The 57,671-nt window shown below is 40.4% G+C and carries 57 protein-coding genes (1 of these 57 running past the window's edge); 24 read left to right on the forward strand and 33 right to left on the reverse strand.

Annotated features, from left to right (window positions below; all coding sequences use genetic code 11):
- From cobA to greA, 27 genes are all read right to left on the reverse strand, one after another.
- A partial coding sequence (cobA, locus tag IJT21_07210) for a uroporphyrinogen-III C-methyltransferase (GenBank protein ID MBQ7578033.1) occupies positions 1-630 on the reverse strand: 630 nt, incomplete at its 3' end.
- Entirely contained in the window at positions 627-1,517 is an 891-nt protein-coding gene (gene hemC, locus IJT21_07215; protein MBQ7578034.1) for a hydroxymethylbilane synthase, read from the reverse strand. The genes hemC and cobA, both read right to left, overlap by 4 nt.
- 527 nt (positions 1,518-2,044) lie before the next feature.
- Positions 2,045-3,964, reverse strand: a complete 1,920-nt coding sequence (locus IJT21_07220; GenBank protein ID MBQ7578035.1) for a serine/threonine protein kinase — start codon at positions 3,962-3,964, stop codon at positions 2,045-2,047.
- Entirely contained in the window at positions 3,964-4,770 is an 807-nt protein-coding gene (locus IJT21_07225) for a serine/threonine-protein phosphatase (GenBank protein MBQ7578036.1), read from the reverse strand. Before IJT21_07225 ends, IJT21_07220 begins: the two co-directional genes overlap by 1 nt.
- A complete protein-coding gene (locus tag IJT21_07230; GenBank protein MBQ7578037.1) occupies positions 4,767-5,813 on the reverse strand; it encodes a hypothetical protein in 1,047 nt (348 codons plus the stop codon). The genes IJT21_07225 and IJT21_07230 overlap by 4 nt, the downstream gene beginning before the upstream one ends.
- A 27-nt stretch (positions 5,814-5,840) precedes the next feature.
- Positions 5,841-6,947: a hypothetical protein gene (locus IJT21_07235; protein ID MBQ7578038.1), complete on the reverse strand. Its 1,107-nt coding sequence runs from the start codon at positions 6,945-6,947 to the stop codon at positions 5,841-5,843.
- A gap of 12 nt (positions 6,948-6,959) precedes the next feature.
- On the reverse strand, positions 6,960-7,826 hold the full coding sequence (locus IJT21_07240; protein ID MBQ7578039.1) for a hypothetical protein: 867 nt from the start codon (positions 7,824-7,826) through the stop codon (positions 6,960-6,962).
- A gap of 21 nt (positions 7,827-7,847) precedes the next feature.
- Positions 7,848-8,147: a hypothetical protein gene (locus IJT21_07245; GenBank protein MBQ7578040.1), complete on the reverse strand. Its 300-nt coding sequence runs from the start codon at positions 8,145-8,147 to the stop codon at positions 7,848-7,850.
- Positions 8,148-8,165: 18 nt separating this feature from the next.
- The gene (locus IJT21_07250; GenBank protein ID MBQ7578041.1) at positions 8,166-8,504 is read right to left on the reverse strand and encodes a hypothetical protein; all 339 of its coding nucleotides are present in this window, start codon (positions 8,502-8,504) and stop codon (positions 8,166-8,168) included.
- Positions 8,497-8,931 carry a hypothetical protein gene (locus tag IJT21_07255; protein ID MBQ7578042.1) on the reverse strand — a complete coding sequence of 145 codons (435 nt, stop codon included), beginning with the start codon at positions 8,929-8,931 and terminating at the stop codon, positions 8,497-8,499. The genes IJT21_07250 and IJT21_07255 overlap by 8 nt, the downstream gene beginning before the upstream one ends.
- A gap of 60 nt (positions 8,932-8,991) precedes the next feature.
- Entirely contained in the window at positions 8,992-9,294 is a 303-nt protein-coding gene (locus tag IJT21_07260; protein ID MBQ7578043.1) for a WXG100 family type VII secretion target, read from the reverse strand.
- Positions 9,295-9,337: 43 nt separating this feature from the next.
- Positions 9,338-9,628 (reverse strand): WXG100 family type VII secretion target, encoded by a 291-nt coding sequence (locus tag IJT21_07265; protein MBQ7578044.1) that lies wholly within the window; start codon positions 9,626-9,628, stop codon positions 9,338-9,340.
- 81 nt (positions 9,629-9,709) lie between these two features.
- A complete protein-coding gene (locus tag IJT21_07270) occupies positions 9,710-9,973 on the reverse strand; it encodes a hypothetical protein (GenBank protein MBQ7578045.1) in 264 nt (87 codons plus the stop codon).
- The gene (gene essC, locus IJT21_07275) at positions 9,974-14,542 is read right to left on the reverse strand and encodes a type VII secretion protein EssC (protein MBQ7578046.1); all 4,569 of its coding nucleotides are present in this window, start codon (positions 14,540-14,542) and stop codon (positions 9,974-9,976) included.
- A gap of 19 nt (positions 14,543-14,561) precedes the next feature.
- Positions 14,562-15,671 (reverse strand): hypothetical protein, encoded by a 1,110-nt coding sequence (locus tag IJT21_07280; protein MBQ7578047.1) that lies wholly within the window; start codon positions 15,669-15,671, stop codon positions 14,562-14,564.
- 26 nt (positions 15,672-15,697) lie between these two features.
- Positions 15,698-16,633 carry a hypothetical protein gene (locus IJT21_07285; GenBank protein ID MBQ7578048.1) on the reverse strand — a complete coding sequence of 312 codons (936 nt, stop codon included), beginning with the start codon at positions 16,631-16,633 and terminating at the stop codon, positions 15,698-15,700.
- A 4-nt stretch (positions 16,634-16,637) separates the two neighbouring features.
- Complete coding sequence (locus IJT21_07290) at positions 16,638-17,624, reverse strand: hypothetical protein (GenBank protein MBQ7578049.1); 987 nt, start codon at positions 17,622-17,624, stop codon at positions 16,638-16,640.
- A complete protein-coding gene (locus IJT21_07295; protein MBQ7578050.1) occupies positions 17,624-20,014 on the reverse strand; it encodes a hypothetical protein in 2,391 nt (796 codons plus the stop codon). The genes IJT21_07290 and IJT21_07295 overlap by 1 nt, the downstream gene beginning before the upstream one ends.
- Positions 20,014-20,985, reverse strand: coding sequence for a hypothetical protein (locus tag IJT21_07300; GenBank protein ID MBQ7578051.1), 972 nt, complete (start codon positions 20,983-20,985; stop codon positions 20,014-20,016). The genes IJT21_07295 and IJT21_07300 overlap by 1 nt, the downstream gene beginning before the upstream one ends.
- Before the next feature lie 12 nt (positions 20,986-20,997).
- Positions 20,998-21,603, reverse strand: coding sequence for a hypothetical protein (locus IJT21_07305; GenBank protein ID MBQ7578052.1), 606 nt, complete (start codon positions 21,601-21,603; stop codon positions 20,998-21,000).
- Positions 21,604-21,629: 26 nt separating this feature from the next.
- Complete coding sequence (locus tag IJT21_07310; GenBank protein ID MBQ7578053.1) at positions 21,630-22,154, reverse strand: hypothetical protein; 525 nt, start codon at positions 22,152-22,154, stop codon at positions 21,630-21,632.
- Positions 22,154-23,347, reverse strand: a complete 1,194-nt coding sequence (locus tag IJT21_07315) for a hypothetical protein (GenBank protein MBQ7578054.1) — start codon at positions 23,345-23,347, stop codon at positions 22,154-22,156. Before IJT21_07315 ends, IJT21_07310 begins: the two co-directional genes overlap by 1 nt.
- Positions 23,328-23,579 carry a hypothetical protein gene (locus IJT21_07320; GenBank protein ID MBQ7578055.1) on the reverse strand — a complete coding sequence of 84 codons (252 nt, stop codon included), beginning with the start codon at positions 23,577-23,579 and terminating at the stop codon, positions 23,328-23,330. Before IJT21_07320 ends, IJT21_07315 begins: the two co-directional genes overlap by 20 nt.
- 65 nt (positions 23,580-23,644) lie before the next feature.
- Positions 23,645-26,422, reverse strand: coding sequence for a hypothetical protein (locus IJT21_07325; GenBank protein ID MBQ7578056.1), 2,778 nt, complete (start codon positions 26,420-26,422; stop codon positions 23,645-23,647).
- Between the two features lie 2 nt (positions 26,423-26,424).
- On the reverse strand, positions 26,425-27,408 hold the full coding sequence (hemB, locus tag IJT21_07330; protein ID MBQ7578057.1) for a porphobilinogen synthase: 984 nt from the start codon (positions 27,406-27,408) through the stop codon (positions 26,425-26,427).
- A complete protein-coding gene (locus tag IJT21_07335) occupies positions 27,401-28,384 on the reverse strand; it encodes an NAD-dependent epimerase/dehydratase family protein (protein MBQ7578058.1) in 984 nt (327 codons plus the stop codon). Before IJT21_07335 ends, hemB begins: the two co-directional genes overlap by 8 nt.
- Positions 28,385-28,386: 2 nt before the next feature.
- Positions 28,387-28,887, reverse strand: coding sequence for a transcription elongation factor GreA (gene greA, locus IJT21_07340; GenBank protein MBQ7578059.1), 501 nt, complete (start codon positions 28,885-28,887; stop codon positions 28,387-28,389).
- A gap of 75 nt (positions 28,888-28,962) precedes the next feature.
- On the opposite strand from greA, the gene IJT21_07345 reads away from it, so the two are divergent.
- The 23 genes from IJT21_07345 (at position 28,963) to IJT21_07455 (ending at position 52,592) form a co-directional block, all read left to right on the forward strand.
- Positions 28,963-29,679, forward strand: a complete 717-nt coding sequence (locus tag IJT21_07345) for a Bax inhibitor-1/YccA family protein (GenBank protein ID MBQ7578060.1) — start codon at positions 28,963-28,965, stop codon at positions 29,677-29,679.
- A gap of 674 nt (positions 29,680-30,353) precedes the next feature.
- Complete coding sequence (locus tag IJT21_07350; protein ID MBQ7578061.1) at positions 30,354-31,091, forward strand: hypothetical protein; 738 nt, start codon at positions 30,354-30,356, stop codon at positions 31,089-31,091.
- On the forward strand, positions 31,088-32,482 hold the full coding sequence (gene trkA / locus IJT21_07355; protein ID MBQ7578062.1) for a Trk system potassium transporter TrkA: 1,395 nt from the start codon (positions 31,088-31,090) through the stop codon (positions 32,480-32,482). The genes IJT21_07350 and trkA overlap by 4 nt, the downstream gene beginning before the upstream one ends.
- The gene (locus IJT21_07360; GenBank protein ID MBQ7578063.1) at positions 32,472-33,920 is read left to right on the forward strand and encodes a TrkH family potassium uptake protein; all 1,449 of its coding nucleotides are present in this window, start codon (positions 32,472-32,474) and stop codon (positions 33,918-33,920) included. The genes trkA and IJT21_07360 overlap by 11 nt, the downstream gene beginning before the upstream one ends.
- A gap of 186 nt (positions 33,921-34,106) precedes the next feature.
- A complete protein-coding gene (locus tag IJT21_07365) occupies positions 34,107-35,639 on the forward strand; it encodes a fused MFS/spermidine synthase (protein MBQ7578064.1) in 1,533 nt (510 codons plus the stop codon).
- Between the two features lie 21 nt (positions 35,640-35,660).
- Positions 35,661-37,718, forward strand: a complete 2,058-nt coding sequence (locus IJT21_07370; protein MBQ7578065.1) for an O-antigen ligase family protein — start codon at positions 35,661-35,663, stop codon at positions 37,716-37,718.
- Positions 37,718-38,356 (forward strand): type II secretion system protein, encoded by a 639-nt coding sequence (locus IJT21_07375; GenBank protein ID MBQ7578066.1) that lies wholly within the window; start codon positions 37,718-37,720, stop codon positions 38,354-38,356. The genes IJT21_07370 and IJT21_07375 overlap by 1 nt, the downstream gene beginning before the upstream one ends.
- Positions 38,307-39,260: a general secretion pathway protein GspK gene (locus tag IJT21_07380; protein MBQ7578067.1), complete on the forward strand. Its 954-nt coding sequence runs from the start codon at positions 38,307-38,309 to the stop codon at positions 39,258-39,260. Before IJT21_07375 ends, IJT21_07380 begins: the two co-directional genes overlap by 50 nt.
- Positions 39,257-40,528, forward strand: coding sequence for a hypothetical protein (locus tag IJT21_07385; GenBank protein MBQ7578068.1), 1,272 nt, complete (start codon positions 39,257-39,259; stop codon positions 40,526-40,528). Before IJT21_07380 ends, IJT21_07385 begins: the two co-directional genes overlap by 4 nt.
- Before the next feature lie 5 nt (positions 40,529-40,533).
- Positions 40,534-41,031: a hypothetical protein gene (locus tag IJT21_07390; protein ID MBQ7578069.1), complete on the forward strand. Its 498-nt coding sequence runs from the start codon at positions 40,534-40,536 to the stop codon at positions 41,029-41,031.
- A gap of 3 nt (positions 41,032-41,034) precedes the next feature.
- A complete protein-coding gene (locus IJT21_07395; protein MBQ7578070.1) occupies positions 41,035-41,613 on the forward strand; it encodes a hypothetical protein in 579 nt (192 codons plus the stop codon).
- A gap of 6 nt (positions 41,614-41,619) precedes the next feature.
- Positions 41,620-42,606, forward strand: coding sequence for a hypothetical protein (locus IJT21_07400; protein MBQ7578071.1), 987 nt, complete (start codon positions 41,620-41,622; stop codon positions 42,604-42,606).
- Complete coding sequence (locus IJT21_07405) at positions 42,606-42,944, forward strand: prepilin-type N-terminal cleavage/methylation domain-containing protein (protein MBQ7578072.1); 339 nt, start codon at positions 42,606-42,608, stop codon at positions 42,942-42,944. The genes IJT21_07400 and IJT21_07405 overlap by 1 nt, the downstream gene beginning before the upstream one ends.
- 55 nt (positions 42,945-42,999) lie before the next feature.
- Positions 43,000-45,099, forward strand: a complete 2,100-nt coding sequence (gene gspD, locus IJT21_07410; protein ID MBQ7578073.1) for a type II secretion system secretin GspD — start codon at positions 43,000-43,002, stop codon at positions 45,097-45,099.
- Between the two features lie 4 nt (positions 45,100-45,103).
- A complete protein-coding gene (locus tag IJT21_07415) occupies positions 45,104-46,609 on the forward strand; it encodes a type II/IV secretion system protein (GenBank protein MBQ7578074.1) in 1,506 nt (501 codons plus the stop codon).
- Between the two features lie 3 nt (positions 46,610-46,612).
- Positions 46,613-47,767, forward strand: coding sequence for a type II secretion system F family protein (locus IJT21_07420; protein ID MBQ7578075.1), 1,155 nt, complete (start codon positions 46,613-46,615; stop codon positions 47,765-47,767).
- A gap of 51 nt (positions 47,768-47,818) precedes the next feature.
- Entirely contained in the window at positions 47,819-48,232 is a 414-nt protein-coding gene (gene gspG, locus IJT21_07425; protein MBQ7578076.1) for a type II secretion system major pseudopilin GspG, read from the forward strand.
- Between the two features lie 2 nt (positions 48,233-48,234).
- Complete coding sequence (locus IJT21_07430) at positions 48,235-48,738, forward strand: prepilin-type N-terminal cleavage/methylation domain-containing protein (protein ID MBQ7578077.1); 504 nt, start codon at positions 48,235-48,237, stop codon at positions 48,736-48,738.
- Between the two features lie 216 nt (positions 48,739-48,954).
- Positions 48,955-49,539 (forward strand): sulfurtransferase-like selenium metabolism protein YedF, encoded by a 585-nt coding sequence (gene yedF / locus IJT21_07435; GenBank protein MBQ7578078.1) that lies wholly within the window; start codon positions 48,955-48,957, stop codon positions 49,537-49,539.
- Between the two features lies 1 nt (position 49,540).
- Entirely contained in the window at positions 49,541-50,293 is a 753-nt protein-coding gene (locus IJT21_07440; protein MBQ7578079.1) for a CoA activase, read from the forward strand.
- On the forward strand, positions 50,290-51,045 hold the full coding sequence (locus tag IJT21_07445; protein MBQ7578080.1) for a hypothetical protein: 756 nt from the start codon (positions 50,290-50,292) through the stop codon (positions 51,043-51,045). The genes IJT21_07440 and IJT21_07445 overlap by 4 nt, the downstream gene beginning before the upstream one ends.
- Before the next feature lie 14 nt (positions 51,046-51,059).
- Positions 51,060-52,337 (forward strand): 2-hydroxyacyl-CoA dehydratase, encoded by a 1,278-nt coding sequence (locus IJT21_07450; GenBank protein ID MBQ7578081.1) that lies wholly within the window; start codon positions 51,060-51,062, stop codon positions 52,335-52,337.
- 3 nt (positions 52,338-52,340) lie between these two features.
- On the forward strand, positions 52,341-52,592 hold the full coding sequence (locus tag IJT21_07455; GenBank protein MBQ7578082.1) for a DUF3343 domain-containing protein: 252 nt from the start codon (positions 52,341-52,343) through the stop codon (positions 52,590-52,592).
- On the opposite strand, the gene IJT21_07460 is transcribed toward IJT21_07455, so the two are convergent.
- Entirely contained in the window at positions 52,589-52,765 is a 177-nt protein-coding gene (locus tag IJT21_07460; protein ID MBQ7578083.1) for a methylated-DNA--[protein]-cysteine S-methyltransferase, read from the reverse strand. The two genes, IJT21_07455 and IJT21_07460, sit on opposite strands and share 4 nt — an antisense overlap.
- Positions 52,766-53,054: 289 nt before the next feature.
- Here IJT21_07460 and IJT21_07465 point away from each other — a divergent pair, with 289 nt between their 5' ends.
- On the forward strand, positions 53,055-53,726 hold the full coding sequence (locus IJT21_07465; protein MBQ7578084.1) for a flavodoxin family protein: 672 nt from the start codon (positions 53,055-53,057) through the stop codon (positions 53,724-53,726).
- 51 nt (positions 53,727-53,777) lie between these two features.
- On the opposite strand, the gene IJT21_07470 is transcribed toward IJT21_07465, so the two are convergent.
- The 5 genes from IJT21_07470 to IJT21_07490 all read right to left on the reverse strand — a co-directional run.
- The gene (locus IJT21_07470) at positions 53,778-54,473 is read right to left on the reverse strand and encodes a hypothetical protein (GenBank protein MBQ7578085.1); all 696 of its coding nucleotides are present in this window, start codon (positions 54,471-54,473) and stop codon (positions 53,778-53,780) included.
- Between the two features lie 68 nt (positions 54,474-54,541).
- A complete protein-coding gene (locus IJT21_07475; GenBank protein MBQ7578086.1) occupies positions 54,542-55,564 on the reverse strand; it encodes an alcohol dehydrogenase catalytic domain-containing protein in 1,023 nt (340 codons plus the stop codon).
- A 133-nt stretch (positions 55,565-55,697) separates the two neighbouring features.
- On the reverse strand, positions 55,698-56,981 hold the full coding sequence (locus IJT21_07480) for a TRAP transporter large permease (protein MBQ7578087.1): 1,284 nt from the start codon (positions 56,979-56,981) through the stop codon (positions 55,698-55,700).
- Entirely contained in the window at positions 56,981-57,520 is a 540-nt protein-coding gene (locus IJT21_07485; GenBank protein MBQ7578088.1) for a TRAP transporter small permease, read from the reverse strand. The genes IJT21_07480 and IJT21_07485 overlap by 1 nt, the downstream gene beginning before the upstream one ends.
- Positions 57,521-57,524: 4 nt before the next feature.
- Positions 57,525-57,671: the end of an alpha/beta hydrolase gene (locus tag IJT21_07490; GenBank protein MBQ7578089.1), read on the reverse strand. It continues 681 nt past the right edge of the window; the window shows 147 of its 828 coding nt (coding positions 682-828); its start codon lies off the right edge, out of view; its stop codon occupies positions 57,525-57,527.

A 57,671-nucleotide genomic window follows, 5' to 3' on the forward strand; every position in this document is an offset into this window, starting at 1 on the left:
AATTGACTCGTGCAAATTATTTAATTTCGTGCGTATAATTCTTTCTCGTGAAGTTGTGCCGTTCTCGATTACTGCGCATGACGTGTCAGGACTCAAATTTTCTGACAATAATTTATCCTGCAATTCTTTAGAGTGAGAGACCCCCATCAGAAAAATTTTTGTCGTTCGCGTAAAGTCAGGCAGCAAATTATTTCTGTCATGAGCAGTGAAAATATTTAGTCCTGAGCAATAATCCCTATGAGTTACAGGAATCCCCACCCATTCAGGAACAGCAAGAGCAGAGCTTACACCGGGCACTATCTCGAAATTTATTCCTGCTTTGATTAACGAGTCGGCCTCCTCACCTCCGCGCCCAAATAAAAAGGGGTCTCCGCCTTTGAGTCTGACTGTAATTTTTCCTGTTTTAGCGTGCTTGATGATTAATGACTCGATCTCACGCTGTGAAAGTTTATGACAACTTGAAGATTTGCCTGCGTCGATTAATTCTGCGTTTTCCGGTATCATAGCAAGAATAGAATCACTTACGAGTCTGTCATAAATTACTACTTCAGCGCGGTTAATAATTTCTCTTGCCCTGAGAGTCAATAAACCTGAATCTCCCGGGCCAGCTCCGACTATGTAAACATTCATGATAAAATCTCCCTTGCTAAATTTTCGCCGATTATAGCTGCTTCACTTCTCAAGCCCGAAAGAGTCCCGCTATGAAAAATTTTGTTGTTATCAATGTATAAGCCCCTGAGAGTCAAAATGTTATCATGAATTTCTGCATATGCTCCGGCGGGAACGTTACAACCTGCATTGAGTGCGCGCGCAAAACTTCTTTCGGCGAGTGAGCAATCTTGAGAGTCTTTGTCATTGACGCATTCGAGATAATTATAATTTCGGCCTCTAACGCCTTGACAAGCTATAACGCCTTGACCGGGTGCGGGCATTATTTCATTTACGCTGAAAATTTTTGTGATTCTGTCAGTGAGATTCAATCTCTCAAGACCTGACGCAGCCAAGACAAGACCGGAAAAAATTTTTTCGTTGTCAAGTTTCTTGATTCGCGTATTAATATTGCCTCTGACCGGTATAATTTTAGAGTCAGGATATAATTTTTCGAGCTGTAAACGCCTTCTCAACGATGACGAAGCTAAAATTTTCGTGCATGAGTCCTCGTTCAAGATTAGAGCGTCTCTAGGGTCTCCGCGCTTTGAATATGCGATTATAGGGAGATTCAAATTTTCCTGAACTGGTAAATCTTTCAGGCTGTGAACTGCAAAATCTATTTCATGATTCGATAGTGCCTGCTCGATTTCCTGTGTGAACAAGCCTTTAATGCCGGGTGCTGAACTCGTGAAAGCTGTCATATTTGTATCGCCCTGAGTCGTGATAGTTATGATCTTAACTTGCAAGTCCGGCCAAGATTGCGAAATTTTATCTGCGATTATTTTACTTTGTGCAAGAGCTAAAATACTTCCGCGCGTGCCGATTTTTATTTCTTGTAACGTGATAGCTTCGACCTCCTGAAAAATTTAAACACGGCAATATTTTATAATAACCATATCTTAAAATTTGCAGGGATTCAATTTTATAATTACACAAAATTTTGATGACTATATTCACAGTATCTAATGACCATAGCAGGCTAAATGCTGAAAAAAGCTCTCTCCTTTCAGTATCTGATTTGTGTTGAATGCGCGTGAAAATTTTTGTTCTATAATAAACGCTTTCGGAAAGTAAATTTTTATGCATGACATTGTAAATTATATAACCCACATATCAAAGAAAATGTAATTATAAAATTTTGATGTGAGTTTCTATAAGCGGGAGACTATATGATTTATATACTTTCTGATTATCAGTGAGTGGAACTTTTTTCCTGCGTTTCATTGGATAAATTTTTTCGTAATGCTTGCCCATTTAAAATATTTCCTTGTGAGGTCGTATTTTATTAGCCATTTCTGTTACAACTTTACTTTATCACAACAGGTGGCGGGCAGGCAGAACGAATTATATAAGCGCGATAAATTAACTGGATATAACAAATTAAGTGCGTTGACTACATGGCTGAAAATATTATTATTTCGACTAATATTGCACTGATAATTAACATGAGAAATTTATTTTTACGCTTCACATTGAACGTGTGTAAAAAATGTCCGGGAATAAATCTCGTTATAGCAATTATTAATAGCAAAGTAAATGACAAAAATTGAATTATAGTCCCTGCAAAATATCCGTATAACTGCCACGAAAAACGCTCTTGAGAAATTCCGGGAAAATTAGCACTAATAACATAATATAAAATCTCACTATATTTTGTATATCCGGCTACGTAAATTATCATCGCTATAATGTTAAAAAATTGCAGAGAAATTAATAATGCAAGTCCAATGTCAGTTTTTAGCGAAAAATTATTTGACTCACCCAATAACATCGACACAGGCAAAATCAATAACATCAAAAAAGGTATCGCAGCAGCCCCAGAAACATATGTGTAATGAGTCATTCTGCTTGTATTAAGAAATAATAAAGCTATAATTACCGCACCAACCAGCATGGAAATAGAATATATAATTTGAAATTTTTTCTCGCGCGAAGAAGTAATAGCCATCAATGACAAAATAAATATCAATGCTGAATAATCAAATAACTGGAAATCTATTAACATGCTGAATAATAAATAACAACCAAAATATATAATCGATAAATAATTTGCGGCCTTATTCTCAAATTTCAAGATAGATTGAGCTCCACATAAAACGTAAATGGGCAAAAATGCAAAAATATCGCAAGTTTTACTGCTAAAAAATGTCAATCCAGCCATCAATAACCATAATATAGAGCTAGAGAGAGTTAATTTTTTCATGATTCTGTCAGGAATTTTTATTTGAGATTCAACTGTTTCGGCCGGCTGCTCTTCTGATATATTCTTTCTTGAGAAAATAATTTGTGTTCGATCATTTGTGTATTCATGAAAATTAGTATTCTCAACATATGAATTATCTGTATTATCTGCATTATCTTCATTTGAATCATAAACGGGCATAAGCGAATCAGAGTCATAATTTTGCAGAGCTTCCAGAGATGATTTCATGTCTGAGGCATTCTTAAAGCGTTCATTTTTGTTATATGCACATGCTTTGAGAACTATATAATTTAACTCTTCATTAATTCCCTTTATGGCCGGCAACTGTTCGCCAAGCATACGTCTTTGTAGTGACTCTTGTCTATCATGCGGAGTTATTGGATTTGGAAATTCAGGCAAGAAAGGAGCGCGATTTTTATTCAAGAAACGATACATTATTATACCAAGCGAATAAATATCTACTGAAGCGCCATATTCTTCACCCTTAAAGACTTCAGGAGCCATATATTGATATGTACCTTTTTTCGAGAGTCCTGACATTGTGCGCTCGATTTGTCTTGCTATTCCAAAATCGCCCAATTTATATTCACCGTATTGAGAAACAAAAATATTATCAGGTTTTATATCTCTGTGTATAGTATTATGCTTTGCGCAGAGTTCCAATGCTTTGCAGATGTGAATCCCTAATTTAATAACTTCAGCTTGAGTCAGGGGTTTCTTTGCGATATAACTTGAAAGAGTTTCGAGCAGCTCCATACGAATAATTATATCCCAGCCGATTTTATCTTTGCGCTCGATTACTTTGTGATCCTCAAGAGAGACGATATTACTATTACCGCGAAAAGCACTCATTAAATCAACTTCTTGAATAATATCCGTAACAAATGCTTGAAAATAGCTCCGTGCAGACTCATCATTAAGTCCCTCGCTTTTTGCCTGAATAATATCAGAATCATTTTGAGGAATAGAGATAATTTTTACTGCTGCTTCGTAAGTTCTGCCAAATTCCTGTTTATGAACTTTGTAGACTTTTCCGTACGAGCCTTCACCGAGCTTTTCATCTACGTACCATGATCCCCAAAGAGGTTCATATTCTTTTATGTCAGCCATTAATTTATTTCTCCTTTATTCTGAATATCTATTATTATGCAAGTTATGTTATCTCGTCCGCCGTTATGAAGTGCTGCATTAATAAGAACATTAGCAGTTGTTCGAGTATCTTTATTTGCAAATATTATGTCTCGTATTTGTGAATCTGAAAGCATGTCAGTTAATCCATCCGAGCACAACAGCAAACGCAAATTATCATTTACAACAAACGGGGGGACTACATAAGGCGTTAAAATCATTTCATGCTCAAAAATTCCAAGACAGCGGGTTAATACATGCTTGCTTTTGTCGTGTCTCGCTTGTTCTTGTGTAAGCAGTCCCATTTTAATTTTCTGATCTGCTATAGTATGATCCTCTGAAATACGAGATAAAATATTGTTCTGCGCTTTATATATTCTTGAATCGCCGATGTTATATGCTCTGATAAAATCACCTGCAATAACAACAAGAGCTAACGTAGTCCCCATCCGAAAAGAGTTTTCGCGCATAACATTGCAAATTTTTTTATTTGCAGCAGATATGTATAATTGCACAGTTTCATCAACATTTTTAGATGATAAAGCAGCGAGTTTGATATTTTCGGCGTATTCATCAAGAACATTTACAGCCGTTAATGAAGCTAATTCGCCGTTAGATTCTCCTCCCATACCATCACAAACAGCAAAGATACAGGGAGTTCGGGCAAATCCATTCAGAGAATAATTTTCTTGTGAGATTAACATTTCTCCGTTGCAATAAAAATTATCCTCGTTATTTTTGCGAACTAAGCCTATTGTTGATTTGCATGAAAAATTTATTGTAATCATAACCCTAATAAGCTGCATAATACATTAGCAATATCATAACCCGCTGTTGCGCCGTCTTTAGCACCGCTCAAAGCACCCTGCACGCCCTGCAATATAGTTTGATCGAGACCCAAAGGAGCCGCTGCTTCAGTAACTAGTCCGACAACATTATTCATATTTGCTTTAAATGCTTCTGGATCTTGTGCGGTTAAATTTTGTGCTCCAATAATCGAAAAATTTGCAGAATCAACAGCATTAATAATATCACTTATATTATCTGCATTCTGAAGTACAAATTTATCACCTTTTATAAATAAATCAGCAGCACTGGAAATATTTGTATCACCTACTGCTACTGACAATAATTTACTCGGATCAGTATTAGCTAATTTTGCTGCTCCGCCCAAAGTTACGGCATTCAATAATAGCGATGCGGAATTCTTCGTTATTTTCAATAGATTTTGCGCAACATCATAAGGGGGTCTAACTATTGAATAACTTGCTTGAAATATATTGACCATAGGAGTTATTACCGCGTCTTTTACATCAGTCAAGAATCCTTCAGCGGCTTTATTTATGCCATTAGATATAGCTCCTACTGCTAGACCCATTACACTCCCTAAACCTAGAATTGTATTTTTTACTGTACCCTTTATGATTTTCACGAAAAAATTATCTTCCTGTTTGGGAACTTCTGTAACGGGTAAATTTATTTTTTCGCCTGTTTCACGATTTGAAGCGCTAAACCCATATCTATCCCGTAAATTTTCCGATAACTTTTGTGCTTGTCTGTCAGAACGAGTTTCGAGCGTTTGAAATTGTCGCTGTCCCCTACTGAGGGTGTGTGCAGTGGCTGACAGTCCGCGATCGAGATTGCTTAATTTTGATGATATATTATTAATATTCTCGGTTATATCTCTTACTTCAGGACATCGCCAGCCATTATGAGAACTTGCTTTCTTTAACGAGCTTTTTGCTTCATCAATGAGAGTATTAGCTTTATTTATATTTCTTACGAGCTCGTCAATGTAGGCGGGATCAAATATTATTAAATTTGCCGACATATTAAAATCTCCTAAAAGCACACAATTTTATACAGTATGCATTTCATTGTAAAAATTCTCGCCTTGACCTGCTCTATATGCACATACGCTCTCTGATTGATTTGCGGGTCTCTCAAATTCTTTAAGGACAACATCGCTTGCTTCTCTGATTGAAGACGCATTTTTCAACGCGTTCAACACGCCTGTATATCTCTCTGATAACTCTTTCCAGAGAAATTCCATTTGAGTTTGGAGATCGCCTACAGATGTACCTTTTTCTCTTGCAAAATCAAGAAGTGCTTGTTTACGTGAATAATAAGTCCATTGAGCAATCCCGTAACCTGCGGAATCGTTTACAAAATTATTGTATGAACCGCTGTCAACTGCTTGCGTATAAGAATTATCGTTCATTCCAAGCGAACTTTCATAAGAATTTTGGAGATTATTAGCATTAAGTCCGCTTTCTGCTTGAAGATTACCCATTAATGCAGCTACGCCATATTCATTGCCGATTTTATCCTTAAAAAAGTTCCATATAGTTTGCTGTGTTGTCTCGTTACTTTGCGGTACAGTGTCTGTCGTCGGCTCTGTTTTAGGTGCGGGCGCAGGTGTCGGGCTGTTATCAGGTTTAGGGGCAGGAGTCGGCGTAACATTATTATTAGAATTGGGCTGATTATTCCTATTCTTGAAATTCTCCCAAAATTGTCTAATTCTTTCCATTAGTTCCCTAAACCATTGAATCAACGCTGCAACAGTTATTTTACCGACTATGATTGCAGGAATTATTGTTACAGGCAGCAAAGAATTATTATTTGTATTTCTGTTCGACGCGTTAACCCCATAATTATTTTGCAGATTACTTGACAGTGTATTGGCTTGATTTTCCGAACGTTTTTCAAGCTCTGTAACACTTACAAAACCTCTGCCCAATGCGTTGCCGGTTCTTATTATTCCCATATCGAGCCGATTAAGCCTGTTTGAAATAGTATTTAGGCTGTTATCGATTTCTGCTCTCTCGTTGCACTGCCAATTTCTGTGCTGACTGGCTTTCTTGAGAATTTCTATAGCCTCTTCTGTGAGATTCTTAGCTTTGTCGATATTGCGCATTTGGTCGGCCATGTATTGACCCTCAAATATAATTAAATTCGCGGACATCTTTTACTCTCCTTAAACAATGCCTTCAGCGTATTGAAACCCGCCTTTAAACTTTTTGAAATCTTCAAATGACATGCTTTGAAGTGCTCCATCCGGATGACTGCCCATATTTGAATCAGAGAACCATACAACATTGTTAGCTGCGTCATAATGTTCAACATACACGCTATGGCCGTCAAAACGTACAACACAATTACCATTTTTTATATATTCAGGATCATAAACGTGTTTACCAAAAAACGGATATTGATCGCCGCCGTTAATTTCTAAATATCTTGCTCTTGCATAATAAACGCAATTAACGCGATTTTCTTTAGCCCAACCATTATATAATTCTCTCGTGTTTACGTTTACAGAAGCATTTGAGCGGTTATAAGCTCCTGAAGACATATCCGGAGTATTATGCGAGAACGGCAAATTTTCAGTGTTCCAGCCCCATTTATCATTATCTGCCTGTGTTGCAACAGTACCGGAAGGCGGAGTATAACTCGAAGGATTTGCGTTATTGTTATTATTTGTGCCTGTTGTACCTGTAGTGCCTGAACTTGAAGCACCGTTTGAGCTTGAAGAACTTGCGCCGGGATTCCCTAATGATGCAGCAAAGCGCGCTAACTCGTCTTCTTTCCATTCGTAATTATGCGCACTGTCTTCGAGAAAAGTTTTATAGTTCGTTAATATGCCGTTCATGGTCTTATATTCTTTATCCATGCCCAACATGTGTTGAGTCATTAACGACGGAATTTTTCCGCTGAAATTTCTTCCCATATTCCTGAAGAGGTCAGTAACCATGTTTTGTTTCTCAAGAATATTTGTTGTATCTTGTCCGATTTTATTTGCCCTGTTGAGCATTTCGTCTGTAACAATCTGCATTTTTGGCATGAGAAAATACCTCCTTCATAATTACCAGCTGACATTATTTAGATCGCGTGCTGTCTGTGAATCAATTGCAACACAGTCATCTACATATTTTTTCATAGCGTCCAGAGACTCTTTTACGCCCTGATTGAAAGTCTCGATCCTTTTTTGCGTTGAATTAAATTGTTCGGCGTACATTTTTTGATCTTCTGCTTCCCATACTCCAGTCATGGAATTTATTGTGTTATTTATGTCGCTAAGAGAAGCGTTTTGTTCGTCAATGTACCTATTTGCGCTGTTAATGCTGTCTTGGATAGCCTGCACATTTATTATTGTAGCTGCCATTATAAAACCTCCTGTTATTTAGCCATTTCTGCCGCCTGAAGAATGACCGCGATTAGCTATTTTTTGGGCGTACTCCCTGTCTATGCGCTGATATTTATTTACAACAGCACGAATATATTTCGCTGTCAAAGTGCACCGCTCTTCCCAAGTATTGAAATCTTTAGAAAGTTTAGAGTAAACCTCCTCAAGCGCTGTCAAAGTATCACCATGCATACGATTTGAATCAAGTTTTGCACGGTCTAAAAAACTGCGGGCCTCCTCAAGTTTTGCTCTTGCCAGCTCTATTTTCTTTGCGTCTGCTTCTGCTTCTGCCTCGTCGATAACAATTCTGCCGTTAGAATCTCTCAATTTAGCCATTTTCGTTTACCTCCTTTTGTGATGACTCATTAATTTTCGAGTCGATATAGTTATCAAGATTTTCTTTGCTCAGGAACCACGCCGCGAGAAGTTCATCACCTGAACCGCGCTCTAATAACATGTAAAAATTTGATGCAGTATAAATAGTAGCGTAATAATTATTTACATCGATTACTTCACAGTTTTCAGGCTCGGCACAAAACGCGGCACACGTGCATAATGAAGTATCAAGAGTTATCCCGTTACGCGCGCTCTCTGTCAGTAATTTCTTTTTCCGGAGGGTGCTTCTTGCTTCGTTGAGTTCCTGCTCAAATTTTGCATTATCTGCCGGAAAATCATAGACGATATTCACAAGCCGGCTTAATTGCAGCATTACGGCCGTATAAAATAATTCTTTCGCTGTTACACGCAAAAAATTGACTTCCATAAATATATAACCTCCATTTTTTATTGAGGGCAGAGAGTGAGTCCCCGCCCCTTGTAACAATTACGCGCCTAATTTGCTGGCGATGCCCTTATTGCCCTGTTCAAGCTCTCTCATATCACCGGCATATTTCTGCATAAACTTTGCAAAGCTCTCCATATCCTGCGAAAACTTATCGAATACAGTTCTCTTCTGATTGAAGCTATCAGTGAAAGCCTGCTGCGTTTCACCGTGCCAGTGCTCAATCAAGCCTGCTATAAGATTAGCGATTTGTTGAAACATGCTGTCAAGACTCGATTTCTGACCTAAAAGCTTTGTTGCTTCAGACTCTAAATTTTCAGGCGTTAAGAGAATATCAGCTGCCATTAAATTCACCTCCTTTACTATTACGCAAAAAATGACACCATTACTAGAAGTTCAAGCCAGATGTTGCACTAGCGTCGGCATTTTCCATAGCAGCAGCATAATTCTTCATGAATGTTGAAAAAGTGAGCATATCCTCAGCAAATTTGTCATAAACCTTTTTCTTCTCAGTAAAGCTGTTGACAAATGCTTGCTGTGCTTTACCATGCCAACCGCTTTGAAGCTCGTTAACAAGAGTTTGAATTTGATTGACGATTCCTGTCAGATTCTCTCTATGAGTGTCCATTTTGCCAGCTTCCGAATTCAGCAGTTGAGGTGTTAATTGAATCTCCGGCATATAAATTCACCTCCTTATAAATAAATTTTGTGTATATCTTTAATTCCCATAAAACTATCAGGGAATAAAGCCCGAACCTTATTATTTCTTAGAGACATATAAACAGCTCCCCTCGTATGATCCTGCGCTGATTAAAGTCTCATCATCATGTAAAAAACGATTGTTGAACGCGATATTATATTCATTCCATCCTGTAAAAATTCCCTCGTACATATTTCTAAGTATCTCCAAAATCTTATCTTTCAAGACATTAACAGGAACATCGGCCGGAATTTCCATATCAACAAAAATATTTTTCTCGTAATATCCGATAGTAATAATCACTGTCTCAGGTTCTTTCGCCATTTATTGAGCACCTGCCTTAGCAAATTTCAAAGCTGTAACTTTTCCGGCATGTATTAAGCAGCCTTCCGAGTCAGAAAAAATCATATCGGTTTCTTGATGCAGATTATTAAACGCTATATATTCATTAATGCTGCCTCCTGCAATAAGGGCATTACCATTATTCAAGCAATTATTAAACGGTCTTATGCTGTCTTTAAACATGTTCAAGAACGCAAGATCTTCACTGCTGCTAAAAATGTATAAATGAATGTTGAAATCTGCCCCGCTGCGTGTGAGAGTTTCGAGAATGTCTGCGCTTTCCTGCGAGATTCCACGATAAAACCCGAGAAAATTATCAATACAGAAAATTATGCGCTGAAAATTAGTAGCTTCATCGTCATTACAGCGTCTGTCAAATTCATCGGCAATCTGTGAGATTAAAGCGTTTGCACCTTCAGAGTCATGAACGTAAATACAATCGGGATATAGAGATTTAATTTCGTCGCCTGTCTCGTAAATATAAACGCTGTTATCAAATTCGCGGGAGACTGCATTTACTATCAGACTAAGCACATTTTTTATTGCCTCGCGTGATTTTCCTGAAATTATGCATGTGTTCATTTCTGAGAATACAAATTCAACGGGCTGCTTAGATATTTTATTTATGCCGATCTGGAAACTTTCGCCGCTGAAATTCAAATCGTCAATATTTATTTCTCTGTTTTCTGCTTCCTCTAGTGATGCATTTTCGCCGGACCATAAATTTTTCATTGATGTACATATCTCACGAAGATTTATAACGCGCTCGCCTTCTGTATTGCCTCGTACACATAAAGCTGTCTGAAATTCTAACGGCCCCTTTGTAAAACCTCTGCCCGGAAAGTGTCCCGGTTCTTGACGTGCTGAGCCTCCAACTAACGCGCGGTATTCTGTCGGGTCTGTGAGCTGCAGCGCATGTTTCGACTTTATAAATTGATCTATTCTGAACATTGAGCTGCCCGTACTGGTCAAAATTAAATAAATTCCGAGTCCTCCGCCTTCTCTAGCAACTTTTATAATTGAGTCAAGCATGTCGGGATATTGAGTATTTAAGGCCGCGAGATTATCAACAGCAATTAACATAGCAGGGAGATTTTTGCCTGACACTTGTTGATAAGCGTCTAATGTTCCTACACCTTGTTCGGCGAAAAGACGTTTGCGTGAATCAATTTCGTTCAAGAAATAATTTTCTGCCTGCTGTAATTTCTCTTTATCGTTTGGATCTGCAACCATTAACATATGCGGCAAACCCTCAAAAATTTTCATTCCCCAGTTCCCGAAGTCAAAGACTAAAAATTGAAGCTGTGCCGGAGTATATGAAAACGCTGCTGAAAGTATCGCAGTCTGTAAAAATGTTGTTTTCCCCGATGAAGGCGCACCATATATAATTTGATGACCGTCTTTCATGAAGTCCAAGATAAAAGGCTCTTGACGCTGTTGTTCGGGATTATCAAGAAGTCCTACAATGAACGACAAGCCGCTATTAACTTCCTCCCATGCAGAATTATTAAACGCTAAATCTTTATAACGTTCATTCAGTAATGCTAAATCTAAAATTTCCGGTAATGCTTCAGTCCAAATCGGTTTTGCACGATGAATATTATTATTTGCCGACGTAGTATTTATATAATTAACAACTGCTTGACCTTCGCTGAATACATCGCCGAAAGGATTTACAGTTTTATCATATATTTCAGGGCTGACTCTTTCGCCGTTTATCTCAATTAAATTTATCTCTGACACCTGTTTATTATTTCCTTGCTCCGGATAATAGGGTGCTTTGCTGTAAAATGTTTGGACTTGTTCATAAACTTCATTATTGCCAACTTTTATATATGCTCGTCCGGGCAATGATATATGAAATGCGTCGGGAGTGCCTATCATGTCTTTGCTTTCTCCTACTTCTGCGGTTTTGAGGCATATTCTAAATTTTGTATTAGCTGACACTTGGCCTGCAACTATTCCGCCGGGTGATTGTGTAGCAAGTACCATGTATAAACCAAGACTGCGGCCGACTCGAGCGATAGAAATAAATTCTGCCATTTGGTCGGGAAATTGATTCTTAAATTCTGCAAACTCATCGACCACTACAAATAAATAAGGCATTGGCTCAAGATTTTTATCTGGGTGCTCCTTCTGATATTTCTGATATTCAAAAATTGCCTTTGTCGCTAAGTCTTCAGCACTCTCAAATAATCTCTGTCTGCGCGCGATTTCTCCTCGTAGTGAACGTAAACTCCTTTCAATGCTTGAAGCGTCTTGAAGATTACTGACTATACCGGCCACATGAGGAAGAGTCCGCAAAATATTTGATAAATCATTGCCCTTAAACTCGATTAATAAAAAATTGACATCTTCAGGCGAAAAATGAACTGCTAACGATAACAGCCAAGTAGTGAGCATTTCACTTTTTCCGCTTCCTGATGTACCCGCTACAAGACCATGAGGCCCCATAAATTTTTCGTGAGCGTCGAACTCAAATATATCGCTATTTCCCTTAAATCCGATTGGTACTGCTAAACTTGCATAAGACTGGCTATTTTTCCAACGCTGCAATAAATTTATATCTTCTACTTTTGTTACTCCCAGCCCTTGAAGGAATAACGCTTTTGAAGGAATTGCACCAGAACGCCCTGATGTCTGAACTCGAACGGGTGCAAGCTGACGAGAAAAATTCTCTACCATATTTAATTGCGTGTATATGCTGTCTGGAATAAAAATTTTTCCGCTCTCATTTATTGAGGTCATTTGAATATTAGCATTAATCCCGTTCTGAATATCGCCGCAATTTATTATCGCGTTACATTCTTTGGGAAGTTTGCGAATATCGCCGTAAGCATATAATACAGCAAATCCAAGCGCAGAAGACTCCGGCAAAAACTGTTCTCCGCTGCTCTCTACTAAATTTTCATCAGCAAGAACAAGAAAATAAAAAGGTGTTTCCGGCAAACTATCGCGATTATTACCGGAATTATCACGCCTGCGAACCTTCAAAATTTCTGCGAGTTCTCGAAGTAATGTGCGTGCGGTCTTGTCCTGCCTCTTTTTCTTGCGCTGTTGTGTAGAAGAATCTTCCTTATTTTCAAGCGTACACGACATAAAACGCCGTGTTCTTTCTGAGTTCCACACATGAGGCAGCCAGCGAATCCACTCCCATTGCTCTTTTTCTCGTTCAGGGTAGATACACACAATTTTTACATCGTCATAAGAATGATGAGTCGCAATATTAATTAAAATTGTCCATGCAACTTTTTTCACGCTGTCCCGCGTTCCTTCAAGACCTGTGATAGGAGCTTCCATAAATGAATGACATACAGGAATACCGCTTAAAATTTCGTGTCTAGCTTTTAATTTTGCTGCTTCCTTCAAAAAAGGGTTCTCCTCCAAAACGAGCTGCTCCTTAGGAATCTTTACATTCACATTTGAAGTAAATTCGCCCGTTCCAAGACGTATATTAAGAAAATCTGAATCATTTATAGTTCTTTCCCACAGACGGCGATCTCTATTTTTTGCTATAGAAATACACTCAAGTATGCCGGGATTAATCGAAGCTAAGACAGAAATATACTCGGTTTCGGATCTGATAATCTCAATTTCTTTCTCTATTAAATGCTCATTATATTTTTTCTTAGCTAATTCTTGTATTTGCAGCCACTTCTTTTTTTGTCCTCTGTAATTAATTACGGCCATCATGATACTGACACTCGACATTGGAAGCGTGTACATTAACGTATGTGCGTTTTTCGTGAAAGCTGCTATACAAAGCATAATAGTAATCATCATACCGGGAGGCAGCAACACTGAAAGCCAAGATATTGACGGACGAGTCCCAGTATTAGGCGGTGCAAGGACTTCGATTTCTGTAGAGTTTACTGCTTTTCTTATTCTGGGTGATCTATAAAATAATGTCTGCGGCCTCTTAATATTGAAAGATGGCATAACTGCACGGAGAATAACAGCAGAAAATATTACATTGCCGGGCGTATTCCTGAATCTCAAAGTGTTATCTCTAAATTCAAGAATAAACCCGCCGATAAAAATTATTGCGCCGTCATTAAGCTCAACAGTAGAATTAATTAGCTTGCCATCAACAAAAATCCCGTTATGACTGTTTTTATCTTTTATCGTCCATTTACCGTTATTTTTATGGAGGACGGCATGAGATGAAGAAACAAGCAAACCTTTTAGACAAATATCATTCTTTGAGGATCTGCCTATTTTGATTTCATTTAGTCTGTTTAACGAAATGATGTTATCGCAATTACAGTAATTTTCTAATACAGCAAGACTTGTGCGTTCAGTGATAATTACGTTGTCGCCTGCTGATAATATTCTGTTTACTGCTTTATGTCCCATTATAGTAAATGGAGTCTTTGAGAAAATATTTATGCTATCATCCGTAGCTCGAAAAATTAAATGATTATCTTCAAGACTATTATCCGGCAAATGAATCGTGTCATTTTCTCCTGTGCCCACACTAACACGATCACCCTTTGCAAGCGATTTTTCTCTGATTTCATCATTTGTGTAAAAAACTAGCAAATAATTCATCTCATGCTCCTATAAATTTTTAGTGTCGTCTAAAGAATTTGAATACAATTAATCCGCCTACGAGGACAACTCCTCCGCCTATAAGACCTAAATTACACCCGCCGAGAAGCATAAGAAGAATCCTGAGAACATAAACAGTTAAGCTCTTGCCTGCTGATAAAAACATTGTCGCTAAAAATTGTTTCGGCAGTGTATCAAGCTCTACTCCGAAAAAGTCGCTGACCTCAAATGCGCCTGTGATTCCGTTGATTATCGGCATAAAACCGAAGGCCGTTTTTACTCCTTTCATAGAAGCAATATTAACGAAGTCAGAATCTTCCGCATAGAATAATCTTAAATCGTTAACACTTTTACCGACTAAATCATCAGGGACAGTAACTTGGAAAACGTACCAGCCGTCTTCAGATACATTAATTGTGTTGAGTTTGGCTGCAAATTCATAGCCGTTATCGCTGACTTCTTTTCTCATTGCGTTGGTAGGTTCTGGAGGAATGGCGGTTGAAAAATCTCTGCTGGTCAAAAAGTGAAGCTCGCTAACGCCAATGTTGATGTTATTTGCGATGCGCTCGAGAACGTCATCACTTAACACAACAGGGGTGATTACGCCTACGTTTAATTCTGTTGTTGATGAATCTGTGTCGGGTGTAGGTGTAGGAGTGGGATAATTATTTATACGTTCTCGATTATAAATATAGCCATTATATTGAGCAGGAGCTATCAGAGAATCGCCTACTGCATTTCCATTAGAATCTAAGTCAATTGCAATGATTGATAATCCTAGACTATATGAATCTGGGTGAAGAGTCCCTGTTATTGTTGCTGTATTGCCTGAATGTGAAAAATTAAGCGTGCTAATATGCTGCATTTCTTGACCATTTGCCCCAGCTTGATCAAAAGATACAGGCAAACGCCAGTCTACTACACTACCCACTAAATCACTAGCTGTTAATGTAAAACTAAAATTTTCGTTACCATTAACCCACATTACATTTTTAATATCGCCATAGTCAGCAATTGCATGACTGCTGTTAGTAACAGTAAGGGTCATTGCAAATACTTTGCAGTTTCCTTCAAATAGGAAAATAAGAACACTTACGACTAAAGCAAAAAATTTCTTTCTATTTGACATCTTTAACACGTACCTTTCTGAAAATATTATTTCTTCTTCCCGCTTGAACCCGAGAAAAATTTTTGCTTAATGAGAGTATCAGCCTCTTGCTGCGTTATAGGCTGTACCCTGTTCCCCTTGCGAAGACTTGAGCTTTTGCCGCCGTTCTTAATAATTTGTGCGGTGCTGAAATCTTCTTGAACGTCCGTAATTTTCAAGATAGCGAGGATAGTTCTTTTCTTGCCCATTGATGTGCCGTCTAGATTTATCATTTCTCTCCCTTCTGAATAGACTTGAAATAACATTCCGGGAGTTATCCCCCAGTTTTTACCCGCATTTATGGCTATTTCTTTTGCGGCGATATTTATAACTTGAACAGAGTCACCCGCAAATTTTTCACGAATCCTGAACACAGCCCGCGATATTGCTTCGGTTATTGCTGCCATCTCAAGGCCGGAAAAATCATTATTCTTCGTCTGGAATCCATAGAAATTAAAGCCTGACTCTTTGCCCGACGAGCTGCCGTTTTCTGACAATGTGTAAATAACTTTGCTTGTTTCAACGTCGACAATGCGCACATCAATAGTAACTGTGATTGCTTGACGAGTCTCACTTATAAGCCATAAATCTGTCGTTTTAGTCTTCTTGCTCATATTAGTAACTGCACCCATAAGCATGTATTTGCAGCTTATAATTTTTCCTAGTTGAATTACTTCATCATCTTTAAAGCGTCCTGACTGGGCAAATTGATATTCTTTCGCTAGTTCATCAAATCTATCACGTTCAACAACCGTAATAGAGCTTGATTGATTGAGCATTCGTGTAAAAATATCTCCGATTGCTTCGGCTTGTTTATCGCTGACTCCTTCTGCACGACTCAAAAATTTAACGATCCCGAGCCTGATTCCTGCACCGTCTTGGGCATAAATAACTTGAGCCGGCCACATAACTAATATCAACAGCAAAAATATAATTTTCTTCATGAGTCTATTCTCCTATTCGTTGTGAGGCTAAATTAATTTTCTCGGCTTCAGAAAACGATATTGCTTCGATTTTGTCTCCCTCGCGTATTAAAACCGGTACAGTTTTTTGCGGAACTCTTGAAGATTTTGACGGCTTTTTTCCTTGCTGCTGAGTCTGTTTGTCATTTCCTGCAAAAATTTCAACGGTGCTGAATGCGTTATTGACATTGACGACGCGTAATATAGTGAGATTGATAACTTTTTTCCCTAAAGATTTCCCGTTTAAGTCAAAAATTTCTTGGCCGTCCTGATAGACTTTATATAAGGAGCCTATATTTACACCTGACGAGCTGCCCCGATTAATGCGAATATTATTTTTGCTGATTGAAATTATTTCGGCGGACTCATTTGCAAGTAATGCCCTAATATTATCGCAAAGTCTTGTAGCTGCTGACTGTATAGCGTTCCTTATTAATTTATCAATGGAGTAATTTTTGTCCTTACTCGAAATTATTGCACTACCGCTCTTAGAGAACGATAACACAACTTGACCGGTTGCAGTGTTGATTAATCTTGCTTCTAAATGTGCTGAGGCCTCCTGCATTTGGCTGTCCTGCTCATAATATGTGTCAAATAAAAAACGTGATGCCTTGCGAATATCTAAATATCGTTGAGTAATCTGCGTGATTGATCCCAGCAAAATATATTTACACGAAGCAAGCTGCGCTATTTTTACTGCTGAAGCCTGATTTAGTCTTCCGGCATTAAAGCCCTGCTCCATAGCTATAACGCTGAGTCTTTCGCGCTCAAATACAGAAATCGACGGCGACGAATTAAGAACGCTTATTATCATATCAGTAATAAAAGATGTCTGCTCTTCGTTGACTTCATTTGTTTTGCTGGAGAACGGCATAACAGCGAGTCTAACTTGTTCGGCAGCGTTTACAGATATTGCCGTCATAAAGAATATAGAAAGAGTCAGACATAACAAAAATTTTTTACTGGTCATCATTAATTCCCCTTGTCAATTTTTTCGATTAAGTCTTTTGCCGGTTTATAATTTGGATTTGCAAAAAGTGCTTTAGAAGCCCATTCTCTAGCCTCTATATACATTGACTGATCGAGGGCATATTTTCCGGTGTTATAAGCTGCGAGATAATCATTTATATTTGCGTCAGAAATTTTCTTGTAGGCCTCATATTTATTTTTTGCGCTGCTTGCTTTCGAGGCTTTGACGTGAGCATTTATTAAAGATTTCTCCTCGTTGGGCTTGAGTCCGTAAGTCTTGATAACTTTTTTCGGATCTGTCGAGGCATTTTCGAGTCGTTTTTTGCGGCCTGTTCCTGATGAAAGACTTTCAAGCGAGACATTATCTTTATTACGTTCTTGAGCCTGTAAACGTTTTTGATTCTTTATGTGCCAGATTCCGCGCTGAAAATCGCTGTGTAAAACCGGTTCTAATCTGCTGCCTACTGCCGGCGAATAAGGGTCATAAATAGATTTTGCAATTTCTGCCGTACTGAAAGACTCTTGAACGTCCTTAATTGAAATTATTGCTTCAGTGTCGCCGCCCGATTGGTCTTCAGAGTAAACGCAGAATAAATCATCAACTTGAATCCCTGATGATGAACCGCGATTAATAATAATTTCTCCGTCATTTACTGATGTAATTTGCACGAGTTCATTTGCGAGGACTTCTCTAATTCGCTGGCCTAAATTTGCAGCTGTTGAGGCTATTGCACGATTGCTTAAATCACCGTAATTTGCTTCGACGTGCTTTATTTGTCCGTTTCCGTCCTGAGTTATTACGTCAGATTGTGCAGCACTTCCCTTCACAGATACTGCAATTATTTGACTCGTTTGAACGTTTATTAATCTTGCGTCAATTTCTGTTATGACCTCATGAGTCTCTATTACAATATTTTCTTTCTGAGCTTCAGAATTTTTTGCAATTAGGGCTATAATTTCGAGTCCTAATAATACACCTGCTGCTTTACTGCTCATGTTCGCAGTATTATAACGTGAAAAATTTGCGCTTTCCGTCGGTCTTATATAACGTCCTGAAACTGTATCACGCTCTTCACAGCCTGTAACGGAACCGATTAATATATATTGACAACTTGCTAATTTTCCGATTTGTGCTGCTGTGGCCGGGTCAATAAGTCCTGAAAGATTTAATTTGTGCTCGCGTGCTATTGCGTTGAGCTGGCTGCGTTCAAGGACTGCGATTTTATCAGAATTTGCTAACATTCGTGATAATAAATCAGAAAGTGTTGACGCTCCTTTTTGCGGGATTCCTGCTGCTTTGCTGTCAAAATTTACGACTCCGACTCTTATCATTCCCGGAGGTAGTGCCGGAATAGGTTCAACATTTGCGGGGGCTTGTGATGATGAAGGAGCTGCAGCAATTTCCGGGCGTTTATCTGGGAAACTGAATTTATTTGATAAATAATTATCAACGATCATATTATTAACCGGACGCAAAATATCGTCAGGGCGAAGAGTACTGATATTTCCCAAATTTGAATATATTTCTGCTGTGCTTGAATTTTTCTGTACGGATTTAATAACTATTATTGCAAGATTACTGCTCTGCAGATTTTCCCCGAAAATGTCATTAACTTCTTCATTATTGAGCATAACAAAAAATTTATCGCCTGCACTCATGAATGAGTCCGAGCCTTTATTTATAGTTATATTATCTCCGTCAACACTTAATATTTTGGGATAATCTTCCGTAATTTCATAGCGGAAATATTGTAACGCCTTATTGAACGCTAATAAAGCCGCATGCTCTCTTGCTGACTGCTCGTTTGTTGATGAGTCTTTGCTGCCCCTGCTGCCTTTACCTCTTTGCGGTTTGACTGCGGACAATGGAACTTTTACATCCGAGAATATCTCAAAATTTCTATCGCTTATTACTTCATTTATAGAAAAATTAACAGTTGCTTCGACATCACTTTTTGATGAATTCTTAAAAATTATGTGTCCTCGAAAAATATAGTTATATTTGTTACGGCGGGCGGCATTCCTGAGCTGGTCCATATGCATCTTCATGGCTTCTTGCTGAGTTTTCGGTGACGTTGTCAGCGTCTCTGTTATGCTTCGTCTATATAAATTTCTTCCCGATAACTGATAATCAACCACTTCAAGTTGCAGATTTCCACCCTCGAAACCGTTTGTTTTCGACAATAGGTCAATGAACATTTTTTTATATTTCTTCGAGTTTTTTTGCTGAACAGAAGCTACTGAGAAAGTAGAATGCTTAGATATATCTGTCTCAGGAGAAGAGAACCAGAAATCTTCTACTCCTATGCGGATATTAGAATCAGCTGCCAAAACTTCAACACAGCACAATAATAATATTGCAATTACACTTAATGCCGACTTAAAAATTTTCATTAAAACATTCTCCTTTTCTTGATAAAATCTTTATTGTCAATAATTAACTGCGCTTCTTCCGGTGTAATCTGCTCGGCCTTGTCTCCTGTTCTGATATTTGCTGCTGTGCCTCCTGTAATATTTGCTACACTGCTGTTAGTCCGCGAGCTTGTTACTTCAGCAACGGCAATATTAAATTTTTCCCGGCCAAGTGAATTATTGCCAGAGTCAAATATTTCTTCTCCCTCGTAAAAAATTTTGTAAAAAGTTTTCCCGCCGACTCCTGAGTCAGAGCCTTTATTAATTGTTACGGTGCTTGGAGCTGAATTTGTCTTCCTGCCTCTTCTTGCAGGGGGAGCAGCTTTTATATTTATAACTTCGGGATATTCGCCAGTCAGGAACGCACAAATTTTTTCGGCGGCCATTGATGACGCAGAATCAAACGCAATTTTTCTGATATTCTCTAAATCGTCGATCATTTTCTGCTTGCCTTCTTTAGTGGCGTTAAGTCTAATTGCCTCCTTATTGCTGATGGTATATGAGCCCCTGCCGACTCCGGAGACAGACAAAACAATTTTCCCCGTCTCTGCTTCTATGAGCCTTACTGATATATTCATTATTTGAATGTGCTCTGTTGCAACAGGCGCGTCATACAATAATCCAGGTTTACTAATCATCATGAAGTCTGATTTATCGCTGATTATTGCGCCTAGAACTACATATTTGCAGCCTTCCGACCTGCCTGCATTTGCTGCCGACTCCGCCGTTAATGAATTGAGATTCTGAAAACTTTTGCTCGTTGACACATTTATATTGCTTGAATATGAATCTAAAATGTTCATAAATTTTTCTGTTATTTCACGCGGGACTGTATAATTTTTCCCGGAAGTCTTATCAACAAAATCAGCTACTCCGATTCGAACAGGACTCGCCTCAGCTGACGAAATTATTATCAACGTCGAGAAAATGAAAGCTGCTAAAAATTTTTTCATGTTAGCTGCCTCCTACTCCCAATTTATAGCCTTTATCGCGCTGACATGCTGCATTACTGCCTCACGAGTCGCCAAAGCCAGAATCCCGCCGTGAGTCTTATTTACGCTTCCTACAAAAAATTCTTTGAATGATAGTCCGCTGCTTTTACCTGTTTGCTTTGCTTGGCCTTGTTTCACGGAACTGTATACAATCTTGCTAGTTGTGTTACTTATTATGCGGATGTCTAAATTAACATATGCTGTTTTTGCATCTGCTGTGCTGCCGATAATTATTGAGAAACCGCTTTTTTTCTCGTTGTAGTAATAAAGCGTGATTGCTCCCGTTATTGTGTATTGCGCGCTGTGAACTTTGCCGAGCTCTAAAACCATTGACGGATCTACTAAACCCGATTGACTAAGCTCTATCTCTTCGGCGATGTACTTAAATTTTTCACGTTCGACGAGTTCAAACACTCCCGATTTATCAAGCTCGGTAACAAACATATCCATAACTGCGCCTGCGGGTGCGTCTTGCTCCTGCGTCCTGTCTTCAAATGCTCTGACGGCGACTCGAGGCTTTGACTCTGCTGTCCCGGTAAAAATCGTCGTAAAGATTAATATTATTGCAGCAATCCTCATGTAATAACCTCCTAAAGATTTAGAGTTCAGAATAATTGATTCATTCCGATTTTGACTGCTTCATCGACGGCCTTTCTTGTTGCTTCTGCTTCGGTGTAGCCGACTTGCTTGCTTGATGCATTTTCCCCGCCGAATTTGACTCCGTTAGATTTTGCAACCGTGATTGATACTGACGCTGTAGCAGTAAAAAGTTTAAAGCTGTTCTCCCGTGCTTGTTCCGGAGTAATCGTCGCTATAATTGTTGCTGCAACACTATATCTTGCGTTAATGCTCAAAATTTTATGTTTCTCGCCGTATAAAATATATTTGTTCGCGAGTGCTTGTGCTGCTGCCCGGCGAATACTTTTCATTTTTGCTTCATCAACGACTCTGTAACCCCTGTTTCGCAGCATGTTAATAATGAAAGTTTCTACGCGTTTTGCATGTTCCGCAGGCCCCTCAACAAGTAAAGCTATATCGCCGCGCTTGGGTAAAATGTCGGATCCATAGACGTTATCAGCGCTCATTACACAAAGAATAATAATAAATGCTCGAAAAATTTTGCTTATCATTACCATAACCCCCTATGTTTAACAGCTTCTTGAATGAGCCTGCCGCTTACAAAATTTGGTGAGACACTCTCTATTGTGATATTGTTTCCTTCGAGAAATGCTGCCGTGCTCTTTGCAAATTCCTCATTATTTACTGTGTTGGGAAGATTTATAATTAATTCAAGCGTTTTTTCTTGATATCTTGCGCTTGTTACTCCGTTTGAGGACTGGACAAAATTTTTCAGGAGCGACTCAATTTCTCCAGACTTACTGAACGAAGGCACGTCCAAAATTTTCACGTTTATAATATTATTCCGCGCTATATTGACAACTGCTTTATTTGCCGTAACCGCGTCTATAGACCAATTTGTTAAAGCCGTTACAGTGAAACCATGTCCGGATAAAAACGAGGCCGCCTCCCTTGCTGTGTGCTTGGAAGTAAATACTATTTCCAATAAATTATCTTTGTAGGAACGCTCGAAAATTTCTCCTGATCTGCCGGCTAACTCTCTAAGCTCAGACTCAATCCTTGCGACATCATCAAATAAAACATTGGACAATTTTATATTTATCGTTATGTCGTTATTGCTTGAACCTGTTACTAATGCAGCAGCAATCTTATAAATTATTTGTCCCGCAGCTTTATTCGCACTCGGAGTCAAACACCTTGCAGCACCCTCACCAAGTGAACCGGCCGGCCTTCTTCCTGTCGAAGCTGAAAATTTCCCCGATGAGATTTCCTGCGACGTGTCTGTGATTATTGCTCTTAACTCAACAGAACCGCTCACACCGTAAAAAGATGTTCCATAAAGTTTTCTCGTTGCAAATGCAGCTGCTGACGAGTTCGCTATTATTATTGCGTCTGCCCGTAACGTTCGCGCCATGTCATAAAGTTTTGCTGTGTCGTCCAAGGCTTTGAACGCTTCAAGATTCGTAACCGGACGCGCCATATCAGGTGTAACGATTGTATATCCGGCTTTCTCTAAGACACGTTTTATTTCTTTGCGGGCGATTGATGAGGATGAATTTTTTCCGCCGATTTTCTCGTTGACGATTAATAATATTCTGGGATTATCTAAAGTTTTTATCAGTGCAGGGCCGACGATTTTATTTATTGCGCTCTCGTCAAATTTGCATGTACCCGTTACATAAAATTTTTTGTCCTGTATAAATTCTTGTGTTACTATAAAACTTTTAACGGGGGGGGGGGGCACTGTATTTGACTGACTTTACAAATTCAGCAAAAATTTTTTCCATTGCATTACGACTCGCGGCTGTTTTTGCTTTTGTCCGGGCTGCGTTCTTGTTTTTTCCGTTATAGTCAGCTGCTCCGATGCAATTTTCGACAATGTATAAACCGTTTTCGAGTCTAACAGAGGCAGCAGAAATTTTCGGCGCAATTAAATACAACATAATCAAGAAAAATAAAAGTATCCTGCTCTTCATTGCAAGTCGATATTCTCCTGTTAAATTATTTATGAATCAAAAATTTTTATAATCTTAGCACAAATTTATTTTATTGTCTTCAACGCCTTATACATCGCAAATAATTCTGATATTATCCCGCTCTCGGTTATGTCAGCAGGCCAGCCGTAAGCCCCGCACACTGCATTGTCATTTTCTCGGTGAGCTTTCCGGAGTTCAGCAGGCATTAACAAATCGTTATACAACGCAGCAAATGAACTGTCCGGATATAATTTTCTCGCGTCTAAAATTTTTTGTGCGGTTGATTCAATTTTTGCGCGCTGACTCTCGTTCGGACTCGGCCAGATAAAATTATTGTACACGATTGTATTTGAGTAGCTGTAATCACTCTTGAGTCGTCCGCAGACTCTCCGCATCCACGCCATATGTACGCGAGATGTTAATATTCCGAAATCGTAAAGTGTTGCGCCGGGAATGATAAGTAATTTATTACCGGGTATAACAGAGTTGTCAAGCCATCCCATTGGAATATAAATTCGATTTTCTGATGATACAACTGGGATTGCGATATAATTTGTGCTGCACTCTACAATTTCATCAAATAGAGTCGGGGTCTCTGCTTTTCTCTTTGTAGCTTCTTTCTTGCTTTCGAGTCTAAATTCCCGCACTCTTTTAACGCGCTCTAAAACTTTCGGACACCTCATAATATCGTCTGGGTTCGCGTTCACCAGCCATAAACAATAACGGGGTTTCCTTTGTATAAAATCTGCTCCCATCATGAACGGTCTAATAAATTTTTTTGCGGTCGGGTTAGCTGCAACAAGTCCGCACATTGCATCATGAGTCAAAATTAAATTTCCCTTATCAGTCGGCTGACTCCCGCGTCTCATAAATTTAGCGTCTTTACACACTGGATTTTGCCGTGACTCAATAAAAATGTTTTCCCCCTCCACGAGATAAAAATTTATATTATTCACGAGTTTGACTCCTTCAGGCGTGAAAAGTCTGCGCATTCTTCCCGACTCTTTTATCGCGTCAAAGCCTATAATCACAACATGAACGTGTGCTTTGTCCTTGTCTTCCGTCTCACTGTCCCAAATAAATGACTGGTACGCAAAATCTATGTTGATTCCGAATCTTTCGTGCAAAGGCTTAAAAATTGCGCTCACCTGTTCGCCTTGAGTGATTGAATTAGTAGACACAAATGCAGCCTTGACTCTTGTGTTGCGGATAAATTCAGCTGCTTTGAAGTACCAGCCCGCGACGTAATCAATTTTTCCGGAGGCTCTGTAAGTTTTCCCGCTCTCATCAACGAAGACCGACAAAATATCGTTTTTCTGTTCATGACTCTGAATCGAATATCCCAAAAACGGAGGATTTCCCATGATGTATAAATTTTCGCGTGAATCAATCACCGTGCGCCAATCGATTCGCAATGCATTAGCCTCAATTATATTATTGTAGGACTTCAACGGGAGTAAATCGCCGTAAAAGTGTATCAAATTTTTTGTCTCGTTCCACATTTGAGCCTCTGCAATCCATAAGGCAGTACGCGCGACAGAGACGGCAAAATCATTTATTTCGATTCCGTAAAATTGCGAGATTGATATTTGTATGGGAGTCAAATCTTTAGAGTCAGCAAAAGAAATCTGCTTTGACAACAAAGATAAAATTCTATTTTCCAGCCGCCTCAATGACAAGTAAGACTCAGTTAAGAAATTTCCTGAACCGCACGCAGGATCAAAAAATGTCAGCGATGATAATTTTTTCTGGAATGACTGCAATTCTTTTGTACGTTTCCCGGAATCTGAAATATTTATTATCGCGTTAAATTCTTCGTTGAGCTCGTCAAGAAATAACGGATCTATAACCTTGTGAATGTTGTCGACTGATGTGTAATGCATTCCGCCTGAGTGCCGGGTTTCCGGATTCAAAGTTGACTCAAAGACTGCGCCGAAAATTGTAGGAGATATTCCCGACCAGTCAAAGCCCTCGCTCATGTCATGAAGAATTATGCGCAAAGGTTCGCCGTCAAGCTGGGGGAGTTCGATATTATCATCAGCAAATAAACCGCCGTTGACGTGTTTAAATGCTTTAAGATCTGACTCTAAATATGGATCGCGCTCATTTTCTTTCTGGTTGAGGACGGAAAAAAGTTTTCGCAGTGAATCGCGCGCAGTTAGTTCACGAGACTTCAAATAATCATGAAATTGTGATTTAGCGAAGAGTCCGGAATCTTCAGCATAGAGCAAAAAAACGATTCTGACGCAAAAAATATTTAAACTTTCCGCCGACGATTTATTTTCCGGATTAATGTAGCGTTCCAGCAATGAGTCTCGGAGCTTGCCAACTAATTGACCGGCCTTTACGGATAATTCTTCTTCGCGTACGTCATGAGGATTCACGCCTTTGGGATCAATGATGAACGATAATTTATTATAATCGCGCGAGAGTTCATCCAGCAGCAACACGGCCGGGGGAGCTTTGGGACGTTCCATGTCGTAAATAATAAATTTCTGGAAATTACAAACAATAATCCATCGTGCGCGCTCGGAGTCTGGGAGCCAGTCTGAATAACGTTTTGCCTGCTGATAGGGAGTCAACAATGATCCGTCAGACTGCGTGAATGCTTTATCGAGGTTAATATCAAAACTTTTTTGCTCGATTAGTGTGCGCGTTGAAGGTATGTAGACATCAATAAATCCGACGTGTTCAATAGTAACGCTTTTCTCGAAATTTATTAACTCGTCGGGATAATCAACGTTCAAGACATCGCGTAATAATTGATTCCAGAATGATTGAGTGTCGCTTTTCTCATTGCCGCGTCCCTGCCAGCGTTGTACAAAATTTTTTACGTTATTCATAATTATAATTCTCCTGCGTTCATCCATTCGGCCAAGTCAAGAGCATAATAGGAAATAATTATATCTGCTCCCGCCCTAGCCTGTGAGATTGCAGCCTCACCCGCGATTTTTTTCTCGTCAAGCCAGCCGTTTAATGCAGCAGCTTTTATCATCGCATATTCACCGCTTACTGAATACGACCCGACCGGCACTAAAAATTTTTCCCGCACAGATTTTAATATATCAAGATAAGCGAGTCCAGGTTTAACAATTATCATGTCTGAACCTTCTTGAATGTCGAGTAAAGCCTCTTTCAGTGCCTCGCGTGAATTTCTCGGATTCATCTGATAAGACTTTCTATCACCGAACGAAGGAGCAGACCCCGCAGCTTCACGAAATGGCCCATAAAACGCGCTTGCATACTTCACAGCGTACGAAAAAATTAATGTATCCTGCAAATAATTTTCGTCAAGTGCTTCACGTATTGCGCCCGTGTGTCCGTCCATCATGTCGGAAGGTGCTACAATGTCCGCGCCTGCGTTGGCCTGTGAGACTGCGATTTTTGCAAGATATTCAAGCGTAGAGTCGTTGTCGACAGTCCCATTTTTTATTATTCCGCAATGCCCGTGTGAAGTGTATTCGCACATGCATACGTCGCCGATAATGTTTAATTCGGGAAAATTATTTTTTGCGGTTCTTATTGCCTGCTGGATTACGCCGTTATCGTCCCATGCTGAAGAAGCGCACTCGTCTTTATGTTCAGGGATCCCGAATAAAAGTACACCGCCGATTTTATTTTTTGCTGCACGTTCGAGAATCACCGGTAATTTATCAGGGCTGTAACGATATTGATCGGGCATAGCTGGAATTGATTCGATGATATTTTTTCCTTCGCGCACAAAAACGGGATAAATTAACATTGAAGGCGTTAATCTCGTTTCGCTGGTGAGATCCCTTATTGCTTGAGTCCTTCTTAAGCGTCTTGGCCTGATTCGTAAGTTATTCATGCAAAAATTTTAGTCCTTCCTCAAGATAAATAATAGGTTCAAAGTGTAAAATTTTTCTCGCAAGCTCAATAGATGCCGACGAGTGTAAAATATCGCCGTCTCTGGGTTGTTCGTGAATTGCTTTAATTTCGCGTTCAGGTGCAAAGACGGAATAAATTTTTTCTAGCAGCTCATTAAGACTCGTTCTGACTCCGCAGCCGATATTGAAAACTTTTCCCGCCGCGTTACCATCAAGGGCAGCAAGAATATTAGCTGAGACGACATTTTGTACGGCGCAAAAATCCCGTGTTGCTTCTCCTGTGCCGTAAATTATTGGAATCTTTCCGGCCTTCACTGCGTCAACCCATTTCGGAATAACTGCAGCATATGCCCCGTTAGGATTCTGACGAGCTCCGAAGACGTTAAAATATCGCAGTCCGACGCACTCAAGATTATATACGCGCGTAAAAAATTCTGCGTTGATCTCGTTTATAAATTTCGTCATTGCATATGGAGATAAAGATTTTCCCGTTTTGCTCTCGATTTTGGGCATAGTCTCATCATCGCCGTAAACAGCACTTGAACTCGCATAAACAACGCGTTTTATATTATTTTCGCGCGAGGCCTGCAAAATGTTCATGAATCCCGATACGTTTACGTCATTATATTTCAAGGGGAACTGCATAGACTCGGGAACAGACGCTAAAGCAGCATGATGAAGAACATAATCAATGCCCGTTAAAGCCTCTTTGCACGTGTTAAAATCTGTAATGCTGCCATTAATGAACGAAAAATTTTCCGGATGTCCTGAATTATTTAATGCTGCGTCAAGATTTTTTTGCGTGCCTGAGCTGAAGTCGTCGAGTCCCCTTACATTTTGTCCGAGCGATAATAAAGCCTCTGTCAAGTGAGAGCCGATAAAACCTGCTGCACCCGTAATGAGCCAATTATATTTTGCGTTGATTCGGCCTGATAAAATTTTTGAGTAAATGCTCATTATTATTTCTCGATCGATACAATTTTTAATCTTCTTGTGCCTCTGGGGATTCTTACGAGAATTTCTGCGCCCGCAATATGACCTGAAATCGCCTGACCGACGGGACTCTTTTGTGAAATTCTCTGCACTCCTTTAGCGTTGACTGCTGCGCCGGATAATTCTTCGGAGCCGACAAGCTCATATTTATAAATTTTTCCGGGCTGGTCTAAGTCTTCAAGTGTGATAGTTAAGCCGATACCGACTCTATTAGTGTCGAGTTTTGCTTCATCAATGACAGTAACTTTGCTTAAAGTGTTCTCAAGGTCTAATATTCTATCTTCGAGCTTGGCTTGTTCTTCTTTTGCTGCTGCGTACTCTGCGTTTTCGCTCAAGTCTCCGAATGCGCGTGCTTCCTCTAATTGTCTAGCTACTTCCTGACGTTTGACCGTTCTTAAGTGCGTTAATTCCTCGCTGAGTCTCTCGTACCCTTTGCGTGTCATTTCGTGTGTGTCTGATTTCTTCATAATAAATCCTCACATTCTGATAAAATATAACCTGCATATTTTACTTCATAATAGAATTAAGGAGATGTAAATTTTATGTCGCAATATGAAAATTATGCGTCTTATGCGCCTGGAGTAGATACACTGGAGATAACTAATACTCTTTTCCGCAAAGTTTACCAGTTTATGGCGTTGGGATTAATTATAACGTCTGTTGCAGCATATTTGACGGCCTCAAGTCCTGCGATGATAAATTTTTTATTTGGTTCGCGGGCACCGTTGATTATTGCTGTAGTTGTTGAGCTTGGACTCGTGTTTTATTTAGGATTTGCGATTAATAAAATTTCTGCTGGGACGGCGTTAATATTATTTTTGCTTTACAGTCTCGTGAACGGCTTGACATGTTCTGTATTATTGCTTGTATACACGCAGGCATCAATTTATCAGGCGTTTTTCACGACGGCTGGAATGTTCGGTGTAATGAGCATTTACGGGCTTTACACTAAGCGCGATTTAACGGGCATGGGAAGTTTCTTAATTATGGGCTTGTTCGGTCTTATTATTGCGGGGCTTATAAATATGTTCATGAGATCCACCGGCATGGAAATGGCGATAAGCATAATGGGAATAATAATTTTCATGGGGTTGACTGCATATGACACGGCGAAAATTAAGCAGCTTTCAATGACAGTAAACGGCGCAGATGACTCTGCATTAACGAAAATTGCGGTTATAGGAGCGTTACAACTTTATCTTGACTTCATTAATTTATTTATTTATTTGCTGAGATTATTTGGTAAGCGCAGAGACTAAGATATTTACGAAAATTTTTGTGTTCCCTTGTCTGTAATGGCGAGGGAATTTTTTTTTTGCAGATAATTGTAATTAATTAAAGTTGATTGATTGTTAGCGCTAATAAATGATGAAGTTGTTGCAAATTTTCAAGTGTGTGAGAAAAAATTTTTTGCGCGAAAATTATTGCATTAATAAAAAATTTTTCTTCGCGAGTCTTTGTGAATGCATGAACGAAATTAAATTTTTGTAGTTGCAAATGTAGTTGTAAAAATATTTTTTTGCTGGGAAGATATAATTTGTTCGAGAAATATTTTATCACATGTTTTGCTTTTTTCGGCGGATTCATAGGGCTGCAAAGTTTTATAAAACATTTTCGGAAAACTATGACAAAATATTTTTGTTGAGCTTGTATATTAATTTGTTGTATGTGTGCGCCCCGTTTTTTATCGCACTTTTTTTCTACGCCCGTAATTATAAATGCACGTTTCCGAAAGACTTTATAGTAATTGCACTTGAATAGCTGTAAAAATGTTCGCACCATTTATAACCGGTTGCAAAAAGATTTTCGCCCTTGACATTGCATTTATAGATTTTAAAGTGTTCTCAACTAATAATAATTTCGCGATAAAATTTTTATTTCCGCCTGTTTGACTGTTATAATGCGTGAAAATTGTCGAAAGGATTATTTTTGCATGTATTCACGAGATTTAAAGGTTATGCCGTCGGGAGCTTCATGTCTTGGCACGATAAAATTAAAAAATTTGCTCGACCACTTTCAAGACACAGCCGGACTCGCCGTCGATGACATAGAAGGCACTGCAACAGAACTTAACGCGCGCGGTTATTCATGGGTTCTGACACGCTATGAAATTAACTTTATCGGCCGTCTTCCCGTGTTGGACGAAAAATTTCGCATAAAAACTTTTCATGACCCTTCGCACGGTTATAACACGTTGAGAGTCTTTCACGTCGAGTCAGAGAATGGAACTCCTATAATTTACGCAAAAACGAGCTGGATTTTATTGGACTTAGCAGCCGGACGAGCAGTAAAAGCCGCCGCACATCTGCCAGAAATTATTACGAACGATACGCCCGCAATAGATTCTGATTTTCGAGAAATTCCTGATTTTGACGATTCACAAATTATCAAGACTGTAAATAAACATGTAACTTTTCATGATTTGGACTATAACTCACATGTAAATAACGCGGTTTATTTCGGGTGGATATTTGACTCAACGCCGGTTGACTTGATGAATCATGAATTAAAATATTTGTGCGCTTCATTCAGGAGCGGTGCAAGACTCGGCGAAAATATTACGATTCAGATAGCAGAGCCGGAAAAAAATTTATTCGCATATAAAATTTTGCGTGAAAATATCAAGAAACCCAGCGCAAATTTTCTGTGCAAATGGGAGACTAAAGAATGAAAATTGTTATTGTAGGAGCAGGAGAAATCGGACGTAATGTCGCACTGAATCTTTCAAAGGATGAGAACGAGAATCACGACATTTATTTAGTAGACAACAACGAGGCAAACGCAAAAAATGCAGAAGAGCTTGACGTTCAAGTAATACGCGGAAACGGTGCACGCCCTCAAATACTCGCTCAGGCAGGAATTATCCCCGGCGGTGATGTTGATATGTTAATCGCCTGCACAGATCGCGACGAAGTCAATATGTTAGCATGCTGGATCGCAAAAAGTGCCGGAGTCCCCGTTGTTATTTCACGCGCAAGAAATTTAGAGTTCACAGACTCGCCTGACTGGGGACGCAAACTCGGAATCAACATGATGATTTCTCCCGAACGTTCAATCGCTCGCGAAGTTTTGAGTCTCTTGGCCGTTAGTTCTGCGACTCATACAGCTGAATTATTAGACGGCAGAGCAGCACTTTACACGCTGAAAATTGCGGAAAATTCCCCGTTAGTAAATATGGCGTTGAAGGATATTCGCGTAAAATTTCCGGAATTAATTGCAGTCTTTGTTCACGTTGCACACGAGGGCGGCGAATCAGGAGTCCCAAACGGTTTTACGATATTGAAACCTGATGATGTCTGCCACGTTGTTACATATAAGAAGAGCGCAGAAATTTTACAGGAGTTATTCCAGCCCGACCCGGAAAAATCGCGGCCGCTTAGACGTTTATTTATTGTAGGAGGCGGGAAATTAGGGACTCAAATCGCGCAGAGAGTCAGACGTGAATTTGGAAATGTCAGCCTGCGTTTAATCGACAAAGACCCGTTCAGGTGTGAAAAACTTTCTGAGGAGTTCGGCGAGGCACTTGTAATAAATTGCGACGGTGCGGACAAAAAAGTTTTAAGCGAGGAAGGAATCGAATTAGCTGACGGTTATGTATGTGCTACTGATTCGGACGAGCTAAATTTAATTTATTCTGTCATAGCTAAGACAATGGGCGCGAAAAAAACTATTGCAATCGTCAAGCGCAAAGATTATCAGGATTTAACAGAGTCAATGCAGGTTGATGCAATTGTTGACCCTAATGAGGCACTAGCTAATTTATTGCTTAGAGTCGTACGTTATCCGACACATACACTTGCATATTCAATGATTGAGCAGATAAACGCTGAAATGTTAGAAGTCGTCATGAAAGAAGATAATGATTTAATCGGCAAAAGTTTAATGGAGCTGAAATTACAAAAAGGTGTTATTGTTGCGTTATTAGGTCGTGGAAATGAAGTCTTAGTCCCAACCGGAGCTACAAAAATTTTGGCAGGGGATCACGTAATTTTATTTGCTTTAACGTCGATGATGCCGGAAGCCGCAAAATTATTCGGAGCAGAGTTAAACAATGAAGATTAAAACAGTTTCGGGCGTAATAGCTTTAATTTGTCTAGTTGTGTCGTGTGCGATGATACCGTCTTTATTGATTGCTCTTTATGACGGAAGCAGGGACTCGAGTGCGTTTGCTATGTCAATGCTTGCGGGTTTCTTGACGTGTGCTGCATTGCGAATCTACTCGAAAAATTTTTATTCGTCAATCGGGATTCGTGAAGGAGTCGGAATAACGGGTTTCTCATGGGTTGCTGCGTCATTGCTGGGTGCGCTGCCTTATTATTTTGCGGGATCTGTGCCGAGTTACACGGACGCATTTTTTGAGACAATGTCAGGATTCACAACAACGGGAGCGACAATTTTTACGAATATTGAAGCATTGCCGCGAGGAATTTTATTATGGCGGTCTCTTACACACTGGATGGGCGGAATGGGAATAATTGTATTGAGTCTTGCTGTGCTGCCGTTCTTAGGAGTCTCCGGAATGGAAATGTACAAAGCTGAAGTCCCCGGAGTAACCGCAGAAAAATTGACTCCCCGTTTACATCAGACAGCGATTTATTTATGGGGCGTTTATGTAGCGTTTACTCTGATTGAGACGGTTTTATTATGCATGGGGGGAATGACTTTATTTGATGCATTTGCACATTCATGTTCGACGATAGCAACGGGCGGTTTCTCGACGAAAAATAATTCAGTCGCATATTTTACGAGTCCGTTTATTCAGTGGGTAATAATAATTTTCATGTTTGCCAGCGGAGTAAATTTTTCGTTGTATTTCCTGATATTGAATAAAAGATTTCGTGAATTTCTTGCTGACGAAGAGTTTAAATCATATTTATTTATCACGATCGGTGCGGCTCTTGCGATGTCGGCAGCTTTATATTTTGCGGGCTCATTTTTCGGAATTGAACACACTTTGAGGCGTACATTTTTTCATGTAGTAAGCGTCATGACGACAACAGGATTTATTGTCGAAGATTATAATTTATGGCCGGAATTTACGAAATTTATATTTGTCTTGTTAATGTTTATAGGAGCGTCAGGAGGTTCAACGGGGGGCGGCTGTAAAGTTTCGAGATTTATAATAATAGGCCGTCAGCTAAAATCTGAAATATGGAGACTCTTACATCCTAGAGCAATAATTACAGCGCGATTAAATTCTAAGCCGATTCCAAAAAGTACAATGGACTCATCGACGGCGTTTTTTGTGTTGTATATGGCGATATTGTCATTTGCGACTCTAATTACTACAGGATTCGGGATTGATTTATTGACATCATTTACGGGCGTGTTGACGTGTTTAAGCAATGTCGGGCCGGGGTTAAATGCTTTAGGGCCTGTAGAAAATTTTGCGTGGCTGCCTTCTGTTGTAAAATGGCTGTTTTCGTTCTGTATGTTAGCGGGGAGGCTTGAATTATTTGCGGTCTTGTTATTATTAATGCCCGGCACATATAGAAAATAGCTGTAAAAACTTTTCTCTGTTCGCGCTGCACATTCAAAACGGGTGGGCGGGTGGGCAGGACGAGTTCTGTTCGCGCGATGAATTAATTGCATTGAGCGGGAATTAATTTATTATTCAGGTACATTTACTATACATTTTTGAATTTCGGCGGTTAAAATATTTTAATCATAAGGAGTTGACTAAAATTTGAGTAATGATTATAGAAATCGCGTAAAAATTAAGGCACGTTTGCAGATGATTTCATTTTTCAGCGGAGCAGCGACAATGATTCTTGAGCTTACAGGTTCGCGGATGGTTGCGCCTTTTTTCGGGACATCATTAATTGTCTGGACAGCTTTAATCGGAATTATCATGACGAGTCTATGTATAGGAAACTGGCTCGGCGGTGCAATGGCTGACAGAAGGCCGGACGGTCGTTTACTTGGGAGAATATTATTATTTTCTGCTGTAATAATTGCTGTAACTGCATATTCAAGCAACATGATTTTAACGTGGCTGCAGTCGTTAGGGTTAAATTTGTATCTTGCTTCAGTATTTGCGGCGGTGATAATATTTGCTCCCTCAAGTATTTTGCTGGGCATGGTGTCGCCGTTTACAGCGCGTCTTGCAATGCAGAATGTAGACTCATCCGGTGCGGTTGTGGGTCGTTTGTCTGCGTTAAATTCTGCGGGCAGTATCTTAGGTACATTTTTAGGCGGCTTTGTGCTGATTTCATTATTTCCGTCGGGAATTATTTTAATGCTGTTAGCTACAATGATTGCTTTATTGTCGGTCTTGTCATACACGGGAGCATGGCGAAATATTATATTAGTTATCATTCTTGCGGGTGCGTCATATGCGGCAGAAAGATTCGGGCTTCCATTTTCACCGCGCGGGATTCAGCTCGACACAGCATATAATCACTTGTCAATAATTGATTACGATGCAAGCAACACGAGAACGGGCCGGCCTCTTAGAGTCTTAGTTACTAATCCTGACGCAGCACAGTCAATGATGTATCTTGATAACCCTTCCGAATTAGTGAGCAGTTACACAAAATTTTATGATCTAGCGTTTCATTATAAGCCTGACACACAAAAAATTTTAATGCTCGGAGGAGGGGGCTATTGTTTTCCCCGTTATTTGCTTGCAGAACGTCCTGCCGTCTCTATTGATGTTGTAGAATTAGATCCGGGAGTAACTGAGACAGCACGAAAATATTTTAATTTGGCAGATCACCCGAATATGAGAATCTTTCACGAGGACGCTAGAACATTTTTGAATCGTGCAATAAAAGACGGTTTCGAGAAATATGACGCTATTTTAATGGACACTTTCAGCTCATGGACATCGATCCCGTTTCAAATGACGACAGTAGAGACCGCCGAAAAACTTCGTGAACTTCTCAAGCCTGACGGGACATTAATTGTAAATATTATAGCTTCACTTTACGGCAGCAAATCGGGAGTCTTTCACGGGATTTATAAAGCGTTTAACACGTCATTTAGTACGATGATGATATTTCCGGTTTTGTTCGAGGAGCAGAAATACTCACAAATTCTGCAAAATATAATACTTGTTGGAATGGGTGATACAGCTTCTACAGTGTCGCCGACTCCGGATGCAAAAATTTCTGCTTTGCTTGCTCATCAGTGGCTGACTCCATTTGTGCCGAATCCAGCAATCCCGGCATTTACGGACTCGTTTGCTCCTGTTGAGAGATATACACTTGTGCAATAAAAATTTTAAGGAGTTGTATTCATGAAGAAAAAAGATAAATTGCTTTCACTCGATAAAGTAAAGAAGATTCCAGATAAATATATTCAAGTTCCGTTAGTGCCTGCGTGGGTCTTGCTGCCGTTATGGTTTATTTCGCTAGCACTGCCGAATCTCGTATATTCGGGCGTAAAATTTGCTGATACTTTGCACGTTATAAAATGGACAGTTACGGGCGTTCCGATTGCAATAGCTGTATTAGTTGCGGGCGTGAGACTCTTAATTTACGGACGGGACAAAATTAGATTCAAGATAGATTTGTTTGCGCTTGTGTGGGCGTTGTTGCTTGCTTATGCAGTCTTACAAACTTTATGGGTAAAATTATTTTCGCCGACTGGTTATGTTCTCGAAATGGTTTGCTTTGTAGCTGTGTGGGCATTTTACGTAATAAGTGTCGCTTCATTTCCTGATAATGCATTGCGTTATGTCTTGATATTAGGGAATCTCAACGCCGCTATTAACGTTTTATATGCCGAGCTTCAGATTAGAAATTTAAATGATTTCTCGTTTCTTAACGGGACAATTTTTGAGTCGTTAAAGCAGTTTAGCTCGATAATTTTGCCGACTCCAGGAAATTATATCGGAAACACAGCACAGCAAAATATGTTTGGTTTATGGGCGGCTGTAGGTGTGCTAGGAGCGATTTATTTATTTGTCTATGACGCATGGAGAAATGACTCAAGCGAACACGGGAAAAAAATTTATTTGCCTGCTGTAAGTCTTGCATTAGGCGTTATCAGCATGAAATTTGCGGTACTCAACGAGAATATTTTATTTGCGGTCTTGGCCGTAATATTTTTGCTGGGAGCTTTTGTGCTTGCATTTGTTCTCGGCAATGATAAACGGGTCTATTACAGCGTATTTATATTATTCTTGGCTGCGATAAATTTATGGGGCCTGCTTAATTCAACGAGCAGATCCGGTTTTCTTGCACTTGTGAGCGGTTCTCTTGTGATGTTGATTATTGCTGCATGGAAATTTAACCGCAATTATGTAATTAGATTCGGAGCTGTATTGATTGTCTTAGCTGCTGTCTTCTGGGTCTCAACAAGTTCAAGCCGTGCAGGTGGACTCGTCGAGAAAACAGCTGATATAATCGAACACGCAGAAAATATCGGAAATCGCCGCGGAATTTGGATGACTTCATATGCTATGTTAATGGAACACCCGAAAGGAGTCGGCACAGGACAATATAAATGGCATTATCTAGAGGCACAGCGCGAAGGATTCAAGACTGTTACATCAGATTGGTACACGTGGCAATATACACATTGGGCGCATAATGAGTTTTTGCAGTGGTTCTGCGAGGGCGGATGGATCGGCGGAATTATATTAATTGTCATGTATTTGACGTGGTTTATTCCGGCGTTAATGGGATTGATTAAGCGTCAGGAAATAAATATAAATGCTGTCTGGGCACTTGGTTTAACGTCTCTGATAACTTTTTGTGCGATATTTACTCGGCCGTTTCACAGAATCGAAAATATGGTATGGATTACGCTAGCATTTGCATTGTCGAATCGTGAATTTATCAGCGAGAAATTTAAATTTACTGCCTTCAAGTCAAAAAGTTTCATGAATCTAATCGGACTCGTTTGCATTGTCTCATCGATTGCCGGAATATTATATATCTCTGACGGAATCTACGGAAATTATGTCTTGCGTCAGGCCTTATCGACTCAGAATCCTAGCGTTCAAATAGCTTTACTTGAGGAGGCCGCAAAACATCCGATAGTTTACGAGGAAGCGCAGAGAAATATCGGTTATCACTATATACAATTAGGCGAGCAGACAAACGACAGAGATTTACTCGCGAAAGGCTTTAATACTTTATGGGGGCATTTCAACAGGGAGCCGCACTCGGAAGACATTTCAAGACTGTTAAATTTTGCGCAGAAATATCAAGTTCAGGGTGCATTAATAGAAATTGTCAGCTACTTCAAGCCGGGGACTTATCATTTAGTGAGACAAAGGCACAAGACTCCAGAAGGCCAGGAATTTGACGCGCTTGTTTTAGCGAACGGCCCGGAACCGGGGAAATAATGAAAAAAGGTTTTACACTCATAGAAATATTAGTTGCTGTGATGCTTACGGGATTGTTAGCGAGTCTTGCGCTGGCTCCCGTAGTTTTTACAGTGAGAAGGGTTGTAGAGACTCAAGAAGAATACGCCGACATTTCAGCGTTGCAAAGGACTATGAATTTTATAGCGCGTGATTTAAATTCTGCCATGAGATTAGCAGCAAACGTGATAACTATAATAGATCATGAATCAATGGGAAATAGAGATGACGATACTTTAATGATTATGAGCACTGCTCCTGTTATTCAAGGAATGCCGGCGGGGACTCTCGTTTATAAGCTCGAAGAAGGCGGAATCGCGCATAATAATATAATTCCCGGTCTTTACAGATGGGTAATTCCCGGTAAAGCTCCTAACGCTGTGAAAGTTGATGACTTAACCGGCGAAAATGGACAGCTAGTTTTACCATATGTTACTGCATTTAATGTTGAAGTCCCTACTAACGCGCGCAAAGATGACAACAAGAAAGATTTTGCGGGCCCTCTTCCAAAGGGTTTATACATAAAAATTTCCCGCAGAAAATTAGATTCTCAGCAGGGAGTAAATAATAATGAAGCAAATAATTTTGACGAACTCGAAAGCGTTATCGTTTTCCCGTAAAAAATCGGGCTTTGTCCTCGTAAGCGTCTTAATGCTGGGAGTATTATTAATCTCATGTGCAACGGCCTTCAGCTGGTTTGTACGAGCTCAGGTAAGGAGCATAGGCCAAGAACGTAACGCAATCGCAAGCAGAACAATGGCAAATGTTTTATCAAATGCCGTATTAAGTGCATTGACTCAAGTTGCAGCACAGACAAATTATGACAGTCCCGCCGATCAAAGGTGGTACAAGCCTTTTATTTTGCCTCTGGGTGAACTTGGAATCTGGGTCGTACAAATTACGCCGTTAGATGACAAAATCCCGTTGAGAAATCTATTTTTGCCCGACGGAAATACTTTAAGGCGCGAAATTTCAGAAGTATGGCAGGAATTATGGCGAAAGCTCGGAAAAAGTGAATTATCAGAGTACTTGCTTGATTTCATTGACAGAAATAATAAGCCCAGAGTCGGAAGTGCAGAACGCGACGAATTTATTAACCGCCCGCCTTATGATGTGTCAGAGTTATTATTAATGAGCCGTGATATTCCCATTGAAATTTTATTTGGTGCTGAAGGTAAAAAAGGTTTTGTCGATTACTGCACAATCTACAGCGACGGAAAAATTAATATAAACGTTGCCCCCGTTGAAGTAATGGAATTAATGCCCGGCTTCGATGTAGGAGACACAGCAGCAAGAATCGCACGCATTAGAGTTGATGAACCGTTCAAAAATTTATCTGACCTTCAAAAAGTTGCTGGAGCTTCGGCCAAGACTACGAATAAATTAATGAATCTAATCGGGTTCAAGAGCCGTTATTTTCTGCTCAAAATTGAATGTCTTGACGATTCTGGCAACGGCGGTAAAGCATTTAATATAATATTAGACAGAACAACAAAGCAAATAGTTAAATGGGAGGAGTCATGAAGATAGATTTATTTAGCAGGAAGACCGGCGATAATTTCAGCAATACAGAATTTCGCAGAATAATCGACGTACACGAAAAAGCATTTGACGAGGACAAAGGCGAAGAACTCGAAGAAAACCGCAAGGCCATAAGAATAATTGCATCAAGTTTAGACGTAAGAAAAAATTTTATTACGTTAGTCCCTATGAAATCGCTTTCACTTGAAGATTTTGCGTTCCCGTTTTCAGGAAATACAAAGATTCGCGAGGCCTTAAGACTTCAAGTTATGCCATATTCCGCAGCAGGTGAGCTTGAGTTATTTCCGGTGATAATTAATAAGTCCGGGCGTTCAGTTAATGGCGTTGTCTGGTATGTGTCGCCGGAAGAATTAAATTTGCCTAGTTTCTCATATGAGTCAAAGTCGGTAAATAAAATTTGGCCTGCTCCCTTGCCGTTTATCTCGCGCTTGAAAGACTATAACGGGACGGGCGTAACAATGTGGATTGACGAAGAAAATATCTGCTCGCTTTTATGGCAGAATAATAAACCGGTTTTATATCGCTGGCGTAAAGCTGAAGGCGAAGACTCAGAGTCAAAAGAGTTAGCTTGGTACGATAATTACTGCAAATCACGTGAAATCGAGCGGGGCGGAAATTTTGTCGTGAATGTTGCCGGCGATAATGACGAGGACGACGAGGAGTCTAATAAAGAATTTCGCGACATGATAAATGAAAGTCTCAAAATTTGCCCATGGATTAACAATATAAATTTATCACGTTCAGCACTTGAGGGAGCTATTGATTTAGAGCGCAATATAAAATTTTTGACTCGTGCTGCCGGGTGGTTATTTATTCTGGGAGTCATTGCGATATCGGCGAGTCTCTTGCGTTGGAATCAGCTTCAATCACAAATACAGGAAATAAGGACTCGCGGCGAAAAAATTTATCGTCAAACTTTTGACCCTCAGCACACAGGAAGAATCGCAAACCCTGTAGTCCTTGCGCGTGATAAAATTGACTCTCTCACTAATACCGGCCCCGTTGGACATCCGATTAATGACGTGCTTGCTGATTTAGGCGAAATTTTCAAGAATAACAGCATGGATATAACACTTGATATAATTCGTTATAATTCAGATGGCATTGACTGCACCGGAGTTGCTCCTGACATGAGCACTGTATTGACGTTCAGAAAGGCTTGGGAAAATTATGCGAAACTCTCACAAGTCGATAACACGCAGTTTGTGTCGGGTATAGGCTATAGATTTGATATGCGCGTAAGGTGGTAGAAAAATTGAATCTCGAACAGTTAATTAATAACATAAAGAGTATTGCACGCGGTGAAGCTGCCGGAAGTATAAAATTTGTCGCAGTAATTATATTGACTCTTGCTGTCTGGCTGGGGGTCTTGATTATTAACAGCTGGTCATCACAGAGTCAAGTTAATTTACGCGCGCAGCAGTCAAGATTGAGAACGCTTTTATCTCTTGCTGACGAGTACAAAGCAATTGCACCCAAGAACGCAAATAATGCACCTGCAAATGTTGATGTCCCGACAGTTTTTGCGCAGGTCTCTGAACGTATGGAGCTGGGCAGCAGAGTCAATCGAATCACACCCGATGGCCGCAATCAATCAGTAGAAATTAATAGACTCTACGCAGAAGAATTTACGGAATTGCAAAGCCTTCTTGCAGCACGTGGAGTAAGAATCATAGCTCTTGAACTTCGCGCACTTCCGGCGGGGCAGGAGAGATTATTTACAATTTCAGCTATAATAGGACCGATGAATTAAATCATGAAACGTTCACTAATAAATGTCATAAAAATTTTATTACTGCTTGCGGGATTTGTTTACGCTTTATGGGTATTTCTGCCATATCGTGAAGTCGGAAATTTTGTGATGTCGTTAGCTCATTCGCAGTTAAATTCGCGGGGAATGCGTGTAAACTGGTCTGACGTTTCCGGCGAGTCTGACGGCTTCACAGTAAGTAATTTGACTCTTAACGGCGTTGTAAATCTTTCGTTCAGTTCAATAACGATAAGGCCGAGAATTTTAGCAAGCATTCTGAGTCTTGGTGCTGTAGCTGATATAAATTTTAAGGCTGCTAACATGAGACTCGGACAAAATTTTAATTTCGGGGACGGCAGATTTTTATTGACAGCTGGAAGACGTGAAATTTTGCTTGAACAGTTGCGGACTAACGGAGATTTTGCGATTAACGGATATTTAACGATTGACCCTGCACGAGCCAGAATCGGACGGGCCGACGCACAATTGAATTTCCCGAAAGAGTTTGCAGATAATTTGAATCTCGTCAAAAACTTTTTACCGTTAGTGCAAGAGGGCGAACGCTGGTATTTAAGGAGGCAGTAACAAAAAATGTTAGATAGATTAAGTAGATTAAGAGACGCTCTGCAATCCTCACGCAGAAAAAAAATAAAATCTGACAAGGATAACAATAATAAGCAGTCAGGAGGAAAAATTTATCAGACTTGGCTAATTATTTTGCCGCTTTTAATGGGACTTGCTGCCGGCCGTCTTGCAGGTGTGGGACTCGGTTATGGTCTTGATTTTCTCGCGGGAAATTCCGGCGTTGTTGATAGTGCAGTAGAGGGAAATTATACGGACTCTGATAAATCATCGGGGCAAAATAGGGGATTCACAGATTTTCTTGCGTCTAACCCTTTTCACATTTCTCCGCAAAAAATAGTGTCAAATGATTCTGCACCGGTTGTCTCTCAAGAAGTCAAGCCGCCCGAACCTCCAAGCACGTTAGATAATGTAATCTTAAGGGGGACTTTTCCGGGCATTAGCGCATGGTTCGAGAAAGACGGCAAATTAGAATTAGTCTTAGTCGGCAGAGAGTTAGAACGCTGGAAATTAACGAGCGTCAATTATCGTGAAGCAATTTTTACTCAAGGCAAAAGACGCATAACAAAGCGCATGGTTTACGGACCTGTCAAAACAGCAGCAAAGCCCGCACCCAAACCAGCACCCAAGCCGAGCAATACTCCCGCACCGACCGGAAATATAATCGCAGCAGATCCCGGAAAAAAACAGGACGGACAAATTTCAAGCGAATTAGTGAGTCAGCTCGTGCAGAATCCTTTTGACGAGTTGAAGCGCATTAGAATCCGTCCCAATGAAAGCGCAGGAGGACTCGAAGTGCAATGGATTCAGAATGAAAGTATCTTAAAGCGTCTGGGCGTTCAAAAGGGTGATATTATCAGGTCTGTTAATGGGATCCCGTTTACAAACATGGGAGATATAGCAAATTCTATTAATTCGCTGATGAACAGTGAAAGATTTGACGTTGAAGTAACACGTAAAGGCGAGTCGACGGCCTTGCGTTATGTCGTAAAATAATGAGAAAATTTAAGCGCGGTTTTACATTAATGGAGGTGCTTGTCTCTGTTGCGATTGCTGGACTCGTTATTTCCGGCGGATTTAGATTAATTGCGATGTCATATAAATTGCTTGGTGAACTTCAGACGGAGCGCGAATTAATTTCAGCAGCAGAAAAAATTTGGCTCAGATTCAAAATTGATAGCGATATGCCCGATAACGGAACAGACGACGAGACAAAAATATCATGGCGCAGTGATAATATTTCTATACCGATTGACGATTACGAATTAAAATATAAACGCGTTACTGTTACTATAGAGTCAGGCCGTTCGACTATTATATATGTTGCCGAATGAATTAATTTTGTAGTATTATCATGTATTGAATAAGGGACGGGGGATGTTGTAAATTTTGAGAAAAAAATTTTTGCTTATATTATTATTTATAGCGTTAATAGTTGATTTATCGGGAGTAAATGCCGAGTCAGCTACAAGGAGCGTCAACAGGAGAACGAATCCGGCTCCGGCACCATCAGCACCAGCACCAGCCGCACAGCCGCAATCAGGACAAGGGGACGCAATGACTCCAGAGCAGGAACAAGCATTAATGGATTCTGCTGCAGCAATGAGAAGAGCAGGACTCGTGCAATTTAACTTCAAAGATTTTGACCTAGTTAGATTCATGCGCTTTATGTCAGAAGTCTTGCAGGAAAATATAATTGTGCCTCCGAATATAAATTCAAAGATTACTATAATTTCGCCTCATCCTGTTACTATAACTGAAGCGCGCGAAATAATGCTTTCGACTCTGCAAATGTATAATTTCTCGTTACAGAACATGGGCAGTTATTCAATAGTTCGTCAGGGCGGTAATAGTCCCTCTCCTGATGTTTTTCGCGGTAGAGCAGGCCCCGAACCAGGCGAACAGACAGTAACTTATATAGTGCCGATTGATTATGTAACGATTGAAAGTTTATTACCGGCGATTCAACAGGCTTTCGGATCGACTCTTGTAGCTCTTGCAGTAGGTAACGGACGAGATATTTTATTGCAGGGACGCGCGGTTGATGTTCATAAAGGTGTAGAGCTGATACGCAAAATGGATACTCCTCAAAGCGCAAGACTCAGCCGTACATTTGAGATTAAAGACGGGGACGCAGCAACAATCGCAGCACAGTTAAACGCCGTCGCGCAGTCAAATGGGCCGTTACAGGGATTAAACGCGATCGCCGACGTTCCCAGCAAAAAAGTTATAGTTGTAGGAAGTTCAAGCGCAATCGATAAAGCAGCAAGAATCATAAAAGATTTAGACGTTAACCCGCAAATCGGCGACTTTCACATTTATAAATTGAAGAATATCGACGCAACCGCCGCGGCTGAACAGGTCGGGAAGGTTTTAGCTTCGACAAATACAATGTTAGGAGCTGACTCGGCGAAATTTACTGCTGCTGTTGTTCCTGATGTTGCTACAAACAGTTTAATTTTTGCGGCGACTCAGAGACAATATGACGCACTTGTGCCGATTCTTGACGCTATTGACGTTCAGCCGAGACAAATTTTACTGCGGGGCTTTATTGCAGAAATCAACGTTACAAATCTTGATAGAAACGGTATAGACTGGTCAATTGTAGGCGGCCAGATGTGGGACGATTTATTATTAGGCGGTAATATGTCGCTCGGAGAAGGTTCCGTCCCTTCACAATTTATGACATGGTTCAATGATTTGTCAAAGCGTGAGGAATTACTCGAACGAAACGGATCTACATATACAGTTACAAATTATAACCCGATGGCTTTAATGTATGCCACGATTGAATTATTGAAACGTTATGACGCTGTTAATGTTTTGTCCGTCCCGCGTTTAATGTGCACTGACAACAAAGAAAGCACGTTCAAAGTCGGAAATGTTATCCCAGTCATGAAGGGTTCAACGTCTGATTTGACGAATCCAAACTCTATACAGAATAATTATGATTATAAGGATACGGGCTTGACTCTTACTGTTACTCCTCACATAAGAAGCGGAAATCTTGTCGCAATGGACATCAAGCAGACTACAGAAGACGTTATGTCAGCGTCAGGAGTTACGACACCGACAACATCAAAGCGCGAAGTTGTAACATCTGTTGTAGTTGCTGACGGCGAGACAATTATTTTAGGCGGAATGATTAAGGAAACAGAAAGATCCATGCGTCGTAAAGTTCCGGGCTTGTCTTATATTCCGTTGATAGGCGGTTTATTTCAGAAGTTGTCAAAGGAAAAGGAAAAAGTTGATTTCGTTATATTCTTGACTCCTCAAATTATCGAGTCGCCAGAAGAAATGAGACACGCAACAATGAGAGCAGCAGGTTTCGCAAGAGGTTTTGTGTCGCCTGATATGAGCTTTGACGTAAATACTTTAATGCCCGACAACGCAAGACCGGAATTAACAACTATCGGAGCCAGCCCCGTAGAAGCTGATATTGACGCGAGATTTAGAGATTTGTATCAGCGCAGCCTCAGGAGGAAATAATTTAATGCCCGACAGTGAAGTAACTAACGCATTGCCGCCCCTCCCCGACGCTAAAGAAGTATCGAGTCTCTTGCCTGATGGAATGGGACTCGACATTTTGAGGCAGGCTAGAATCGTCCCGTTAAGAATACAAGACGGTGTATTAATTGTAGGTGCTGTAAACTTTGACTCATGGCCAAAAGCTCAAATTTTAGGCACTGCATTAGGATACCCGATAGATTTAGAGATTCGCGACGAGAAAGAAATCGGCGATTTATTACACACTTTATATGATTTACGCAGTGTCGCAGCTGATGAGGCCGCAAAAAATATTGAGGGCATTGACGATATAGACGACTTAACGCGCGAGGACGTATTAAGCGATTCCGTTGATGTTCCTGTTATAAGGCTCGTTAATGGCTTGTTCGTTGATGCATTGAGGCAAAGAGCAACAGATATTCACGTTGAACCCTACGAGGACGAAGTATTAATCAGATTCAGAATTGACGGCGTTTTGCAGGATAGACTCAGACTCCCGCGTTCAAATCAAGCTCCCTTAACAAGTAGAATAAAAGTTATGTCCCGCATGGATATAGCCGAACACATGGCACCTCAAGACGGCAGAATCGGAATCACTGTCGGTGATAGAGCAGTTGACGTAAGAGTCGGACTCGTCCCTACTCAATATGGCGAAAGAATCGCAATGCGTTTATTAGACAAAGGGCACGGCTTAATGACTCTTGAAGATCTCGGCATGGAAGAACGCGAGCGCACTATCATGGATGAATTGATTCATAGACCTCACGGAATGATTTTATTTACTGGTCCGACCGGCTCAGGAAAATCTACGAGTCTTTATGCGATATTGCAGGCTCTTGCACGCCCTGAAGTAAATATTATTACAGTTGAGGATCCCGTCGAGTATGCGTTGCCCGGTGTCGCACAAATTCAAGTCAACGAGAAAGCCGGAGTAACTTTTGCTGCTGCTTTGCGTTCGATTCTGCGTCAAGATCCCGATATTGTAATGATAGGAGAAATGCGAGACTTTGAGACGGCTCACATCGGTGTACAGGCTTCATTAACCGGACACTTAGTATTATCGACTCTGCACACAAATGACTCAATCAGCGCAATTATTAGACTCGTTGATATGGGAATAGAGCCCTATTTGGCCGCAAGCTGTATGATTGGAACAGTAGCACAGAGATTAGCCCGCCGATTATGCCCCCATTGCAGAAGAGAAATAACCCCGCCCGCAATGATGGCCAAGCAGGGATTAACACGAGCATTTGAACCGGTCGGATGTTCTGAATGCCACAACACAGGCTATCGAGGCCGAGTCGGTTTATATGAGCAGTTCGTCATTAATGAAGCCATACAAGAAGCATTTGTTGCCGGTGCTCCTGCGTCGAAATTGCGAGAAATTGCACGTGAAAGCGGCTTTAAAACTTTATGGGAAATTGGACTCTCTGCCGTTCAGTCAGGTTTAACATCGCCGGACGAGTTAGCAAGAGTCGCGGGAGAAGATTAAATCATGCCTTATTTCAGTTATTCAGGTTATGACGCTAAAGGCAAAAACACAAAGGGTACAATTGAAGCAGGTTCATCGATTCAAGCAGTAGATAAATTAACAGAACGCGGAATTGTTGTCGTTGATGTCAAGCTAACAGAAGAGAAAAAGGGCGGTAAAGTCAAGATTAAATTATTACCGTTAGAACAACATATATTTTTTTGCAGGAGTCTAGCGTCATATCTTAAATCAGGTCTCCCGCTTGCTGACTCATTGCGCATAATGTCAAAGCAGGCACGAGACAAAATCATGAAACCCGTCATAGAGAAGATTCTTGCTGAAGTTGAAGGCGGGCGGAAATTTCATACTGCTTTATCAGAGAGCGGCGCATTTCGTGAGAGTCTTTGGCGTGTTGCTGAGTCAGGCGAGCAGAGCGGAACTCTAATTTCTGTCTTGACGGAAGCTGCTGACGAGTTCAAGCTAGAAGACGATTTACGGCGCAAAATTCGCGGTGCAATGACTTATCCAATAGTAATGGCTGTTGTAGGTGTCGGAGTCGTTGCGTTCATGCTTACATATGTAGTGCCGAAAATTTCTGAACTGTTCGAGGACATGCACCAGACTTTACCCCTTCCGACAAGAATATTAATTGGCATGTCTGACTTTCTCGCAAATTACGGACTCTGGATTCTTTTAGCGTTCGGGATATTATTATTATGGATGAACAGAACCGGACGAAAATTTAATATGCCGTTCATGAAGGGAATCAGGGGGCAGTTAAGCCTCGCTCTTGTAATGTCGCATATAAGCACGCTGTTAAAATCCGGTATTCCATTAGTGCAGGCTTTGAGAATGGCCTCATCAATGGACTCTGACTCTAAACGCTGGCTCGACGCTGCCGAAATGGTGAAGGCCGGTCATAGATTCGATAAAGCGCTTGAGAAAATCGGAATGCCTGAAGAAACAGTTGCAGTTGTCAGAGTCGGTGAAATGGGCGGTGAATTAGCAGAGGCATTGACAAACGTATCAAATAATTGCCGTGAAGTAGCACAGTCCCGCATGGAAAAACTTTCGACTTTGATGGAGCCGATAATGGTTTTGTCGCTGGGAGTCTCTGTCGGGTTTATAGTCTTGGCAATCTTAACGCCGGTATTTGATTTGGCCGGTATTGTTAGATAAATTATAAAATTTTTAGGAGGTTATATCATGAAAGCAAAGAAAAATTATTTAATGCGCAGACGTTCAGGCTTTACCCTTATTGAAATTATGGTCGTCGTTGTTATTCTAGGCTTATTAGCGGCTCTTGTCGTTCCCAGAATCGGCCCTCAGGTAGCAGAAGCACAACGCACAGCAACACGCACGCAAATTAAAAGTATCGAGGACGCATTAGAAATGTACAGAATGCATAACGGTTTTTACCCGTCAACACAGCAGGGACTTGAAGCACTTGTAACAGCTCCGACAACTTCCCCCGTACCTAAGCACTATCAAGACGGCGGTTATCTCAAAAAAGTTCCTGAAGACTCATGGGGAAATCCTTTCGTTTATCGCAATCAGAACGGCAGAATCACTATAACAAGCTACGGCCCAGACGGTGAAGAAGGCGGAGAAGGCGTAAACGCTGATATTACTAACGAGGACTAAAAATTTTGCGTAAATCGGGCTTCACTCTGATTGAAATAATGATTGTCCTGCTGATTATAGGTTCACTCGCGGGGTTAATGGCTCCGCGAATATCGTTTTTCTTCGAGCCTCCGTCAGCGTCATTGCAGCGTGCATTTGAAGAGGCCTGCGACATGGCTTTATCGGGTACATCAGTAAGATTCAGAGTCAAGAAAAATGCAAGTTCAGAACGCGGCACAATCGAAGTAGAAGCCCTCATGAAACGCGAAATCCCCGAAGACGGCCTAAGCTCATTTCTCGGAACATCAGAAACAAAACAAGTCTTAGAGTGGCGCAAGGTTGATTTAAGAAATATTCCGACGGGAGAAGGCTGGCAATTTTCGCCGGAAGTAATTTATTTCTACACTGACGGATCATGCACGCCCGCAAAAATTTCTTACGCAGAGAGACAGACTTCAGAACGTAACGCAGAAAATTATATATTAACTGTTACGGGATACTGCACAAAGATTCAAACACAGCAATAAATACTATTTCGCGTTATATTGCAAATTAATATTTCATGCTAGAATTTCACTATCACAAATTTTTAATTTTTACAGAAGGGAGCGCAAAAGAGTCATTATGCCGCGTTTTACGTGAGAAAAATTTATCTCATGCACGGGAATGCATTTTTTTGCGCAACGCAATAATTTAATTACGCACTCCCACTATAAGCACGGCAAAATCTCTTATTTACCGCTATGACAAAAGTTAACGCAATGGGCAAATTATGTCCCGAACCAGTAATCATGACTAAGGCCGAAATCGAAAAGGGCGCAGCAGAACTTGAAATATTAGTTGACAATGATATAGCCGTATCTAATGTAACAAGACTGCTTAACAATAAAGGCTATGAGGTCAAATTAACGCGTTCTGACTCAAGCAACGAAAGAAAATTATCAGCAAAGAAAGTTTCATCAGGCGAAGTCAACGCACCCGCAAAACGTGATGAATTATTAGCGATTCTTGTAGCTCATGACGTTTTAGGCGGCAATGATAAAGAATTAGGCGAGGTCTTAATGAAGGCTTTTCTCGGCTGTATCTCGAAATTATCACGCAAACCTGCTGTAATGGCTTTCATGAACGAGGGCGTAAAATTAGTTCTTCCTGAGTCATCAGCCTGCGAATACATTAAGGATCTCGAGAAGGCCGGCACAAAAATTTTAGTCTGCGGAACATGTACGACTCATTTCAATATCACTGAAAAAGTAGCGGTCGGCACTATCTCTAACATGTTTGAAATTATGGAAATGATAACGGGAGCAGATAACACGCTGATATTCTAAAATGTTCTATGCTGGTATAGATATAGGCTCAACGGCAGCAAAAGCAGTTGTACTCGATGACGGCAAAAAAAATATTCTCGCGAAAAAATTAATGCCATCAGGTTGGAACAGCAAAGAGACTGCTAACGAGCTTTTAACGTGGCTTGAATCGCAAAATTTTTCACGTGCAGAGACTCGAATCATTGCAACAGGTTACGGGCGTGTTTCTGTTCCTTATGCTGATAAGACTTTGACAGAAATTACTTGTCATGCGAAAGGGGCTGCGTTTCTTGCAGGCGATAATTTAACAGTTATAGACATCGGCGGGCAGGATACAAAAATTATTCTGCTCTCGAATGGCCGAGTGCTTGATTTTATCATGAATGACAAGTGTTCAGCAGGTACGGGAAAATTTCTCGAAGTAATGTCTAACCGCATGGGATTGACTCTTGATGAATTTTTTGCGCTCGCTGAAAAAGGTCATGAAGTAAAAATTTCGTCAATGTGCACTGTATTTGCTGAGTCAGAAATCGTGAGTCTTATGGGCTTAGGGACTCCGCGTGAAGATATTGCGTGCGGTGCTATCGGGTCAGTTGCTTCAAAAGTTGCGGTCTTGGCCGGACGTAAAGTAAATTCAGGAAATTATTTCTTGACGGGCGGATTTTGTGAGGCCGGTTTGCTCGTGAAAAAACTTTCTGAAGTCCTTAATGCTGACGTTAAAACATGTCCTGAAGCGAGATTTGCAGGTGCTGTCGGGGCGGCTTTGCTGGGATGAAAATTTTTGACGATCTCGAAAATTTGCGTCGTGAGGCCTATGTTAAAGCTATTATGCGTGATGATGTAATAGGCTATATCGGCGCGAATATTCCCGTTGAAATTTTTTATTCACGCGGTTTGTATGCGATTCCGGTTTATGGGATAGACTCTGAGATTTTACAGTTCTCACGCGAAAAAAATTTATGCGATTACGTTAATGCTACTATTACATATGCTAAGACTGACAAATGCCCGTTGATTCACAGCAGCAAATTAATTGTGCTGGAAAACTTTTGCGAAATATTTACCCGTGAATTAAGCAGGCTGGAGAAAAATATATTTATTTACGAGTCTGGCCAAGAAAATAATTTAATAGCGAAAATAAATGAAGTCTACGGAGTCAGAAAATTAACTGACGCGAAAAATTTAATGCGCAAAATTAAAGATTTACTTCACAAAATAAAATTTTACTCGGACTTAAGCGGCTTACAAGTTTATATAATCGAGTACTACATAAATTTTCTTGAGTTTGGCGAGCAGTTAAGGGTCTTGCAGGAAATTTCAGAGTCTATAACCTTTCATGACGAGCAAATAAAATTTTTCCCCGTCTACGTTCAAAGCGGTGCAGGGATTTACAGGCAGATCAACAAAATTTTTTCAGGCACTCAATACAGAATATTTGAAGACTTCTGCGCGGGTAAATGCAAATATAATTACGTGTTCAAAAATTGCCCGTTCTATCAGGGCGAAGAAATTAGCTATAAACTTTGAGGGAGGTTTTATGAATGGCTGATTATCATCAAATGTGGCAGGATTTAGGAATGGATGTAAAGACTCATGATTTGCTTTGTGAGGCTTTACCGGGCGCGTTCGGTGATGTTTTCTTATCGCAGCAGAACAGACCCGAAGGCATGGACTATTTTAATATGGTAGTCGCGGAAATTCACGGAATCAGACCGGCTGAACTCGTCGAACACAAGAAAAACGGCGGAAAAGTTGTCGGCACATTTTGTATCCATGTTCCTGATGAGATTCCAATTGCTGCGGGTGCGATTGCTACGGGTTTGTGTTCAGGTTCGCAATTCTGGGTTCCAGGCGGCGAGAAAAAATTACCTGCTGCAACATGTCCGTTGATTAAAGCGAGTCTCGGCGCAAGATTTGACAGAACGTGCCCATTTTTCAGGCTTGCAGATTTATTTATCGGCGAGAACACATGCGACGGCAAAAAAAAGGCGTGGGAGATTCTTGCAGAAGACGCACCCATGTATATTATGGACATCCCGCAAATGAAACGTCCGAAAGATTACGAACACTGGGCAGACGAGATTAAAGGCTATCTTGCAAAATGTGAGGAGCTCACGGGAAATAAAGTAACTCCGGCAAAATTACGCGAGGCAATTATTTTACTCAACAAAAAACGCAAAGCACTGCAACGGCTCGCGAACTTCAGAAAACTTGACGATATTCCCATCAGCGGGAAGGACGTTTTATTAATCACGCAGATAGCATTTTACGACGACCCCGCAAGAATAACAGGCATGATTAATAAGTTGTGTGATGAACTCGACGAACGCGCGAAGAATCACGTTTCAGTCTTCCCCAAAGGCGCGAAAAGAATTTTAATCACCGGTACGCCCTTATCGATTCCAAATTGGAAGATTCATCATATTATTGAGTCTCTCGGCGGTACTGTTGTCTGTGAGGAGTTATGCACTGGAGTCAGATATTACGAGAAGTGCGTTGATGAGTCCGGCGCAACTATTGACGAAATGATAAAGAATTTAACCGAACGCTATATGGGAGCGATTCACTGTGCCTGCTTCACGCCTAATTTCGAGCGCATTGACGACATTAAACGCTTAGTGAAAGAATACAAGGCCGATGGAGTCATAGATTTAAATCTCAAGTTCTGCAACATTTATGACACTGAAGGATTCTTTGTTGAGCGCGAATTAAAGAATGCAGGGATCCCCGTTTTAGGCATTGAGACAGATTACACGGATCAGGACGCAGAGCAGTTAAAGACTCGAATCGGGGCATTTCTTGAGATGTTAGGAAATTAGAAATTGCTGCATTATATTTTATTTCCTGACGTAACAAACGCTCAAAAACTTTATGACTCAATGAAGGCTGACGGGATTAAATGCACTTTTGCGCCGACTCCTAGAGAAGCTGACAAGTGCTGTGGTGTGAGCGTGCTTTATTATGACGAGTCAGACAAGGGAAAAATTACAGGATTGATTGACTCAACGGGCGTTAAGATTCTCAAATTTTTTGACGGCGAGTCAGGAGATCCAAACCGTATGAAATTTTGTTAGATTATTTGCTCCTCAATGGCGAGGAGCTTTTTTTTGCGCTCGACTCCTGCGTTGTAACCGGTTAAATTATTATTTGCGCCTATGACTCTATGACATGGAATAACTATTAAAATATGATTTTGCGAGAGTGCCCGTCCGACTGCACGCGGTGAAGTGTTGAGTTTTGCAGCTATCGTCTAATTTTCCCAAGCGGTGAGTCATAATCGCCGGTATAAATCATTTCTGCTCCCTCCAGTAACGTTATCGCGAAATAATTTTCACTCTGATATTATAATTCACACTTCAAATTTTACAGAATTTATTTGCACATGAATTTTGGTTCGGACTGTAAAATGTGTGCTGACATCGTGCGCCTACTCTACATGAGACTACTTTTTGCGAAAAAATCACCCTTTTGAACGCGAAATAATATATAATAACTTATCCATAATCAATCAAATTTTTTGAGGGAGACTATAAAACGTGAAAGCATTATTTGTGAATGGATCACCGCGCAAAAATTGGAACACTTTCAAACGTTTGGAAAGCGCAATGAAGGGAGCTTCAGAATCAGGAGCAGAGACGGAATTAATACACCTTTATGACTATAAATACAAAGGTTGTGTATCGTGTTTTGCGTGCAAGCTCAAGAACAAAAATTTTGACGGAATCTGCGTTTATCGCGACGAATTAAGGCCGGTGCTTGAGAAGGCGTTTGACTCTGATATTATCGTAATGGGCAGCCCGATTTATTTTAGCTTTGTAACTGGTATGATGCGCTCATTTATGGAGAGATTAATTTTTCCTGTTATGACGTACAGCACTGACTCGAACGGGCAATTAATTAAGAACGTTGACAAGAAAATTTATACAGCAAATATTTACACGATGAATGCCTCTGAGTCAATTGCAGCTAAAATCGGTTATCCGGCATTGCTTGAGACGAATGACGCAGCTTTTAAACGCGTACTCGGTTATTGTGAAAGTCTTTGCGTGTATGAGACTCTGCAATTTAATGACTACTCGCGCTATGAGTGCAACATGTTTAATGGGGATCAGAGAGTCGAACGCAACAAAACTATTTTCCCCGAAGATTTAAACAAAGCATATGAACTCGGTAAACGTTTAGTCGAGAAGGCAAAAGAAGGCAAGTAAAAATTTTTGCGGAAGTTATACATTTTTGCAGGGACTTCCGCATTTATTTGTTTATGGACGATAATTAGCTATGCTCTGACCATCATAAAATATTGGCAATAATTTATTTAGGCTTGACATTCCCATTTTGCGCGCTTGTGATTCTGCAAAGTTTACAGCCTTCATCGAGAGACAACCGCCCCTGCTATCGTCAAATTCTCCGCCTGCGTCATAATTAATTTCTGTTATGACACCGTTTTTGCACCTGATATTTATAGTAGGGTCAAGCCAGCTGCTTCCGCCGTAGTAAGGCCCAAATATAATTATTGTATCGCCGATTTTGTGTCCTATGTTATTTATGGAATCTCCGAAAAATTTTTCTAGGACTCTTACGCTTGCTCCGACGTGGATTCCGTGAAATACAAATTTTGGATCCGTTGTCTTCATGAAGAATGCGCGAAATTTTTTATCTCTCAAGGCAGCTGCAAATACTAATGTGAAATCCTTTGCGTAAACTCTATTCCAGATAACATTAGAGACTTCTATATTATCTTCGTCTACGTATTCGCGTTCTTTGCGCGTTAATCTTGACTCAAAAATGGGCTTATTGTGTGCTGCTATCTTGTCGGCGAAAATATGTATTTCTTTGACGAGAATATTAATTTTATCGTTGAATACATCTATTTTTTCGCTTCCTGCCTCATAAAACGCAAAACAGTTTTCAACACTCAACAACAAACAGATAACGGCCAAGAAAAATTTTCTCATAAATAATTTCACTCCCAACTATAAAATAAATCCCTCCGGCCATTTACGACCAGAGGAAATAAAATTTTTTAGTCGAACATCAACGCAATTTTTCTGATTGATGGGTCTCTGCTGTCAACAAAATCAAATGCCTTCTGCGCTTCCATAAATGGGAACGTGTGAGAGACTGCCCCGTTGAGATTTACTTTATGTTCATTCACGAGCTTTATTACTTCTGCAAATTTGCGATTCTGTAAACGTGAGCCTCGTATATCAAGTTCCTTAGACGTTATCACAAATTGATTTATTTCATCGGGTGCAATACTGAATCCCATTGTAATAACTCGTGTAGCATTTCCAGCAGCCTGGCACGCACTTAATAGACTGCCTTTCACGCACGCAGCATCAATAGTAACTGTCGGGCCATAACCGCCGGTTAATTCTTTTGCGCGCTTGACTAAATCTTCATTGCGGGAATTAATTTTTGCGGTCGCTCCGTTCGATAAAGCCTCGTCGAGTCGTGCCTCGTCAATGTCCGCCATTATGATACTGTGAGGATTAAACAATTTCACGATTCGTAATAAGCTGCTTCCTAACGCACCCGCACCGATAATTAATACGTCGTCTTCGCTCTCTAACTGGGCACGCGAGCAGCACTGCACTGCAATTGTAGTAGGCTCGATCATTACTGCGTCTTTGTATTCGAGGAAATCAGGCAGTAAATAGCAATCTCCTTCAGGAACGGCCATAAACTCGCGGTAACCTCCGTCAATGTGAACGCCTCTGACCTGTAAATTTTGACACACGTTAGGGCGCGACTTCCTGCACGCGTAACAATGCCCGCAGGCTGTTACTTGATCGATTATGACTCTTTCGCCTACTTTGCGCGTTTTAACGTTCGGGGCAACTTCTACGATCTCACCGACTATTTCATGACCAATGACTCTGGGATAAGTGGCAGCTGCATTAGTTCCGTGATAGATTCCTACGTCAGAACCGCAGATCCCAGACGCTTTTATCTTGACTAACACATTATCATGCTCGTTAATTTCGGGTTTGGGCATGTCGATAATTCTTAACTCATTAGGCTTCACTATTTGTACAGCTTTCATAATAAATTTTTCACCTCTTATAAATTTTTACATCCAATACACTTTATTATCGCACGAATTACGGGCGGGGAGGGGGTTCGGGGGAACGGGTTTTCAGGGGTGCCCCCGACTACAGGAAATAAAAAATTTTTCGCTAAATCCCATATAACAGCCCTACTAGCCACAACGTAACCGGCGGGAAATATGTAACTAGCAGCAATACAGCAAAATTGCAGATTAAAAACGGGATTATCGCTTTCGTTCCCTGAGCAATTGAAATTTTACCGATTGATGTCGTAATAAATAAACACACACCTACAGGAGGAGTCGTCAAGCCTATAACTAGATTCAATACACACATAACACCGAACTGAATCGGGCTTACTCCTATTGACGTTACAACAGGAAGCAAAACAGGAAATAAAATCGTCAATGCCGCTATCGTCTCCATAAAGCACCCCACAAATAACAGGAAAATATTTATTATCAGCAAGATAACAAATTTATTCTGAGTAATCGAGAGAATCCAATTTGCAATCATCGTAGGAATCTGTTCTTTCGTGAGGACGTATGCAAAAACGTTCGCAAATCCTACAAGTACCATTATCCCAGCTGCTCCGACCATTGAGTCGCGAATAACTATAAGAGCTGATTTAATGCTCAATTCACGATAAATAAAGAATCCTACAAATAACGCATAAAGCACTGCTATAATACTCGCTTCCGTCGGCGTTACTATTCCCGTTAAGATCCCTGCAAGAATTATCACCATCATTAACAGCGCCCAGAAAGCCTCTCGCCCTGATGAAATTATTTCTCTGAAAGTCGCGCGCCTCTCGTTCTTGGGATAATTGCGTTTGACTGAGATTACATAAGCTACTAACATCATGCCTAATCCCATTAAGATCCCGGGAATTACTCCGGCAACAAACATTTTTGAGACGCTTATACCCGTTAACGTTCCCGCCATAATCATCGGCACACTCGGCGGAATTATCGGCCCTATACATGAACTCGCAGCCGTAACAGCTACTGAATAATCAGCGTCATAACCGTCTTTGACCATCGCAGGAATAAGAATCCCGCCCAGTGAAGCAGCATCAGCCGCCGCAGTTCCGGAAACTCCCGCAAAAATCATTGACGCTCCTATATTCGCAAGTCCTAGACCTCCCCGAATGTGGCCTATAACTTTATCGCAAAATCTTACTATTTGATACGTTATTCCGCCGGTGTTCATTAAATTTCCCGCAAGCATAAATCCCGGTATACATAAAAGCGTAAACGAGTCCAGCCCAGAAAAAAATCTCTGCGCAAACGTTACAAGCGGCATATTTTCAAGCAAAAAATATAACAAACTCGATATCCCCAGACAGTAAGCGACAGGGAAGCCGACAAACAAGAATACAAGAAAACTCAAGAATAATACAGCAACACTCATTATTTAACGACCTCCTCAACGTCATAATTTCCGATTGATTCCTCTTCAGGGCTCGCAAGTAATTCTTTTGTGTCTGTCCCGAACAAGAGCAAAATAATTTTTACCGCATACGATACAGCCTGCAGCACAACAAATAACAGCACAGAAAAATTTATCCACTGCATAGGGAGCTGCATTGCCGTTGATACCATCCTGAAGCGCAGAAAAACGAATTTCGGCACCGAATAATATGCAAGATAGACATCAAACACGATTAATATCAAGCACACTAGAATCTCATAACATTTCTTGAAACCGGGCGCAAATTTCGACGTAAAAATATCAACTCGCGCGTATTCGTCCTTGAGTGAGACCGCCGCCGCACCTACCGCAACTGAATAAATAAATAAATATCTCGCCGCTTCCTCCGTCCATGAAGGCACAACAGGTAAAAATGTCCTGCTGAAAACTTGAATAACTACAGCAGCTATATAACCGAGCATTCCTATTACAGCTAATAAAGAAATCAGCCAGTAATAAATTTTTGTGAGAATCTTCAAGTGTTTACGCTCCTTTACTCATGAAATTTTTGATACACTCTGCACACTCTCTCGGCCTCTCCATCAATATTAAATGAGTCGTGCCGGGAAAATCTTTCGCGAGGGTAAATCCGCCTTTGACATTTTCGCGTATAAAATCTGCCGTCTTCAT

It is taken from the genome of Synergistaceae bacterium (assembly GCA_017443945.1).
Classification (GTDB): domain Bacteria; phylum Synergistota; class Synergistia; order Synergistales; family Aminobacteriaceae; genus JAFUXM01.

What these genes read in the sequence shown, in the direction of transcription:
- IJT21_07220 (MBQ7578035.1), bottom strand. Translation starts at nt 3,964, where the DNA reads ATGGCTGACATAAAAGAATATGAACCTCTTTGGGGATCATGGTACGTA.
- IJT21_07225 (MBQ7578036.1), bottom strand. Translation starts at nt 4,770, where the DNA reads ATGATTACAATAAATTTTTCATGCAAATCAACAATAGGCTTAGTTCGC.
- IJT21_07230 (MBQ7578037.1), bottom strand. Translation starts at nt 5,813, where the DNA reads ATGTCGGCAAATTTAATAATATTTGATCCCGCCTACATTGACGAGCTC.
- IJT21_07235 (MBQ7578038.1), bottom strand. Translation starts at nt 6,947, where the DNA reads ATGTCCGCGAATTTAATTATATTTGAGGGTCAATACATGGCCGACCAA.
- IJT21_07240 (MBQ7578039.1), bottom strand. Translation starts at nt 7,826, where the DNA reads ATGCCAAAAATGCAGATTGTTACAGACGAAATGCTCAACAGGGCAAAT.
- IJT21_07245 (MBQ7578040.1), bottom strand. Translation starts at nt 8,147, where the DNA reads ATGGCAGCTACAATAATAAATGTGCAGGCTATCCAAGACAGCATTAAC.
- IJT21_07250 (MBQ7578041.1), bottom strand. Translation starts at nt 8,504, where the DNA reads ATGGCTAAATTGAGAGATTCTAACGGCAGAATTGTTATCGACGAGGCA.
- IJT21_07255 (MBQ7578042.1), bottom strand. Translation starts at nt 8,931, where the DNA reads ATGGAAGTCAATTTTTTGCGTGTAACAGCGAAAGAATTATTTTATACG.
- IJT21_07260 (MBQ7578043.1), bottom strand. Translation starts at nt 9,294, where the DNA reads ATGGCAGCTGATATTCTCTTAACGCCTGAAAATTTAGAGTCTGAAGCA.
- IJT21_07265 (MBQ7578044.1), bottom strand. Translation starts at nt 9,628, where the DNA reads ATGCCGGAGATTCAATTAACACCTCAACTGCTGAATTCGGAAGCTGGC.
- IJT21_07270 (MBQ7578045.1), bottom strand. Translation starts at nt 9,973, where the DNA reads ATGGCGAAAGAACCTGAGACAGTGATTATTACTATCGGATATTACGAG.
- essC (MBQ7578046.1), bottom strand. Translation starts at nt 14,542, where the DNA reads ATGAATTATTTGCTAGTTTTTTACACAAATGATGAAATCAGAGAAAAA.
- IJT21_07280 (MBQ7578047.1), bottom strand. Translation starts at nt 15,671, where the DNA reads ATGTCAAATAGAAAGAAATTTTTTGCTTTAGTCGTAAGTGTTCTTATT.
- IJT21_07285 (MBQ7578048.1), bottom strand. Translation starts at nt 16,633, where the DNA reads ATGAAGAAAATTATATTTTTGCTGTTGATATTAGTTATGTGGCCGGCT.
- IJT21_07290 (MBQ7578049.1), bottom strand. Translation starts at nt 17,624, where the DNA reads ATGATGACCAGTAAAAAATTTTTGTTATGTCTGACTCTTTCTATATTC.
- IJT21_07295 (MBQ7578050.1), bottom strand. Translation starts at nt 20,014, where the DNA reads ATGAAAATTTTTAAGTCGGCATTAAGTGTAATTGCAATATTATTATTG.
- IJT21_07300 (MBQ7578051.1), bottom strand. Translation starts at nt 20,985, where the DNA reads ATGAAAAAATTTTTAGCAGCTTTCATTTTCTCGACGTTGATAATAATT.
- IJT21_07305 (MBQ7578052.1), bottom strand. Translation starts at nt 21,603, where the DNA reads ATGAGGATTGCTGCAATAATATTAATCTTTACGACGATTTTTACCGGG.
- IJT21_07310 (MBQ7578053.1), bottom strand. Translation starts at nt 22,154, where the DNA reads ATGATAAGCAAAATTTTTCGAGCATTTATTATTATTCTTTGTGTAATG.
- IJT21_07320 (MBQ7578055.1), bottom strand. Translation starts at nt 23,579, where the DNA reads ATGAAGAGCAGGATACTTTTATTTTTCTTGATTATGTTGTATTTAATT.
- IJT21_07325 (MBQ7578056.1), bottom strand. Translation starts at nt 26,422, where the DNA reads ATGAATAACGTAAAAAATTTTGTACAACGCTGGCAGGGACGCGGCAAT.
- hemB (MBQ7578057.1), bottom strand. Translation starts at nt 27,408, where the DNA reads ATGAATAACTTACGAATCAGGCCAAGACGCTTAAGAAGGACTCAAGCA.
- IJT21_07335 (MBQ7578058.1), bottom strand. Translation starts at nt 28,384, where the DNA reads ATGAGCATTTACTCAAAAATTTTATCAGGCCGAATCAACGCAAAATAT.
- greA (MBQ7578059.1), bottom strand. Translation starts at nt 28,887, where the DNA reads ATGAAGAAATCAGACACACACGAAATGACACGCAAAGGGTACGAGAGA.
- IJT21_07345 (MBQ7578060.1), top strand. Translation starts at nt 28,963, where the DNA reads ATGTCGCAATATGAAAATTATGCGTCTTATGCGCCTGGAGTAGATACA.
- IJT21_07350 (MBQ7578061.1), top strand. Translation starts at nt 30,354, where the DNA reads ATGTATTCACGAGATTTAAAGGTTATGCCGTCGGGAGCTTCATGTCTT.
- trkA (MBQ7578062.1), top strand. Translation starts at nt 31,088, where the DNA reads ATGAAAATTGTTATTGTAGGAGCAGGAGAAATCGGACGTAATGTCGCA.
- IJT21_07360 (MBQ7578063.1), top strand. Translation starts at nt 32,472, where the DNA reads ATGAAGATTAAAACAGTTTCGGGCGTAATAGCTTTAATTTGTCTAGTT.
- IJT21_07370 (MBQ7578065.1), top strand. Translation starts at nt 35,661, where the DNA reads ATGAAGAAAAAAGATAAATTGCTTTCACTCGATAAAGTAAAGAAGATT.
- IJT21_07375 (MBQ7578066.1), top strand. Translation starts at nt 37,718, where the DNA reads ATGAAAAAAGGTTTTACACTCATAGAAATATTAGTTGCTGTGATGCTT.
- IJT21_07380 (MBQ7578067.1), top strand. Translation starts at nt 38,307, where the DNA reads ATGAAGCAAATAATTTTGACGAACTCGAAAGCGTTATCGTTTTCCCGT.
- IJT21_07385 (MBQ7578068.1), top strand. Translation starts at nt 39,257, where the DNA reads ATGAAGATAGATTTATTTAGCAGGAAGACCGGCGATAATTTCAGCAAT.
- IJT21_07395 (MBQ7578070.1), top strand. Translation starts at nt 41,035, where the DNA reads ATGAAACGTTCACTAATAAATGTCATAAAAATTTTATTACTGCTTGCG.
- IJT21_07400 (MBQ7578071.1), top strand. Translation starts at nt 41,620, where the DNA reads ATGTTAGATAGATTAAGTAGATTAAGAGACGCTCTGCAATCCTCACGC.
- IJT21_07405 (MBQ7578072.1), top strand. Translation starts at nt 42,606, where the DNA reads ATGAGAAAATTTAAGCGCGGTTTTACATTAATGGAGGTGCTTGTCTCT.
- IJT21_07415 (MBQ7578074.1), top strand. Translation starts at nt 45,104, where the DNA reads ATGCCCGACAGTGAAGTAACTAACGCATTGCCGCCCCTCCCCGACGCT.
- IJT21_07420 (MBQ7578075.1), top strand. Translation starts at nt 46,613, where the DNA reads ATGCCTTATTTCAGTTATTCAGGTTATGACGCTAAAGGCAAAAACACA.
- gspG (MBQ7578076.1), top strand. Translation starts at nt 47,819, where the DNA reads ATGCGCAGACGTTCAGGCTTTACCCTTATTGAAATTATGGTCGTCGTT.
- yedF (MBQ7578078.1), top strand. Translation starts at nt 48,955, where the DNA reads ATGACAAAAGTTAACGCAATGGGCAAATTATGTCCCGAACCAGTAATC.
- IJT21_07440 (MBQ7578079.1), top strand. Translation starts at nt 49,541, where the DNA reads ATGTTCTATGCTGGTATAGATATAGGCTCAACGGCAGCAAAAGCAGTT.
- IJT21_07445 (MBQ7578080.1), top strand. Translation starts at nt 50,290, where the DNA reads ATGAAAATTTTTGACGATCTCGAAAATTTGCGTCGTGAGGCCTATGTT.
- IJT21_07450 (MBQ7578081.1), top strand. Translation starts at nt 51,060, where the DNA reads ATGGCTGATTATCATCAAATGTGGCAGGATTTAGGAATGGATGTAAAG.
- IJT21_07470 (MBQ7578085.1), bottom strand. Translation starts at nt 54,473, where the DNA reads ATGAGAAAATTTTTCTTGGCCGTTATCTGTTTGTTGTTGAGTGTTGAA.
- IJT21_07475 (MBQ7578086.1), bottom strand. Translation starts at nt 55,564, where the DNA reads ATGAAAGCTGTACAAATAGTGAAGCCTAATGAGTTAAGAATTATCGAC.
- IJT21_07480 (MBQ7578087.1), bottom strand. Translation starts at nt 56,981, where the DNA reads ATGAGTGTTGCTGTATTATTCTTGAGTTTTCTTGTATTCTTGTTTGTC.